This window comes from Hoeflea marina (assembly GCF_003182275.1).
GTDB classification, from domain to species: domain Bacteria; phylum Pseudomonadota; class Alphaproteobacteria; order Rhizobiales; family Rhizobiaceae; genus Hoeflea; species Hoeflea marina.
The window spans coordinates 230687-285386 of record NZ_QGTR01000002.1; the positions used below are offsets into that span (position 1 = coordinate 230687).

Below are 54700 nucleotides of genomic sequence, written 5' to 3' on the forward strand. Positions count from 1 at the left end.
ATCGGGGCGGGGCTGTTCGTCCCCTTCATGACCGGCGGCGCCGGCTTCATCGGCATCGTGCTCGCCATGCTGGCGCGCGGCCGACCGCTCTGGGTGCTGATCGGCTCGCTGATCTTCGGCGCAGCGCTGTCGATGACCACGGCCCTGCAGGTCGCGGGCTCGAACATTCCAACCGATGTGATCCAGATGCTGCCGTTTGCGGCCGTGATGCTGGTTCTCGTGCTTTTCGGTCGCCGGGCAAAACTGCCCTCGGCCCTGGGCGCAGCCTATGAACGTGGTGCCCGCTAGGGCGCACCCACAATGACCGCGCCAGGGAGTAAGGGCGCGGCGCAACAAAGGAGAAGTGACATGGCCGATACCAAAGTGTTCCTGCTCGACGGCGGCTCGCTGGTTCTGGATGGTTTTCATATCTGGTGGAACAAGGGGCCCGGCGGCGAGGTCCGCTTTCCGGTCTATTCGGTGCTGGTCGATCACCCGAAGGGCAAGTTCCTGATCGACACCGGCTACGATTTCGATCACGTGCAGAAGGTGTTGCCCTTCGAAAAGCCGCAGCAGACCGGCCAGCAGACCATTCCCGGCGCGCTCAAGCTCCTGGGCCTCGAGCCCAGGGACATCGATGTGGTGTTCAATTCCCACTTCCACTTCGACCATGTGGGCGGCAACAAGTTCTTCCCTGACGCCAAGAAGATCTGCCACAAGGATGAACTGCCCCAGGCAGCCAGGTGCCAGCCATTCGAGGTCCTCGGCTATTCGGATCTCGCCTTCTCGACCGAGGTGGCCGAGGCGCGCGGAATGTCCGACCAGCTCACCATGGGTCAGACGGGTGCCAACACAAAGTATGAGCTGATCGAGGGCGACGTCGAACTCGCTCCGGGTGTGACACTTGTCTACACGCCCGGTCACACGGTCGGCCACTACTCGCTGCTCGTCGAGTTCGACAACCGGCGCCCGCTGCTCCTGACGCTCGATGCCGCCTACACCCGCAAGAACTACGACAACGACATCAATGCCGGCTTCCACATCGATCCCGTCGCGGGCGTGAACTCCATGCGCCGGCTCAAGCAGATCGAGAAGGAGAAGAACGCAGAAGTGCTCTTCAGCCACGATCCGGAGAGCTTCAAGGACTACAAGACCGGCGTGAACTTCTACGGATGATGGGGAGGAACCGATGAGATATCCTGAAACCAAGCCCCCGGTCTTTACCTTGACCGCCGGTCCCGTGGACGCCTATCCGGAAGTGCTCCGCGCGCTCGGGACGACGGTGCTCTACGACTACGATCCCGCCTTCCAGGCCTTCTTCGAGGATCTTACCCTCAAGGCCCAGGAAGCGATGGGCTGCGATCTGCCGCCGCTCATTCTCCAGGGGGAGCCGGTTCTTGCGCTCGAGGGGGCGGCGGCCTCGCTGATCGCCAGGGACGATGTGGTGCTCAACCTCGCCTCCGGCGTTTACGGCAAGGGCTTCGGCTATTGGGCCGCGCGCTATGCCAGGAAGGTCGAGGAGATCGAGGTGGCATACGACACCGCGATCGATCCCGACCGAGTGCGCGACTTTCTCAAGGCCCACCCGGAAGTGAAGATCGTCTGCGTGTGCCACCACGATACCCCGTCGGGGACGCTCAACGATATCGACGCGATCGGCGCCGTTGTGGCGGAAGCCGGTGCGATTCTCATCGTCGATGCGGTCTCCTCCTGGGGCGGCATGGAGACAAGCCCCGGTTCGAGCCAGGCGGGGATCTACGTCACCGGCCCGAACAAGTGTCTGGGCTGCCCGCCGGCGCTTTCGCTGGTCGCGGTTTCGGAAGCCGCCTGGGCGAAGATCGAGGCCAATCCCGACGCTCCCTTCGCTTCCATGCTGAGCTTCACCGACTGGAAGAATGCCTGGAAGAAGACGGAGCCGTTCCCTTTCACCCCTTCGGTGGCCGAACTCAACGGCTTGAGCGTCGCCCTGGATCGCTACCTCGATGAAGGGCCGGAACAGGTCTGGGCACGTCACGCGCTGACGGCCCGGATCTGCCGTGAAGGGATCAAGGGCATGGGTGTGGAGCTGTGGCCGGCCAGCGAGGACATTGCCTCGCCGACCGCCACGGCGGTCAAGATGCCTGCGGGCATCGACGCCGGGCTCGTTCTCAAGGAAGCACGGGCCCGCTACGGCGTCTCCATGTCCTCCGGCCGTGCTGAAACCCTCGGCAAGCTGATCCGCATCGGCCACATGGGCCCGACCGCGCAGCCGGGTTACGCCCTGCTCGCCGTCGCCGCCATGGGCGGGGCTCTGAAGGCACTCGGCGCCAAGGTGGATGTGGTTGCGGGACTCGCTGCCGCGCAAGCCAGCTGGGACAGAGATATCGACGCATAACCGGCAACGGTCAACACAAAGGAAACAGCAATGAGTACAAGTCTTGAAGGCCGCAAGGCGGTCGTTACGGGTGCGGCACAGGGCATCGGCAAGGCGATCGCCAAGGCGCTTGCCGAAGCAGGCGCAAAGGTCGTGATCTCCGACATCAACGGCGAGGGGGCCAAGGCCGCCGCCGCCGACATCGGCCATGGTGCCGTGGGCGTGACCTGCGATTCCACCAGGGTCGACCAGGTTGACAAAATGCTGGAAGATGCCGCCGAGAACGGCGCCATCGACATCCTCGTCAACAACGCCTCGATCGTTCCCTATATCGCCTGGGACGATGTGGATCTGGCGCATTGGCAGAAGATCATCGACACCAACCTGACCAGCGTCTTCATCGCCAGCCGCAAGGCGACCGACATGATGCGCGCCGCCGGTCGCAAGGGCACGGTGCTGAACATTGCCTCCAACGCCTTTTATGCCGGCACGCCCAACATGTCCGCTTACGTGGCGGCCAAGGGCGGCGTTGTCGGCTTCACCCGCTCGCTGGCCACCGAAGTGGGCAAATACGGGATCCGCGTCAATGCGGTCACTCCCGGCCTCATCGAGTCCGACGGCGTGAAGGGCACACCCCATGCCGAGAGCTTCGGCTTCGTCGAGATGCTTCAGGCGATGCCCGGAAAGGGCCAGCCCGAGGACATCGCCAAGGTCGTGACCTTCCTCGTCTCCGACGGCGCCGGCTGGATGACCGGTCAGTGCGTCAACGTGGACGCGGGCATGATCCGACTCTGACGCTTGCTCTCGCTTGCGGCGGTGGACCAGGATCGACATCTGTCCTGCTGCGCCGCCACACGCTGAGAACTGCTGACCTGCCCCCGAATCTCAATGCACTCGAAACCGGCAATGTCCGCTTATGGTCATTCCATCGGGCTTAGGGGGCAGGTCACCTTTCTTCGGAGGTCTGGAGCGTTTTCGGTTCCGTGGCGCCCCATATGTCGCAAGGATCCGGCCGGCCGGAAGCGGCAGCAGCATTGGAGGAGACGCCGGGTCTGCTGTTTCCCGTTGATGCCGCCGGGGACCCAGGACAGGGAGACCCTCATGCATGTCGCCCGACAGTGTGCGTCGGTTTCGGGATCACGACATGCACAATTGCAGGAGCTAAAGCACGCCGCGTGAACCTGGATTCACGCGGCGTGCAATAGGTCACGCGTAGCGCCGCCCCTGTCCGGATGCGGCCCCGGGGCATGCCCGCGTGCCGCGTACCGCGGGCTTCAGCGTTCCGGGAGGCGCTTGACCCGGATCTCCGCGCCATCCATGGGCGCCAGCCTGGCCGGCAGGATGTGGCGGTCCCAGAACCGGGCAAGTCCGTCCCGAGCGGCGACCTCGACGAGAAACCTGTTCTGCCATCCCCACGTCCTCGGCAGATCGGGGGACTCGTCGAACAGCCGCCGGTATTTGTCCGCTCGCCTCTTGAGGCCATCGATGCCGCGCATTGGATAGTGCCTGATGTGCATGGCGTCATCCGAGACCTGCCGCTGAGCCGCATCATCGGAATAGTCCGTGACATGGTGCGCGCCGGCCGACAGCTTCCTGACGCGGCCGAGCGGGAAGAACAGCTTCGGGTTGGCGGAGATGTCGCAGAAGAACAGCGGGTGTTCGAGCCCGTCGACAACGTCGCCCCAGGGGGCGCCGGACTCGATCTTCTGCCGGATGGATCGGGTGTCGAAGCCCTTTTCGATGCTGTTGCGAAATCGCGCTACCACATCGCTGCCCGGCCAGAGATTGCTGTCCGTGTCCGGAAAGCAGTTGGTGCGACCGAGACGGTGGATGGTGGCGCCATCCATCAACGACGCCAGACTGCGGTGCGGAAAGACGAACTCGTCGGCGTCGCACAGGCAGAAATAGGCGCTGGCGTTCCTGGCCCGGGCCGCGTCGAGCAGGATGTCGATCCAGGCGTCGCTGGCAGGCTCGGTGCGCTGCTTGCGGATCAAAGAGACCACCCCCTGACGCGCATAATCGGCGAGAATGTCGAGGCTGCCGTCGAGCGAGCCATGATCGATGATGTGAAAATGCGTGAACCCGCACGCAAGGTGATGCCGCAGTTTCTGGTCGAGAATGTCTTCCTCGTCCTGCACCGCGAAGGCCATGACCGCTTCAAACCGCGACATGGACATCCCAGAAGGTCTTGAGCTCCGAAAGGTCGGTGGATGCCTCGATCCGGTCAAGAGCTCCCCGGGCGATGCCGCGGCGGTCGTCCGGGCGGGCGAGCCAGCCGGTGACGCAGTCCGAGAGGGCCATGGCGTCGCTGTTCCACCATCCGGACAGCGGCCGCAGTTCCGGCTCGATCTCGGTCCGGTCCTCGGAAAGCGAAAACACACCGATATGGGCCATCGACATCAGCCGCATCAGGCCGATATGCGCAAAGGGCGGGCGGTGGCCGAGATGCAGCACGATCTTCGCTCGCGCGGCCAGCTCGTTTCGCATGTGGAAGGTGGTGAGGTCGCCGACGTCGAGGCAGCGCAAACGGCAGGTTCCCGCCAGTGCGTCGAGCAGCCCGGCGCGGCTGTCATAGATCCTGCCGAAGAACAGCACATCGATGTCGCAGTCCTTCTCGCCCATCGGCCGGTGTGTCGCCAGCACCGGGCAGTGCGACGGCGCCAGCTTGAACACCGGCAGGCCGAACGTCCGCTGCAGGAACCGTGCCGACTGCTCGAAATAGGTCAGGAAGGCTGCCGCATGCCGAAACAGCCGGTTCCTCGGCTCGCTGAACCAGAACGCCGTCTCCGGCTTGAAATTGATCATCCCCGCATCGATGAGTTCCGCATCGAAGATGACATATCCCGGACCGGCGCCGATCAGGCGGTCGATGACGGCGTCATCGACATAGGGAAAGCCGATCAACACGTTCAGGCAGGACGGATCCAGCCTGCCCCGGTCCATGCTGACATCGTGGCCGATGCGCCGCAGCCAGTAGGCCAGGCTGATATAGATCTCCTCCTTGAGGACGCTCATCCCCGGATTCGGGTCGAAGATCGCCAGGTGAACGCGGATCGGACCTACTCCACGACAAAATAGCTGGGATGCGTCAGGTACGGCACCCGCCGCAGGGCGATGTTGCCGAGACCGAGAGTGTCGCGCACGGCGAGCGTCTCGCCCGGAAAGGCTTCGTCGTTGAGCTCGTCGAGCACCACGATGCTTCCCCTGGTCAGAAACGGCGCGATCTCCTCGAGCACCACCCTGGTCGGGCTGTAGAGATCCATGTCGAGATAGGCGAGCGAGATGATCGTCTGCGGTCTCTGCTTGAGGAAGGCCGGGACGGTCTGGCGGGCATCGCCCTTGATGATGTCGAACTTCACCTTGTGACTGAGCGGCTTGGTCAGCTCATTGGCGCGCATCACCTCTGCCAGATGGCTCTCGTAGCCCGGCGTCGTCGCCACCGCGCCCGGCAGGTCATAGCCGGTGTTCAGGTCCTCCGGCGCCGAGTCGACGAAGCCCGAGAAGGTGTCGAAGCCGTAGATCTTGCGCAGTCCGTTGGTCGGCTCGTAGAGCGCGCGAAGGTTGGCGAATGTCGCCAGATTCTGTCCCCAGCGGCATCCGAATTCCATGATCACGCCGGGGACCGTGACGATCTGCCGGTAGAGGAGATCGAGAAACAGGATCTTGCCGATCTGCATGTGGTCCGTGTACAGCGCCGCGTTCTCCGGCCTCTCGTCGGCCGGAATCGGCGACGACGCCATCAGCTCGATCATCTTCTCGCGGCCGATCCGCTCGTCGGGATTGAAGTCGCGTTTGAAAAGCAGTCCGTCTCTTTCGGGCATCTGTCAGGCCTCTCCGATCATTCCGATGTGCAAGCTTCCGCTCATTGTCGTCCAGTCATAGGCGATCGCCTGTTCCAGCGCATCGCGGTTTTCCGGCGTCGTGTCGTGGCAGCAAAGCAGCGTGCCCGGCGTGAGCACCGGCCGCAGCCCGGCGACCATCCTCTCGATTTCATAGGGTGTGTGGCAGACGTCCGAAAAGATCAGGCCGTAGCGGGCGACGGGCAGCACATCCTTGAAGTCGCCGACGATGATCTCGACCAGGTGCTGCAGGTGGTGTCGCGCCAGCGTCTCCTTCAACCGGGCGACGATGCCGCCGGGGGACGAGATGACGGGAGCCGCGTGGGTGTCGAACAGGTCCGCTTTGGCGATGCCGCGCATCTCGGTGTCCCCGGGACACCAGAATTCGACATCGCCGTCTGCGTTGCGCCGGAAATAGCTGTCGTCGGGGTTGAGTTCGATCGACACGACCCTGTCGCCCGGCATCCGCTCGGACCGCAGCAGCAGGCCGCGCGCCAGGCAGCAGGTGGAGCGGCCGATCCAGGGGCCTATTTCCAGAACAGGACCCCGGGTCAGGGCCGCCAGGGCGTGCAGGGCCTGCTGCTGCACCGGCGTGAGCCAGCCCTGCACGTCCACCAGGTGCAGATGCGGTGAGAATGTCGCCAGAACCTGTTCGATACCCGCCTGGGAAATCATCGCAGGCACTTCAGATAGCCGAGCGGAGCTTCCGATATCAGCAGCCGCTCGTCCACCGAAAGGTCGCTGCCGAAGTCGGGGTTGCCGGCCAGAAACTCCTCGACCGCCAGCAGCGGCGAGTTGCCGGGGCCGAATTCACGGTCCTCGATCGGGCCGTCCAGGTTCTCGATGAAGGTGTCGAAGACGATGATGAAGGATCCCGGGCTCACCAGGGGAGCATAGCTCTCCAGCTCGTCGAGCACGTGGGCTTTCGAGTGGTCGGAATCAAGCACGACCATGACCGTGTCATCCTGCCGGATCTGCGACCTGATCGTCGCGATCGTGTCGGGCGAGACGGAATCGCCCTCCAGAAGCGAAATCATGTGGCTCAGCGGTCCGGTCTCGACCGCCTCCCGGGTGGAATCGAGCAGCCCCTTCTCCACGCCGATCACCCGACCCTCGGGGGAGACGAAATTCAGCACCGATGCGAGGAACAGCAGGCTGCCGCCGAAGGCCACCCCGGTTTCGACGATGATGGTCGGGCGGACGCTGTGGATGATCATCTGCATCATCACCAGGTCCTGCGGATACTTCAGCACCGGCCGGCCGAGCCAGTGGAAATTGTAGCCGTATCGGTGCTTGAAGGAGGTGTTCAGCCACGCCCTCGAGGTGCCTTCCAGCTCCGCATCAAGCGCCATCAGCCGGCGTCGTTCGAGGGCGACGGTTTCAAAATCTTCGAAGGTCATCGAGTGGATTGTTCTCACCTGAATATGGCCTGCCAAAGGCAGATTGGCGCTGTCCCGGGCCGGGCGGGCAGGTCGCGCAGGCGCGATCCCCGAAACTGTCCGGTGGTCCCTCCACCCGGTACCTGATAGCGCTCCGGAGCGCAAACGATTGTCGGGGGATTCGGTGTTTGGGGTGAGGACAGGTTGGCTTGCATGAAGGACATGATCGCGCCCCAGCTCGTGGTTCTGCTGCCAGGTGGCCATCGGCGCAAGGTTCGTCGCAACGGGACTGTGGAACTCTGGGAGCCTGCGCAGAACGATGCGCAACGGGCTGCAAGCGTCAGCCCGGTGCAACTTCTCGCCGGTTGAAGCTTGGCAAGGGATTGCTTGAGATCAACAGGGATACATTTTTCTTGCCGATCGGGAAGAAATCTCCAATTTTTGTGTGGGCTTCCTGATCGGTAAGTTTTTATGGACTGTTGTTCAGTCTTCCTGTACGGTAAGTTTAATGATGGAGACAGCCACATGATCCGTTCAGCCGCAGAATTCGGCGCACTTGTCCGTGAGCACAGGAAAAAGCTGGGATGGACACAGACCCAGCTCGCCGAACGCTGCGGGACCGGTGAACGCTTCATCGTCGATCTGGAGAACGGCAAGCCCGGCTGTCATCTCGAAAAATCGCTCATCGCGGCGCGCACCGTCGGCATTGATCTCGGCGACCTGAAATCCGCCAGCCCACCCGTTGCCCCTGAAGCCGATGACGATCTCGGCTTCCTGCCCCGTTTCTCCTGATCAGGTGCCCGTGTGACCACGATCTACTACGAGACCTGGCCCGTCGCCCGCCTCATCGACCGCGACGGGATTTCTCTCACGTACGATCCGAGCTGGGAAAGCCGCGCCTCGGCCTTCCCTATCTCCCTGGCCATGCCTCTGAGGGCAGGCCCCTACGGGGCTGAGCAGATCATGCCCTGGCTTGCCAATCTTCTGCCGGAAACGCATCTCTCCGAGATCGGCCAGCAGCTGAAGATTTCGCCTCAGGATATCGTCGGCCTTCTCATGAAGCTCGGCCGCGATACAGCGGGAGCCTTCTCGATCGGCGAGCCGCGGAGAGACGGAAACAATTTCCGCGTCGTCCCCGATGAGGCAGCGCTTGAGCGCATCCTGAAAGAACTGCCCGAGCGACCCTTCCTTATAGGAGAGCAGGGCGTGTCGATGTCGCTGGCGGGCGTTCAGGACAAGCTGCCCGTCTACATCGGCGAAGACGGCAGGATCGCCATTCCCGTCGATGGCACGCCTTCCACGCATATTCTGAAACCCGACATCAGACGCCTGGCCGGCAGCGTTCAGAATGAATTCTTCTGCATGACACTCGCCAAGCTCTGCGGCCTGGAGACGGCCGAGGTGACGACCGGCAGGGCAGGCAAGCGGGACTATCTGCTGGTCACGCGGTATGACCGCATCGCCGACAGCCAAGGCACGATCCGTCGCATCCACCAGGAGGATTTCTGCCAGCTGCTTGGCCTGTTCCCGTCCGAAAAATACGAGCGCGCAGGACTTGACCAGCGCGGTGGCGCGTCACTCGTACAGATGTTTGAGGCGTTGGCTCGCTATGCTTCGCCCGCCGAACGGCTGAGGCTGCTCGACGCGGTCATCTTCAACATCCTGATCTGCAACTCCGACTCCCATGCCAAGAACTACTCCGTCCTGATTGGGGCGGCCGGCACGGCCAGACTTGCACCGCTTTATGACTTGATGTGCGCTGCGGCTTACAAACAGGTGGATCAATCGCTTCCCCAGAAAATCGGGACAAAGCGAAATGCCGATGAGCTTCAAGGCGATGATTGGCGGCGATTTGCCGAAGCCGTGGCCTTGAGCCCAGTCTCGGTGATCAGGCGTGTGCGTGAAATGGCGGACCAGGTCGTGAGCCAGCTGGATGACAGACCTGACATGCTTTTTGGCGGGCAGGGCGCAAGCGTGGAGATGGCCGACAAACTCCGACCCCTGATAAGTAAGAGGTGCAAGCGGATAGACCGACAGCTTGGATAGCCGGCGCAACTGCATCATGCTTCACGGGGGGACGCATGCCCCGCTGCCGCGCAGGGCTCATGGCATCACACGCTCATCTTTGTCGCGGGATGCCACATATGGAAGCCAGGGAACGAGGGTGCGGGGACACTCCGCCTGCCTCGCGTCCTCGCTATCGGTCGCATCTGCGGTCGGAGAGGCAGGCGCAATCCGAATCCAGGCCTGCGAGCCGCACTCCCGGGAGGAACCGAACGTTCTCGGTCGGGCGCCCGCGGCCCGTTCCTGCAACAGTCCTTGGTTCACCGCGCAGCCGACGATTGAGTGCCAGTTAACCTGTTGATTTTTAAGGCTTGAAAAGGTTTGGCTGGGGAACCTGGATTCGAACCAGGACTAACGGAGTCAGAGTCCGTGGGTCTACCGTTAACCTATTCCCCAATATGCGCCCCGGCAAATGCGGTGCGCGGGCGGCTTATAGCCAATTCCCCGCGCCGATGCAAATGCCTGGCGGCACTTTTTTTCAGCGCCCGGGATGGGCGGCCAGCCGCCGGCCGCGCGGGCCCCGCGGCGCGGCCGCGGAGGGCGCACCGCTGGCCGACCACATCCGGCGTGCGTCCCCCTTCTGGCCAGGTTTCCGCCGCTCGCATCACGCCCGCCGTCCGCTTAGGTCTTGAGGATTCCCATCCCGAGCCTGATGCGTACGCCACCGCGTCCGCGAACATTGCCCGCGTGTCGCCGCATCCCCGATGCGGCCCGTGCGCCAGGCGCGCGCCGGCCGTCATGCCGGCTTCACAAAAAGGATTTTGCGAACCCGTCGCCATTTGCTAGTGTCGGCCCAACAGAAATCGAGAGGCGCGGCGGGTTCGGTCCTGCGAGCGTGCCACAGGACAGACCGTGACCAACTCCCCGGACGGCGAAAGGCCGGACAAGGGGGAGACACTGGCAGGTGAAAGGCCGTCGGCAGGCGCCCGAGAGGCAGCTTCAGGCGGCACGGAGACAGGACGCGGCCATGCTGCGTCCTCCGGTTCAACGACAGGCGGGACTCCGTCTGATGGAACCGCCGCCAGTGCATCCCCGGACGTCAAGACCCAGGCGGAGCCGCGCGGGCGCCGCAGGCGTCGGCGCCGCAAGTCGCCCCAGGCATCTGCAAGACCACCGGCGCCCGACGGCGCGTCCGGCCAGACGGCCGACGCGCGGTCGCAGTCCGCGCGGCCCGACCGCGGGTCGGCGGACGCCGTGCCGTCTGGCGAGACCGGCCGCGCCGCGGACTCCCAAGCCAAGGGCAAGAAGGGCCGCAAGCGCCGCCGCAAGCCGGCCCGCGCGCTGCAGGGCCGCCCGCTCGTGGCGCCCTCCGGCAGGCCGCCGCAGGGCCATCCCGCCGCCAGCGCCGCCGGCCCTTCGTCGGGCCCGCAATCCCCGTCGCCGCGTCTCGAGCAACCGGCGACCGGTCCCCGGCCGCAACCGCGCCCGCCGCTCGATGACCTCTATGCCGCCCTCGATCTCGGCACCAACAACTGCCGGCTGCTGATCGCCCAGCCAACGCGGCCGGGCCAGTTCCGCGTCGTCGACGCCTTCTCCCGCATCGTCCGCCTTGGCGAGGGCCTGGCCGCCACCGGGCGCCTGTCCGAGGAGGCGATGGACCGCGCGGTGGAGGCGCTGCGCGTCTGCGCCGCCAAGCTCGGCAACCGCACCCTGCGGCTGGAGCGGCTGATCGCCACCGAGGCCTGCCGCTCGGCGGCCAACGGCGCCGAGTTCCTGGCCCGCGTGCTCAGCGAGACCGGCCTCGACCTCGAGATCGTCGACCGCCAGACCGAGGCGCGGCTGGCGGTCGCCGGCTGCTCCTCGCTGGTCGGCCGCGAGACCGACGGCCTGGTGCTCTTCGACATCGGCGGAGGCTCCTCGGAGATCGCCATGATCGACCTGACCCATGACCGCTCCAACCGGCTCGCCAACCACATCAAGGCCTGGACCTCGCTGCCGGTCGGCGTGGTCACCCTGTCCGAACGCCACGGCGGCAGCCTGGTGACGCCCGAGGTTTTCGCCGCCATGGTGGCCGAAGTCGACGGCATGCTCGACGCCTTCCTGCCGCCGCCGCTGCCGGCCTTCGAGAATCCCGAGGGCCGCCATCGCGTGCATCTGCTCGGAACCTCCGGAACGGTCACCACGCTGGCCGGCCTGCATCTCGAGCTGCCGCGCTACGACCGCCGCAAGGTCGACGGGCTGTGGCTGGAAAACGCCGAGGTCGACCGCATGCTCGATCTGCTCCTGTCGTGGGACTTCGAGGCGCGCGCGGCCAATCCCTGCATCGGCGCCGACCGCGCAGACCTGGTTCTGGCCGGATGCGCCATCCTGCAGTCGATCCGCAAGCGCTGGCCGTCGGAGCGCATGCGCGTCGCAGACCGCGGCCTGCGCGAGGGGCTGCTCAATGAAATGATGGCCGCGGACGGTGCCTGGCGCCGCAGCGGCCGCAGGCACCGCGCGCGGCTCCAGGGGAGCGGCCCTGCCGCCCCCCTGTCCGGCGGCGGCAACGCCGGAGAGGGTCGATCATGACCAAGCCACCCGTCAGACCGTCATCCGCGCCCACCGGTCGCAAGCTCGGCCAGAAGGTCAAGAAGGGCAAGCTCAAGGCGTCCTCGCGCCGCTGGATCGAGCGCCATCTCAACGATCCCTACGTGCAGAAGGCGCGCCAGGAGGGCTATCGCTCGCGCGCCGTCTACAAGCTGCTCGAGATCGACGACAAGCATGCCATCCTCAAGAACGCCCGCCGCATCATCGACCTGGGCGCGGCGCCGGGCGGCTGGTCGCAGATCGCCGCCATCGTCACCGGTTCGACCGAGGATTATCCCAAGGTCTCGGCCATCGATTTCCTCGAAATGGATGCCATTCCCGGCGTGACCTTCCTGCAGATGGATTTTCTCGATGACGCCGCTCCCCGCAAGCTGATGGACGCGCTTGGCGGCGCGCCCGACGTGGTGCTCTCCGACATGGCCGCGCCCACCACCGGGCACGCCCGCACCGACCACCTGCGCACCATGTATCTGTGCGAGGTGGCGGCCCACTTCGCCATCGACGTGCTGGCGCCCGGCGGCCATTTCCTGGCCAAGACCTTCCAGGGCGGCACCGAGTCCGACCTGCTCAACCTGCTCAAGCGCAATTTCCGCTCCGTCGTCCACGTCAAGCCGCCGTCATCCCGGATGGAATCGGTGGAGATGTTCGTGCTCGCCAAGGGCTTCAAGGGTCGCCGCATCGCCGCCCCGGGTGAGGGCGGCGAGCCGGTGGAAGAGGACCATGGCGACGACGAATGATGCAGGCCGTCGGCGCGGCGGCTTGGCCATGACGACGGCGTGCATCGCGGGCCACCCAGTGCAGGCGCCGGACTGAAAGTTTGCCGAACCCGGCTTGGGCACACCGCCGCGGGCCAATAACGCATTTGTGTCTTGCCGTGGCGGCAGAGCGCCCCACATTCTTCCACAGTCACCGAGGGAGAAACCACATGACGATCAGCCGACGCCATCTCATCCGGACAACCGCGGCCGCCGCGGGAGCCATCCTGATCATGCCCTATGCCGCGCGAGCCGCCGCCAAGGCCAGCGATGTCTTCCAGTCCGCCGCCGGCGACATCACCATCCATCCGGTCGACCATGCCTCCTTTGTCATGGAGACCCCGCAGGGCGTGATCTATTGCGATCCGGTCGGCGACGCGGCGCAGTATTCCGACCTGCCCAAGCCGAACCTCATCCTCGTCACCCACGAGCACGGCGATCACTACAATGCGGAGACGCTGACGGCGCTGATGGGCGAGGGGGTCGAACTGATCACCAATCCGGCGGTCAATGCCATGCTGCCCGAGGCGCTCAAGTCCGGGGCCCGCCAGCTCTCCAACGGCGAATCGACCGAGTGGAAGGGCGTGTCGATCGATGCGATCGCAGCCTACAACACCACCGAGGAGCGCAAGAACTTCCATCCAGAGGGCCGCGACAACGGCTATGTGCTCGGTTTCGAGGGCTTCCGCGTCTACATTTCCGGCGACACCGAGAACACGCCGGAGATGAAGGCGCTCGAGGCCATCGATGTGGCCTTCCTGTGCATGAACCTGCCCTTCACCATGGACGTCGCCCAGGCGGCGGACGCCGTCAGCGCCTTCAAGCCGAAGGTCGTCTATCCCTATCATTACCGCGGCAAGGACGGCGGCACCCAGGATCCGGCCGAGTTCGCCAAGCTGGTCGGGGAATCCACCGAGGTGAAGATCGTCGACTGGTACGCCTGATCGCATGCACCCACCGGCGGACGGGGCGATGCTTCCGTCCGCCGGTGCCGTTGTCCGCGACCGCCATCCACAGCAATGGTCCTGCGGCGGTGATGCCGCCAGCCGACCTGGGCGCCGCGCTCCGCCGCGCCGGTTGAATTATGCCGCAATGCGGAATTTTTCGGTTGGCGGTTTCGAATTCGCCTTTCCCATGACACGCTTGCATGGTACCAGCCCTTGCCAACGCGAAGACCTCCCGGGACGGTCGCCGGCACCGGCGCTGTCCCCGACCAGATGGAACATACGGGCGATGGCAAAAATCATTCAGACGATCACCGGCGCCGAGGCGCTCACCTTCGACGACGTGCTGCTGCAGCCCGCCCATTCGGAGGTCATGCCGGGACAGACCAACATCGCCACGCGCATCGCGCGCGATTTCGACCTCAACCTTCCCATCATCTCGTCCGCCATGGACACGGTTACCGAAGCCCGGCTCGCCATCGCCATGGCCCAGGCCGGCGGCCTTGGCGTCATCCACCGCAACCTGACGCCGGTCGAGCAGGCCGAGCAGGTCCGCCAGGTCAAGAAGTTCGAAAGCGGCATGGTGGTCAATCCGGTCACCATCGGCCCGGACGCGCCGCTGTCGGAGGCGCTCGGACTGATGCGCACCCACAGCATTTCCGGCATCCCCGTGGTCGAGAGTTCGAGCAGGGGCGCGCCCGGACGTCTCGTCGGCATTCTGACCAACCGCGACGTCCGCTTCGCCTCCGATCCGGGCCAGAAGGTGCATGAACTGATGACCAAGGAAAACCTGGTCACGGTCAAGGAGAGCGTCGAGCAGGACGAGGCCAAGCGCCTGCTGCACAGCCACCGCATCGAGAAATTGCTGGTGGTCGACGGTGAAGGCCGCTGCGTCGGGCTGATCACGGTCAAGGACATCGAGAAGTCGCAGCTCAACCCGCACGCCTCCAAGGATGCCCAGGGCAGGCTGCGCGCCGCCGCCGCCATCAGCGTCGGCGACGACGCCTTCGAGCGCGCCGAGCGGCTGCTGGATGTCGGCATCGACCTGCTGGTCATCGACACCGCCCACGGCCATTCGCAGCGCGTGCTCGATTCGGTGGCGCGGGTGAAGAAGCTGTCCAATTCCGTCCGCATCATGGCCGGCAATGTCGCCACCGCCGAGGCCACCCGCGCCCTCATCGACGCGGGCGCCGACGCGGTCAAGGTCGGCATCGGCCCCGGCTCGATCTGCACCACCCGCATCGTCGCCGGCGTCGGCGTGCCACAGCTTTCGGCGATCATGAGCGCCGTTGAGGAAGCCCACAGGCACGGCATTCCGGTGATCGCCGATGGCGGGATCAAGTATTCCGGCGACCTGGCCAAGGCGATTGCGGCGGGCGCCTCCGCGGTGATGATCGGCTCGCTGCTCGCCGGCACCGACGAAAGCCCGGGCGAGGTCTATCTGCACCAGGGCCGCTCCTTCAAGGCCTATCGCGGCATGGGCTCGGTCGGCGCCATGGCGCGCGGCTCGGCGGATCGCTATTTCCAGGCCGAGGTGCAGGACACGCTCAAGCTGGTCCCGGAAGGCATCGAGGGCCAGGTACCGTTCAAGGGTCCGGTCTCGGCCGTGCTGCACCAGCTCGCCGGCGGCCTCCGCGCCGCCATGGGCTATGTCGGGGCTCCCGATCTGGCGAGCTTTCACGAGCGCGCCACCTTCGTGCGCATCTCCGGCGCGGGACTGCGCGAAAGCCACACCCACGATGTGACCATCACGCGCGAGAGCCCGAACTATCCGGGCTCGATGTAGTGCTTCGGCTCTGGCCCGGCTGGCTGCTGTGTGCCGCCACCGCCGGGCTGCTCGGCTACATGCTGGGCTTTGAGGGCCAGGCGATCAGCGCGATGATCGGCCTGCCGTTGCCGGATGCTGCCTTCTGGCCGCAGCAGCCGGGCAGCGTGTCGGCCTGGCGCGAGGCTTTTCTGGCCGCGCCGCAGGCTCCGCCGCGCTATCTGGCCCTGCATGCCGGCCCGGACCGGCTGCTGCCGCCGCTGCTGACGCTCAGCCTCGGATTTCTCGGCTTCGCCGCCCTTGCGGGCCGGGCCCGCCCGCTCATGGCCGTCATCGCCGGCGCCCTCTCGACCGCCGCCGCCTTTCCCTACATGCTGTTTGACCTTCGCGAAAATGCCGCCGCCGATGCGCTGTTCTCGCCCCGGGCGCTGGCCGGGCCGCTCGATCCGATGCTGGCCGCGGCGCTGCCGGGACTGACGCTGGCCAAATTCCTCACGCTCTACGCGGCGCTCCTCGTCGTCACGGCGCTGTGGATCTGGCGCCTGCGTCAGTGGCGCCGCGCGCGCAGCTGATCGGCTGCCCGGCCGACGGTGTCAGCGGACCCGCTTCAGAGATAGATGGATGTCGGTCCGGCGCCCGGCGCGACGGCGGCCGACAACGCCCATTGCTCGGCATAGCCGTCGGGCAATTCGGACTGGTCGTCCTCGCCCCCGGTCGGCGGGGTGCCCGTCTCGGCTTCATCGGCCTCCGCCGGCCCGGCTTCTCCGCCGGCTTCGACCGGGGTGCTGCCTGTGTCGGGGGCGGTCGGGGCGGTCTCTTCCTCCGCCGCCATGCCGCGGTCAACCACTTCGCCCAGCGTCTCGAACACCTTGGCCATGGCTATGTCGGCCTGATCCTCGGCCTTGGTCTCGTTGTCGACCTCGTCATAGACCTCTTTGGATTGGGCGTCCTGCTCGACTTCGTCGACCGATCTCGGACCTTTGGTCACGTCATCGAGGCGCTGCATCACCTTGCTGCCGGCCTGTCCGGCCAGCGCCTCGGAGACGACGCCCCGGACCTTCTCGGCCGCCTTGCCCTCCGGATCGGCGAAGGCATTGACCAGATCGACGGCTGTCATGCCGGTGAGCTTGACGCCGAGAATGGTCTCGAGCTTCTTCATCAGCGTCTTGTCGGCCGCAAGATCGTCCATGTTGACGGTCCGCTGAATGCGCGCGGCGATCTGCTGGTAGGATTTTTCGCTGCCGTCGGCCCGGCCGAGATCGATCGGCTCGCCGCGCTTGGCGGCCTTGTCGGTCAGATCCTGGACGACGCCGTCCATCAGCTTGGCCATGGCCGCATTCACGGTCATGTGGTCGCCGAAATAGTAGTTCTCCAGCACCTGGCTCTGAAGCTTCGACGGCTTCGCGTTCACCTCGACGGTCGGCTGCTGCCTGTCCTCGTCCTTCGCATTGGCTTCGGCCGCCGCCTCGTCCTGCTCCTCGATGATCGAGCGCATGATCGACAGCGTCGGGCTGACCGAAGTGCTGACTGACGAAATCGAACCCAACATGGCGTGACATCCGGAGTGACCTGCGCGGCAGGCTAGTGGAATCTGGTTAATTGGGCGTTAACGGTTGTCCAGCGCAGGGCCTGCACTTGTGGCCGGAGCGGGCTCGGCCTAAAGCTCATCGCGGGAATTCAGATTCACGCGATGTGCTTTAGCTCTTTTTAATTATCCATGTCGTGATCCCGAAACCGCTGCACACTTTCGGGCAACATGCATTAGGACAGGCGGCGGCCGCGGAGCCGCTTACAGGCCCGATCGCGAGGCCCGACCACACGGGGATATCCGACATGACCAACACAGCAATCTTCTGGCCGATGATCGCCCAGGCGCTGCTCACTTTCCTGATCTACTGTCTCGTCTCCTGGCGCCGCATCGGATCGATCAAGGCCGGCACCTCGAAGGCCGCCGACTACCGCATTCCGACGGTCGAGCCCGAACCGAGCGCCACCGTGGTCCGCAACCTGTCCAACCAGTTCGAACTGCCGGTGCTGTTCTATGTCGTGTGCCTGAGCCTCTACATCACCGCCGCGGCGGCGACGCTCGCAGTGCTGCTGGCCTGGGGCTTCGTCGTCGCCCGCTATGCCCATGCCTTCGTGCATGTCACCTCCAACCTGCTGCGGCTGCGCCGCCCGCTGTTCATTCTCGGCCTGGTCTTCGTGCTCCTGCTGTGGGTGGTGCTGGCCGTCCACCTGGCCACCGCGGGCGCTCTCTGAGAGCGGGAGGCTTCGCCTGCCGGCCGGAATGATCAGCGGGTGGGCGACCCGACCGCTTCACGGGTCGCCGGCTCAGCCTTGCCTGCGGCGTGAGGGCCGCCGCCGTCGCCGGCAAGGCTGAGCCGGCCGGCCTCGAGAATGCCGTCGGCGACTTCGGCCAGGGTCTCGGCCAGCGCCTCGAAATCGCGGCTGCGCTCGCTCGCCCTGCGCCAGAACAGCGCGATGTCGCGCGCCGGCTCGGGACTGGCGAAGGGCAGGATGCGGATGTTGCCGCGGCGGGGGCTTTCCGCCGACAGCGCGATCTCCGGCAGCAGCGTCCGGCCCATGCCGTGCGCCACCATCTGCAGCAGCGTCGTCAGCGAGGTGGCGCCGAAATTGACCAGCGTCGCATCGCTGCGGCCTTCGCAGATCGCCAGTGCCTGGTCGCGCAGGCAATGGCCCTCCTCGAGCAGCAGCATGCGGTCGAGCGCCACGCGGTGCTGGTTGAGCGGCGAATCGAGGATGTCGCCCTCGTTGTTCGACACGGCCATGAAGAACCGGTCCTCGAACAGCAGCCGGTGGCTGAGTGCCGGATCCTTGATCGGCATGGCCGCGACAATGGCGTCGAGCGCGCCGGCGCGCAGCTGCGCCACCAGCGTCTCGGTGATCGCTTCCTTAACGCCGAGTTCCAGCGAGGGGAAGCGCTGCGCCAGCTCCGGCGCCATCACCGGCAGCAGATAGGGTGCCACCGTGGGAATCATGCCGATGCGCAGGCTGCCGGTCAGCACGCCGCTCTCCTGCTGCACCTGCTCCTTGATCGAGCGCACCTCGTCGAGAATGCGCCGGAAGCCGGGCAGCAGCCGCTGGCCGGTTTCGGTGAGGACGATGGCGCCCCGGGTCCGCTCGACCAGCTTGCAGCCGAGCCGGTTTTCCATCTCGGCGATCTGGGTGGAGAGTGCCGGCTGCGAGACATGCGCAAGATCCGCCGCCCGGCCGAAATGCAGCGTGCGCGCCAGCGCATCGAAATAGGCCATCTGTCGCAAAGTTATCATAATTAGAACCTATGGAAGAAACTCAAAAATACAATTGGAAATTATCGCGGATATGCGGCAATTTGGGCCGCAGGCAAACAGATCGACAAGGGGAGAGGTCGACAGCAGCCGCCGGACGCCGCCCGTCACCCGAGGTGATCGCGCATCCGGACCATCAGGAGATCACCCTCTTTCTGTCGGAAAGCTGCTCGACACCGACGCCCTTGCGCGGCCCCGGCGGGAACGCTGACGGGCCTGGCCATTTCAAGTGAGACCATTTTAACGAGACGACTGGAGAACGACATGGACGCGAAACTCAAGGAAATCAACGACAGCTCTGCCGGCGGCAAATGCCCGGTGATCCATGGCGCGACGAATGTCGGCCTGCGGTCCAACCGCGACTGGTGGCCCAACCAGCTCAATCTCCGCATTCTGCACCAGAATTCGGCGCTGTCCGACCCGATGGCAGGTTCGTTCGATTATATCGAGGAGTTCAAGAAGCTCGACCTCGCGGCCCTCAAGCAGGACCTGTACGCGCTGATGACCGACAGCCAGGAATGGTGGCCCGCCGATTTCGGCCACTATGGACCCTTCTTCATCCGCATGGCCTGGCACAGCGCCGGCACCTATCGCACGGCCGACGGCCGCGGCGGCGCCACGTCCGGCACTCAGCGCTTTGCACCTCTCAACAGCTGGCCCGACAATGTCAATCTCGACAAGGCGCGTCGCCTGCTCTGGCCGATCAAGCAGAAGTACGGCAACAGGATCTCCTGGGCCGACCTGATGATCCTCACCGGCAACTGCGCGCTCGAATCCATGGGTTTCAAGACCTTCGGATTTGCCGGTGGGCGTGCCGACGTCTGGGAGCCGGAAGAGGACATCTACTGGGGCGCCGAAACCGAATGGCTGGGCGACAAGCGCTACACGGGTGACCGGGAGCTTGAAAATCCGCTCGCCGCCGTGCAGATGGGCCTCATCTACGTCAACCCCGAAGGCCCGCACGGCGACCCGGACCCGCTGGCGTCCGCCCGCGACATTCGCGACACGTTCGGCCGCATGGCCATGAACGACGAGGAAACCGTGGCCCTCATCGCGGGCGGCCACACCTTCGGCAAGACCCACGGCGCCGGCGACGCGCAGCTGGTCGGCCCAGAGCCGGAAGGCGCCGGCATGGCCGAGCAGGGCCTCGGCTGGACGTCGAGCTTCGGCAGCGGCAAGGGTGTCGATACCATCAGCTCCGGCCTGGAAGTCACCTGGACGACGACGCCGACCAAGTGGAGCAACAACTTCTTCGACAATCTCTTCGGCTTCGAATGGGAACTGACCCGCAGCCCGGCGGGCGCCAAGCAGTGGACGCCGAAGGCCGGCGCAGGCGCGGGCACCGTGCCGGATGCGCATGATCCCTCGCGTCGTCACGCGCCCTCCATGCTGACCTCGGACCTGGCCCTGAAGATGGACCCGATCTACGCGCCGATCGCCAAGCGTTTCCACGAGAATCCGGACCAGTTTGCCGACGCCTTCGCCCGCGCCTGGTTCAAGTTGACCCACCGCGACATGGGTCCGCGTTCGTGCTATTTCGGCCCGGAAGTGCCCTCCGAGGATCTGCTCTGGCAGGATCCGGTTCCGCCGGTCACGCATCAGCTCATCGATGCCGCGGATATTGCCGATCTCAAGGCGAAGATCCTTGCCTCGGGCCTGTCGGTTGCCGAGCTGGTATCCACTGCCTGGGCGTCCGCGTCCACCTTCCGTGGCTCCGATCGCCGGGGCGGCGCAAACGGCGCGCGCATCCGTCTGGCCCCGCAGAAGGACTGGGACGTCAACCAGCCGGCGCAGCTCGCCAGGGTTCTCGAAACCCTCGGCGGCATCCAGCAGGCCTTCAACGCGGTCCAGACCGGGCCGAAGAAGGTGTCGCTGGCCGATCTGATCGTGCTTGCCGGTGTCGCCGGCGTCGAACAGGCGGCCCGCAACGCCGGACAGTCGATCGAGGTTCCGTTCGCCCCCGGTCGCACCGATGCCACCCAGGAGCAGACCGATGCCGAGTCGTTTGCGCCGCTCGAGCCGATGGCCGATGGTTTCCGCAACTATCTGCGCACCCAGTACTCCGTGTCCTCCGAGGAACTGCTCATCGACCGCGCCCAGCTCTTGACGCTGACCGCGCCGGAAATGACGGTGCTGGTCGCCGGACTGCGGGTGCTTGGCGCCAACCACGGTGGCTCCAGGCACGGTGTGTTCACCGAACGCACGGGCGCGCTGACGAACGACTTCTTCGTCAATCTGCTCGACATGGCGACGGTCTGGAAGCCGACCTCCGAAACCGAGGCCGAATTCGAAGGCCGTGATCGCAAGACCGGCGAGCTCAAGTGGACAGGGACCCGGGCCGACCTGGTGTTCGGTTCCAACTCCCAGCTGCGCGCGCTGGCCGAGGTCTATGCCCAGGAAGATTCCAAGGCGAAATTCGTGGCCGACTTCGTCAAGGCCTGGACCAAGGTGATGAACGCCGACCGGTTCGACCTGCGCGCCACGCACTGAACCCGCGACACCAAAGACTGCAAGCCGGGGCCGAAAGGCCCCGGTTTCATGTCAGGACCGGCCTCGGCCATTGAGTCTCAATCGGACGGCCCGTCATCGGAGGCGAGCGCGTTGACCTCCCATTCGCTTTCGGGGATTTCCTCGCCCATGGCGAACTCGAAGGCCTTTACCTTCTCGAGGTCCGCGCTGACATCGCAGGTGAAGCTGATGCCGTACCAGCGCTTCCGGCTTCTCACCGCGCCCCCATCGGCCCGCAGCGTCCGGTCCTTGAGCGTCGGGTCCGAGGTGGCATAGGCCACCACCAGATCCGGTTCGAACTCCGCCTTCCAGGCATGCACCTGCTCCATGGCCTCAAGATCGCAGAGCTGGATGATGCGCTCGTCGGTGCCGAGCCGGCGCAGCGCCGCCAGGGCCTTGCGGCTGCGCGGATCGGCGAGCACCCGGGCGGACAGCATCCGGGTCGGCCGGACCGTTCTGTCGGTGCTTTCGGATGGTTGGACCGGAACAGCCGGGACAGTGTCGGGCCGCTCCGGCATGTCCGCGGTTTCAGGCGTCGTCAGCGCGGGAGGCGACTGCCGTGCGGCAACGGGCGGGGGGATCGCCGCCGGGAGCGGGGCGCTCACCATCTCGACGGAGATGGCACGCTGCAGCGGCAAGGCCGGGTCATCGCGGGCCGGCATCCATGCGGCGGCCAGGATGGCGAGAAGGTGGAGCGCCGCCGAAGCGCCGGTGCAGAGCCGGAGGAGCGGATCTCGGTGCCGGCGATCGTCCGCCTCGGCTGCTCTGCTCGTATCCTGCATCATGTCGGCGGCTTGAAACCATCTGACGAAATTCGGGTTGCGCCGGACCCTGGGTCGCGATCAGGCGAGGAGGCCGATCCCGGGCACGCTCGCCATCTTGCCGCCAAATGCGGCAAGACGAGCGGCGACACGAAACAAAACGCCAAGGCGCGGAGCCCATCGCCATGGCGCCTTGGGTGCGACGGCTTCGCGGCGGATCGGCTGGCCGGGACCGCCCCGCCGCTACCAGGCCGGCACGGCGGCGAAATCGTTACGGGCACGGTTGTCGCGGCGCGCCACGGGTGTCTGGCTGCTGTTGGCGGCAGCCTCGTCATGGCCGACCGGCGTGATGTTGTCGAGGCTGGCGGCGATGTGGCCGCAGATCGCGTTGACCAGCGCCGCCGGCGCCCCGGGGCGCTTGATCAGACCGATCTGCGCCGGTTCCAGTGCCGGAAATCCTTCCGCCGGCGACAGGATCCGCATGCCGGGCCTGACGGCGCATTCGGGCAGCAGCGACACCGCCAACCCGCTCAGCACCGCCGAGGCCACGACGGTCGCCGACCAGCTGGTGAACAGGATCTGGTAGTCGCGCCCGGCCGAATCGAGCGCGGTGCAGGCGAGGTTGCGCCAGTTGCACGACCGCCGCCCCACCGCCAGCGGCACCGGCGTGTCCTCGTGCACGGTGTGGTTCATCGAGGTCACCCAGTAGAGCGGCTCGGTGCGCACCACTTCCGACATCCGTTCGCGCGGATTGTGGGTGACGAGCGCCACGTCCAGTTCGCCGCGCGCCATCTTGATCGTCAGTTCGCGCGAGGGCTCGCACTCGATGTAGAGCTCGACATTGGGATTGGTCTTGGCGAATCGCGCGATGATGCCGGGCATGTAGCGATCCGCATAGTCGTCCGGCGTGCCGATGCGGATCGAGCCTTCCAGCTGCTGGTCGTCGAAGGCGGCGATGGTCTCGTTGTTGAGCCGGATCATCCGCCGCGCGAAGCCGAGCAGCCGCTCGCCATCCTCGGACAGCCGGTTCATCCGCCCGTCCTTGACGAACAGCGACTTGCCGACCCGCTCCTCCAGCCGGCGCATCTGCATCGACACCGCCGACTGGGTCTTGAACACCTTGTCGGCGGCGCGGGTGAAGCTGCCGGTATCGACAATGGCGATGAAGGTTTGCAACTGGTCGATGTCGAGTGCTGCGGGCATGACGGGCTCCTATCAGGAAAACTGATGCTACAGATTAGAAACATTCGTTAGACTGATCAATCGAAATCTGGGAAATTGCATGGGTAGACAACGGTGCCGCAAAGTCCTCCCAAGCACTGCGCGCGCGCACCGGCCAGCCACGAAACGGAAACGATCATGAGCCAGAACACTTGCACAGCCACGCCGCTGCATGCGGCCAACTCCGTCCGCACCGCCGCGACCGGTTCGGTGCGCTTCAACGCGATGCGTCAGCTCCGCAAACTGGCGCAGGCGTTCCGCAACCGCATCAACGCGCGGGCGCTCGACAAGCTTTCGGACCGCGAGCTGGCCGACATCGGCCTGACCCGCATTGACGTGCGGATGGCGTTCCGCTCCGGCCCGTCCGTCGATCCGACCACGGAGATGGCCAGGCGTGCCCGCGCCAACACCCGCACCATGTCGATCTGACACACCGCAGTCCCCTGCGGGATGCGCCCTGCGTCCCGCTTTTGCCCGGTCGTTCACTCGGCCGGGCTTTTTCACGCCCGGCGCGGCCCGCTGCTCAGGAGGTGGTGCGGTTCATGCCCTTGAGATACTGGTCAAAGATCGAATCGACGTTCTTCTGGTAGCCTTTCTGCACCTCGCGGCCGCTATCGAACATCTTGCCGAAGATCTCGCCATAGGGATTGCCGGACTCGGGCGAAGCCTCTTCCGGCGGCGGTGCCGCGGAGGGCGCCGTGGCCATGCCCGCCATATTGCCCATCATGTCGGTGAAGATCTTGCCCAGCGGATTGTCGAACGGAGTGGCGCCGTCGCCGGGCGCCTTCCCGGCCTGGGCGCCGCCGAACATGCCTTCGAGAATCTGTCCCAGCGGATTGTCCATCGGCGAGGCCTTCTGCGTCGGTCTGGCCTGCCCGCCGCCCATGCCCTGCCGCATCATCTCGGCCATCAGGTCGCCGATCACGTTGCCGGTCGACCCGCCGCCGGAATTGGCCGCGCCGAACTGGCCCATCGACTGCTTGTAGAGCCCGCCCATGATGGCCGAAGCCATCACCGGCAGCATCTGCTTGAGGATCTCCTGGCCGATTCCGGTGACGGCGGCCGCCTGCGCGGCAATGGCGCGGCTGACCTCCTTGGAGCCGAACAGGTGACCGAGAATGCCGTTGCCCTCCTCCATGCCACTGGGGGTGAAGGCCTTGCCTATGTCCTCGAAATAGCGCGCATGATCGCCGCCGGCCAACGCCTGAAGGAAACCCGACAGGTCGGCCGGATTGGCCGCATTGCGCTTGAGACCGGTCGAGAATGCCGGCATCAGCGCCGCCATCGCCTTTTCAACCTGTTCCCTGTTGAGATTGAACTGACGCGCCATCATCTGAATGGCCTCGCCATTCTGGGCGTTCATCATCATGTCAAACAACGGCATCATGGTCTCTCTCCTCCGGGCGCGAAACGACGCGTTGGAGAGAGCCTATACCCACTGTCTGATGGCTGCAAAGGCCAATCCGATGCGCCCGGCCCCGGGCCCGGCGCCCCGTTCGCGGCGGGCAGGGAGCGCACGGCCCGCGCGCGCATATCCGTCCGATCCGTAGGGCCGGCTGGCCCGCGTCTCAGAAGGCGTAGTCGGTGAAGGCCGGCTCGACCGACTGGTTCCAGCGGCCGTTGTAGAGGGCGAGCATTTCCTCGGCCATCGTCGTGCCGCGCGCCACCGATTCCTCCAGCGGCGCCAGGAAATGGCTTTCGTCATTGCCCTCGGAGTTGAGCCGTGCCCGGCTGACCAGCCCGCGGCGGGAAATGCCCAGCGCTTCGCGCGCCATGTCGCGCATGGGCTGGCCGCGGAACAGGGTCTTGAGCCCGTCACGCGGCACCTCGTTGCGCATGGCGTTGACCTCTTCGAGCGTCCAGTCGCGGGTCAGCGCCTCCGCCTCGGCGAGCGCCGATTCGTCATAGAGCATCCCGACCCAGAAGGCAGGCAGCGCACAGATGCGGCGCCACGGCCCGCCGTCGGCACCGCGCATTTCGAGGAAGCGCTTGAGCCGCACGTCCGGGAACAGCGTCGAGAGATGGTTGGTCCAGTCGCCCATGGTCGGCAGCGGCTGCTTGAGCTCATTCTTCAGCGCGCCGTTCATGAACTGGCGGAAGGTGACATGGGTCGCGTCGACATAATGGCCGTCGCGAATGACGAAATACATCGGGATGTCCATCGCCCATTCGGCATAGTCGGCAAAGCCGAACTGGTCGGAATAGACGAACGGCAGCTGGCCGGACCGGTTGTTGTCGGTGTCGCGCCAGATATCGCCGCGCCAGGACTGCAGGCCGTTGGGCTTGCCCTCGGTGAACGGCGAGGAGGCAAACAGCGCGGTGGACAGCGGCTGCAGCTTCATCGACACCTGCATCTTGCGGCGCATGTCGGCTTCCGACGAGAAATCGAGATTCACCTGGATCGTGCAGGTGCGGTACATCATGTCGAGGCCCTGGCTGCCGACCTTCGGCATGTAGTTGGTCATGATGTCGTAGCGCGACTTCGGCATCCGCGGGGTTTCGGCGCGGGTCCATTTCGGACTGCCGCCGAGGCCGAGAAAGCCGATGCCGAGCGGCTCGGCGATCTCGCGCACCTGCGCCAGATGGGCGTTGGATTCGCTGCAGGTCTGATGGATTGTTTCGAGCGGCGCGCCGGAAAGTTCGAACTGGCCGCCGGGCTCGAGGCTGATGGCGCCCTGGCCGGTGGGTTCGACCAGGCCGATGATGTGACCCGCATCGATGATCGGCTCCCAGCCCAGCATCGTCGTCATGCCGTCGAGCAGCGCCTTGATCGAGCGCTCGCCCTCGTAGGGAACCGGGGAGTTGTCCTTCTTGAAGAACACGAACTTCTCGTGCTCGGTGCCGATGCGCCACTTGTCGCGCGGCTTGTTGCCTTCCGCCATATGGGCGACGAGCTCGTCGAACGAGCTGATCAGCGTGTCGTCGGTGGTGTCGCGAGCCATGGCGGATCCGTTGGGTCTGGTTCACCGCCCGGGCAGGCGGACGTGGTCTTGTTGAGGCTGATTGGACCGGATTTCGCGCTTGCGCAAGTGAAAAGGGTTGAACCTCGGGTCAATCATCATTGATGCGCGGCGGCCCTTGAACCGGTGCCGCGGGCACCCCATTTCCTCGCTCACCAATCTCCGGCCAGCATCTGCACCGCCGCCATCGCCGCCACCGCGGCGGTGTCGGCGCGCAGGATTCGCGGTCCCAGCGGAATGGCCGTCACATAGGGCAGGGCATGCAGCATGGCCCGCTCGCGCTCCGAAAACCCGCCCTCGGGACCGATCAGCAGCGCCAGGTCGCGCTCCTCGATCGCCGAGAGGATTTTCGCCGGGTTGTTGCCGGCAGCGCTCTCGTCGCAGAAGATCAGCCGCCGCGCCGGATCCCAGCCGTCCAGAAGCTGATCGAGCCGCGCCGGCTCGACAAGTTCGGGAATGGCGAGATTGCCGCATTGCTCGGCCGCCTCGATGATGTTGGCTGCCAGCCGCTCGTCCTTGAGCCTGCTCATCTGGGTGTGGTCGGTCATCACCGGGCGAATGGTTCGGGCGCCCATCTCGGTCGCCTTCTGGACAAGATATTCGAGCCGTCCCGTCTTCAGCGGCGCGAACAGGAAGTCGAGCCGCGAGGGCGGATCCTGCGGTCGTGTCTGCTCGTTGATCTCGAGGCTCGCCGCCTTGCGGCCCTCCGGGCGCAGTGTGGCGGAGAATTCGCCGTCCTTGCCATTGAAGACGAGCACCCTGGCGCCATCAGGCTGGCGCAGCACGGTCAACAGGTAATGTGCCTGCTCGCGCGACAGCGTCACCCGTCCGCCAGTGGCGAGGGGCTGATCGAGAAACAGGCGTTGCAGTTTGTAATTGGCGCGCATGGCAGAGTTCTTGCCGAAGCGGAGGCGAAGATCAAGCCGTGGGCTGTTTGACGCTGGGGTGAAACAGCGGCGCATATCCGGCCTTCAGAACAGCCACGCTTGAGGGCGGCGTCACCAGCCACAGCGGCGCGGCATCCATTGCATCGAGCGGGCGCCCCGCTCCATAGCCGCCGAATGACCAGGGCAGCAGCGCCCCGCCAAGCTTGAGCAGGTATTGACCGTCCTGCCGCAGCATGGCGCCGTCGGGCAGGGCGCCGATATCCAAGAGCGAAATCCGCCGCCGGGGATCGTCCGCCGGCAAGGCTCGCTCCGGCTTGAGGATCCGGTCGATCTCGTCGGCCGACAGATGCGCCACGCCGCGCACGGAGGCCATGGCCACCCGGAACTGGTTGGCGTCCTCGCGCCGACACAGGAAGCAGGGCCGGTGGCCGGCGGCCAGCGCTGTGAGCTCGTCGAGAAAGAACAGTTCGGTGTATTGCCCCGGCTGCAGCAGCCTGCGCCGCCACCCTTTGAACTCAGTGAGGCAGATGATCCAGCGGTCGACCGGAGGCTTGCGGGTGATCTCGCCCCTGGCATTGTGGATGCAGCCGCGATTGCCGAACAACATGCCACGATCGCTGACCGCATGCAGGTCTCCGCCGGGATCGACCCGGTTGCGATAGGGCATTTTCAGGCCGTGCGCCGGGTCAGCGCCGCCGCCAGCCCCGCCATCATCAGCAGCGAGCCGCCCGCCCGTGTGGCGGTCCTCAGCACACCCGGACGTCGCACCGCCCGCCGGGCCCGGTCGGCGGCCAGCGCGAAGGCGATGGCGTTGGCGATGCCGAGCACCGTGAATGTTCCGACGAAAATGGCCGCCTGCGGCAGATAGGGCCGGGCGGGATCGATGAATTGCGGCACGAAGGCCACGAAGAACAGGATTCCCTTGGGGTTCAGCGCCGTGACCAGAAACGAATCGCGAAAGATCGTCATCGGCCGCACCGCCGGGGCGTTTGCCTCCACCGCGACATCGGGAATCATCACCGGCGCCCGCCACATCTTGAAGCCGATCCAGATCAGATAGGCAGCGCCGATGAGCTTCAGCACAGAGAAAAGCGTCCCCGAAGTGGCGAGAAGTGCGCCGGCGCCGGCCAGCGACAGCGAGGTAGCGATGAGATCGCCAAGTCCGACACCGGCCACGCTTGCCAGCGCCACCCGCCGCCCATGCGCCAACGCCTGGCTGATCACCATGATGATGGTCGGTCCGGGAATGACCAGCAGGATCAGGCTGGCGGCAACGAACGCAAGATAATGCTCAAGGCTGACGGGCATGGCGGGACTCCGGAATGGCTTATTATCGCCCGAGCAAGCCCCAGAATCCGGCAGTGGTCAAGCCGCGTCTGGGTCGCGCTCAGGGATAGTTCTCGGTTGCCTCGTCCAGCAGATCTTCCGCCCACTGGTTCAGGCTTTTCCCGGCCATTTCGGCGGCGATTGCCGCCCGGCGATGCGTCTCGGGCTTCACCCTGAACATGACCTTGCCCGAGTACGGCTTTTGCGGCTCCTTGCCGACCTTGCCGCATGCCTCGACATAATCGTCGACTGCTTCATAAAAGGCCGACTTCAGCTCAGCCACGTTTTCGGCATGGAAGCCGACCACGTCACTGATGCCGGCAATGCGTCCGACAAAGATCTCGTCTTCCGCATCGAAATCGACACGCGCAAAATATCCCTTGTAGCTCATTGCGTTCATGGCGTTACTCCAATCTGGATCAGGAACTCGCGGGCGTCCCGGACCTGGTAGCGCTTGGCTTCCTTTGCCGGGTGCGGCCGATGGAAGGTGGCAATCACACCGTCCTTCTCGAACCGGACGCGCGAACCGCTGCCCTCGATCACCCTCGCTCCAGCCGCAATCAGCAAGCTTTCGACAGATGCCCATTCGATCGTGCCCGAAGCCGGGGTCTTGAAAACGAGGTCCAGGGTCTTCCTGTGCTTGCTGTTCATGCAAGCAATATAGGCAACCGAAGCACCAAAATGCAAGCGAAATGTGCTAGCAATGTCTGGCGCGGCGCCTCTGACTTGTGCTGGTGGGCCGCCTCACTCCACGATGATGATGTGCAGCGCCCGCGGCCCGTGCGCGCCAAGCAGGATGGTCTGCTCGATGTCGCCCGACCGTGATGGGCCGGTGATCAGGTTGAAGGCGCGCGGCATCTGCCCCTTGCCGTGCTTGCCGCGCAGCATCTCCCACACCGCCTCCATGTCGCCGCGGATGTCTCCCGCCCTGACCACCACGATGTGGTGCTCGGGCAGGAAGTTGATCGTCGTCGGATTGTCCGGTCCCGATTCGAGCGCCAGGGTGCCGGTCTCGGCAATGCCGGAGAGCGCATGGCTGACGCCGGCAAGATCATTGCCGTCGGAGAATCCGTGCAGCACTTCCAGCGTCCTCTCGCGCTCCCAGCCCGCCTGGCCGAGCCGCGCGTCAGCGCCGACCCGGATCGCTGCCGGCAGGTTGTGGCCGCGCAGATAGGCGAGCACCTCGGCCGGCACCTGCCCGTAGCCGGCGACCCGGCTGACCGTGGCGTTGAACCGGGTCGCCATTTCCTCGAACAGGTCGACCTGCCCGGGCTGCGGCAATTGCCCGCGCATCGGCACAATGCCCTTCGGCGCCTGCGACAGCCGCGCGTCGACCGTGGCGTTGCGCTCGGCGTCTCCGGCGGACACCCGCATGGCGGTGCGGATCTTCTGCATGATCGTCGACCTGGCGTCATCCATCACGCGGCCTCCGGCTTGCGCGACTGCCGCTCGGCCCATTGCTGCTGGAAGGTCTTGCCTTCCGGCGCCGGCAGGTCGCGGTATTTCGTCCATCCGCCGGCCAGCGGCAGCGAGCGGAAGCGGTGGCTGGCGCCGCCCATCATCGACAGAACCGGCATGCCCATGCCGGCAAACAGCCGGTAGAGCTTCGGCCGCTTGGCGAAGAACGCCCAGGCCTTGAGCCCGTAGCGGGCGACGGCCGGCTGCAGGTTGCGCTCGAACTCGCGTTCGCGCCAGTGACGCATCATCTTCGGCAGCGGGATCCGCATCGGACACACCGCCTCGCAGCGACCGCAGAAGGTGGAGGCATTGGGCAACTGCCCGGTCTCGTCGATGCCGTTCAATGACGGCGTCAGCACCGCACCCATGGGGCCCGGATAGACCGAGCCGTAGGCGTGTCCGCCCACCGCATGGTAGACCGGGCAATGGTTCATGCAGGCGCCGCAGCGGATGCAGCGCAGCATGTCCTGGTATTCCGTGCCGAGCATCGCCGAACGGCCGTTGTCCAGGAGCACCACATGGTATTCGTCCGGGCCGTCGGGATCTTCCGGCCGCTTCGGCCCGGTGGAAAACGTCGTGTAGACGCTCATGTCCTGGCCGGTGGCCGAGCGCGCCAGCACGCGGAGGATCTGGCTGGTGTCCTCAAGTGTCGGCACGATCTTCTCGATCGAGGCCACCACCACATGCACCTTGCCCAGCGTCTGGGTGAGATCGCCGTTGCCCTCGTTGGTGACGATGACCGAGGTGCCGGTCTCGGCGATGAGGAAGTTGGCTCCGGTGATGCCGACATCGGCCGCGAAATAGCGCTGCCGCAGCACTTCGCGCGCTTCGCTGAGCAGCGACACCGGCTCGGAAAGATCGCGGCCGGCGTCGAGATGGGTGTGCACGCGGCGGAAATCGCTCTCCACCTGATCCTTGTTGAGATGCACCGCCGGGGCGATGATGTGGCTCGGATGCTCGCCGCGCAGCTGGATGATGTATTCGCCCAAATCGGTCTCGACCGGCTCGATGCCGTTGGCCGTGAGGTGATCGTTGAGCGCGATCTCCTCGGTGATCATCGACTTGCCCTTGGTCACCGTGCGGGCGCCCACCCGCTTGCAGATGTCGAGCACGATGCGGCGCGCGTCCTCGGCCGTCTCGGCCCAGTGCACATGCCCGCCCGCCGCCGTCACCTTCGTCTCGTAGGCTTCGAGATAGAGGTCGAGATGGGCGAGGACATGGTTCTTGATGTCGCGGGCATTGTCCCTGAGCGCATCGAACTCCGGCAGCGCGTCGGCCGATTTCTGCCGCTTGGCGATAAAACCCTTCTCGACATTGCCGAGCGCCTTCTGCAACTGCGCATCGACAAGCGCCTTCGACGCGTTCTGCTTGAACCTGTTGGATGTCAGTTCCATCTGCGCTCTCCCGGTCCCGTCATTTGCCGCCGCCGGCGATCGGCGCCTTGTCCGTCATGCCGGCCAGCACCTCGGCCACATGCCGCACCTCGACCTTCGAGCCGATGCGCTTGAGCTTGCCGGCCATGTTCATCAGGCAGCCGAGATCGCCCGCCAGCAGCATGTCGGCGCCGGAGGCGTCGATGTTGGTCACCTTCTTGGTGACGATGGCATTGGAGATGTCGGAATACTTGACGCAGAACGTGCCGCCGAAGCCGCAGCAGACGTCGGAGTCGGTCATTTCCTTGAGGTCCGCGCCCCTGACCTGGGCCAGCAGCTTGCGCGGCTGCTCGCGGACGCCGAGCTCGCGCAGGCCGGAGCAGGAATCGTGATAGGTGACGCTGCCTTCGAGCGACGCGCCGGTGTTGCGCACCATCATCACGTCGGCGAGGAAGGACACCAGCTCATGGCACTTCTCCGAGAATTTCCTTGCGCGGTCTTCCCAGGCGGCATCGCCGGCGAACAGACCCGGATAATGCTTCTTCAGCATCGATGCGCAGGACCCGGAGGGGGCTACGACGAAGTCGAAACCCTCGAACGCCTCGATCACCTGCTCGGCGATCTCGCGCGTGTCGGCCCGGTCGCCGGAGTTGTAGGCGGGCTGCCCGCAACAGGTCTGCGCCACCGGCACATGCACGTCGCAGCCGGCATCCTCGATCAGCTTGACCGAGGCGAAGCCCACCGAGGGGCGGAACAGGTCAACGAGACAGGTGGCGAACAGTCCCACCTGGGGCCGTTTCGCCGCGTTCATTGCATTCGATGTCACTCAGCTGCCTCCGTCGGTTTGCTCTTTCGCGTGCCGAGCATGGCAAGATCGGGCAGCCGCTGGCGCAGCCGCAGTTTCGATACGCGTTCCCAATCGCCGGATCGTTCGGCGTCGGTCATGGCCTTCGTCACGAAGTCGATGTGCGCCTGGGCGGCACGGCGCCCGGCGTCCGGATTGCCCGCCACCACCGCCTCATAGATGGCGACATGCTGCGCCAGCAGTTGCTCGCGCGCGCCTGGCAGGTTGTAGACCATGGCGCGGTTGAAGAACACGCCCTCCGACAAGAGCCGGTAGCAGGAGCGCAGCGTGTGCAGCAGGATGAGATTGTGGGCGCATTCGCCGATGGCGTTGTGGAATTCGACGTCGAGTGCGGCCTCTTCCTCGAAATCGTCCTTGAGATGGGCGTTCTTCATCGCCGTGATGATGCGGTTGAGCAGCGCCCTGTCTGCCTCCGTGGCGCGGCGGGCGGCGAATTCCGCCGTGATTCCCTCCATCTCGCGCCGGTACTCCAGATAGTCGTGGGTCGCCTTCTGGTGCCGGGCGATCAGTTCCATCACCGGCCGGGTGAACACCTGGCCGATGACGTCGGCGACGAAGGTGCCGCCCCCATGCTGGGTGGTGAGCAGCCCGCGGCCTTCCAGAACCTTGAGCGCCTCGCGCAGGATCGGCCGCGAGACGTCGAACTGCTTGGCGAGTTCCCGCTCGCCGGGCAGCCGGTCGGCGACCCGCAGGATTCCCTCGAGCACCAGCATCTCGATCTGCAGCACCACCTCGTCGGCCGTCCGGCTGTGTTCGATCCGCGCGAAAATGTCTGTCGGCATGGGGATTCCTGCTTTCTGTCAGGCGACGGTATCAAGAGGCGGGAAAGGTGGTCAATATTTTTATCCATTGATCGGCCGAATTGCCGGCTTTGCGCCCGCGACTGGTCCGAAAAATGCGCCAGTTCCTCCGGCATCCGCGATGGAGACGATGCCGAGGCCCTTTCGGAAAGTGGGGGCATGGGCCGCACCCCTGCCATCGCTGCGGATTGTCCGGAACCTTCACCGGGCCGCGGCGGCACCGCTCTCCGGCCCCGACGCGGGCGCCGCAGCGGGCCTCTCCCAGTACGGCGAGGGGCCGTAGAGGCCAGCCAGATAGTCGATGAACACCCGCACCTTGGCCGGCAGGAACTGCCGGCTCGCATAGAGCGCGTGGATGGCCACGTTGCGCGAGCTCTCGAACTCCGGCAGTACCTGCACCAGCCGGCCGCCGACCAGTTCAGGACCGATGTCCCAGGTCGATCTGAGCGCAATGCCGGCGCCCGAAATCACCGCCTCGCGGATCACCTCGCTGGAATTCGTCTGCAGCGGCCCCAAAGGCCGCACCAGCACCGGGCCCTCCGGGCCTTCCAGCTTCCAGACATCATTGTTGTGTGGCGGCAGGCAGATATGGTCGGCGAGGTCGGCAAGCGATTGCGGACATCCGTGCCGGGCCACATAGGCGGGTGAGGCGCACAAAATGCGGCGGACCGGCGCCAGCTTGCGCGCCACAAGGCTCGATTCGCTCAGTTCGCCGATTCGGATCGCCAGATCGTGGCCCTGGCCGACAATGTCGACGAAATCGTCGCTGAGCATCAACTGCACGCCGAGACCGGGATTGGCCTGCATGAAGGCGTTCATGTGCGGCGCGATATGCATCCGCCCGAAGGACGTCGGGGCCGAGATCTTCAGCATGCCGCGCGCCTGGCCGGAGCGGCGGGACACGAAATCCCGCGCCTCCTCGATGCTGGCGAGAATCGACAGCACCCGCTCGTGAAAACCCTGGCCGGCCTCGGTCAGCGAGATCTGCCGCGTCGTCCGCTGCATCAGCCGCGTGCCGAGCTGATCCTCGAGCCGTTTCAGTCTTTTGGAGACCATAGCCGGCGAAAATCCGAGCTCGCGCCCTGCCGCCGAAAGTGATCCCGTCTCGACCACGCGGGCGAATATCTCCAGATCTTCGATATGGTCCATCTCAGGCTCTTTGCTTGCCGCGCCGTGCTCAACGCAACTCTGGACAGCCCTCGCGTAAAAGTCACGCGATTTGCATTCCGGTCCGCGCTTTGTCAGATTGGCGCGACCGGTCCGAAAATCGACCGGGTGATTGCGATGCCGCTTTTTCAGTGGTAAACAATTAGGACCACTTCAACATGCGTGCGGTACCGGGTGTGAGCCCGGCACGGCGCCAGGAGGACGCCATGGCGGAGCTGATCGAGTTTCAGGTGCCCAATCCGGCCATCATCGGCCGGCGCGCGGCGATCATTGCCGATCTCGCCGATCTGTTGCCGGCCGAATGCCTGGTCACCGAGCCGCGCGAGCTGGCGCCCTTCGAGACCGACGCCTTCGTCTCCTATCGCCGGCTGCCGCTCGCCGTCGCGCTGCCGGAAACCACGGCGCAGGTCTCGGCGCTGCTCAGATACTGCAGCCGCGAGGGCATTCCGGTGGTGCCGCGCGGCGCCGGCACGTCGCTGTCGGGCGGCGCCATTCCGCAGGAGGATGCCGTCGTCATCGGCGTCTCCAAGTTGAGCCGCATTCTCGAGGTCGATTATCCCAACCGCGCGGCCGTGGTGCAGGCTGGCGTGACCAACATCAACATCAGCCAGGCTGTCGATGCCGACGGCTTCTTCTACGCCCCCGATCCGAGTTCCCAGCTCGCCTGCACCATCGGCGGCAACATCGGCATGAACTCAGGCGGGGCGCATTGCCTCAAATACGGCGTGACCACCAACAATCTGCTCGGCGTGCGCATGGTGATGTTCGACGGCTCGATTGTCGACATCGGCGGCAAGGCGCTCGATGCCGAGGGCTACGACCTGCTCGGCCTGATCTGCGGTTCGGAAGGCCAGCTCGGCATCGTCACCGAGGCGACCGTGCGCCTTCTGGCAAAACCCGAGGGCGCCCGTCCGGTGCTCTTCGGCTTCGACAGCTCCGAGGCCGCCGGCGCCTGCGTCACCGATGTCATCGGCGCGGGCATCATTCCGGTCGCCATCGAATTCATGGACAAGCCGGCCATCGACATCTGCGAGGCCTTCGCCAAGGCCGGCTACCCGATGGATGTGGAGGCGCTGCTGATCGTCGAGGTCGAAGGCTCCGAGGCGGAAATGGACGCCATGCTCGCCCGCATCATCGAGATCGCGCGCCGCCACGGCGTCAAGACCGTCAAGGAGAGCCAGTCGGCGCTGGAGGCGGCCGCCATCTGGAAGGGCCGCAAGTCCGCCTTCGGCGCCACCGGCCGCATCTCCGACTATATCTGCATGGACGGCACGGTTCCGCTCGGCCAGCTCTCCTATGTGCTCAGGAAGACCGGCGAGATCATCGCCCGTTACGGCCTGCGCGTCGCCAATGTCTTCCATGCCGGCGACGGCAACATGCATCCGCTGATCCTGTTCGACGCCAACAACGAGGACGAGCGGATGAAGGCGGAAATGGCCGGCAACGACATCCTCAGGCTCTGCGTCGACGCCGGCGGCTGCCTCACCGGCGAGCACGGCGTCGGCATCGAGAAGCGCGACCTGATGCGGCATCAATATGCCGAGGCAGACCTGAACCAGCAGATGCGCGCCCGCTCCGCCTTCGATCCGAACTGGATCCTCAACCCGTCCAAGGTGTTCCCGCTCGACGGCAGGCCGGACAGCCTCGAAACCAGGCCCGCCGCATGAGCGGGTTGTCCATGCTCCACCCCGAGACCGAGGCCGATGTCGCCCGCATGGTCGGTGAGGCCGCTGCCGCAAACACCACGCTCGAGATTGTCGGCGGCGGCACCCGCGCCGGCCTCGGCCGCCCGGTGCGGGCCGCCTCCGCGCTGTCGGTCGCCCGCCTTTCGGGCATCACCCATTACGACGCCGCCGAACTGGTGATGACGGCTCGCGCCGGCACGCCGTTGAGCGAGATCGAGGCGGCGCTCGCCGCCAACAACCAGATGCTCACCTTCGAGCCGATGGACCACCGCGGCCTGCTCGGCTCGACAGGAGAACCGACCATCGGCGGCGTCTTTGCCGCCAATGTCTCCGGCCCCAGGCGGCTCAGCGCCGGCGCGGCGCGCGACAGCCTGCTCGGCGTCCGCTTCGTCAATGGCTCGGGCGATATCGTCAAGAGCGGCGGCCGGGTGATGAAGAACGTCACCGGCCTCGATCTGGTCAAGCTGATGGCCGGCTCCTGGGGCACTCTGGGGGTCATCTGCGAGGTCACGTTCAAGGTGCTGCCGCGGCCCGAGGCAGCCGTCACCATCGTCGTCGGCGGCCTCAACGACGCGGAGGCCGCCCATGCGATGGCCGCCGCGATGGCGCTGCCGGTGGAATGCTCCGGCGCCGCTCATCTGCCCGAGAGCCTGGTCCGCGCCTTCCTGGACGGCCGGCTCACGGGCGGGCCTGCCACGGTGCTCCGGCTCGAGGGCCTGACGCCGTCGGTCGCGGTCCGATCCGAGGCGCTGCAGGCGGTGATGGCCGGCCATGGCACGGTCGCCGTGCTCGACGCCGACGAGACCAGCCAGCTCTGGCGCGAGATCCGCGACGTCAAGCCGTTCGCCGACCGGCCAGGGAAGCCGGTGTGGCGGGTCTCGCTGGCGCCGATGGCGGGCGAGCAACTGGTCGCGGCCTTGCGGCTGCACACCGGCGTCGACGCTTTTTACGACTGGCAGGGCGGCCTGGTCTGGCTGGCGATGGAGCAGGACCCGGAGCCGGAGCTGATCCGTGGCTTCGTCAAGGCGCTCGGCGGCGGCCACGCCCAACTGGTTCGCGCCAACGCCGCCACCCGCTCTTCCGTGGCCGTCTTCGAGCCGCTGTCGCCGCCGCTCGAGGCGCTCACCCGCCGCCTCAAGATCCAGTTCGACCCGCAAGCCATTCTCAACCCCGGTCGCATGCTGGCCGGTGTGTGATACGCTCTTGGCCGCATTGTCCCTCTGATCACAGGAGCCTGCCATGTCCAATCCGGAAGACGACCCGATCATCCGCCCGACCGACCGCTGGCTCGAGCCGGGCAAGACGAATATGCAGGTCATCTACATCCTGTATCTCGCATCCTTTGTCATCGGACTCACCGGACTGGTCGGCATCGTCATGGCCTACATCAACCGCGGCAAGTCGGCGCCCTGGATCGAGACCCACTACACCTGGGCCATCCGCACCTTCTGGATCGGGCTGCTCTACTCGCTGGTGGCCTCGTTTCTGATGATCATCGGCGTCGGCTTCCTGCTGATAATCGCGGTGGTCATCTGGGTCATTGTCCGCTGCATCATCGGGTTGCAGAAGATCGGCCGCAACGAGCCGGTCGCCAATCCGGAAAGCTGGTGGATCTGAGCGGCCGCACGACCGCCGAAAGGTCGTGAGTGACCTTGCCGGGAGAACCGGCCGGGATGAAATGCGCATGCGGGAGCGAGAGTGACATGCAGACCAATTTCACAGCCGAGCAGCTGGCCGACTCAGGCGTGGCGGAATCCGAGAAGATCCTCAGGAAATGCGTCCATTGCGGCTTCTGCACCGCGACCTGTCCCACTTATGTGACGCTCGGCAACGAGCTCGACAGCCCGCGCGGCCGCATCTACCTGATCAAGGACATGCTGGAGAACGACCGTCCCGCCGACAGGCAGGTGGTCACCCATATCGACCGCTGCCTGTCGTGCCTTGCCTGCATGACCACATGCCCATCCGGCGTCAACTACATGCACCTGGTCGACCACGCCCGCGCCCATATCGAAAAGACCTACAGGCGGCCGCTCGCCGACCGGATGATCCGCGGTCTGCTGGCGCTGGTGCTGCCCCATCCCGGCCGCTTCCGCGCCTCGCTCCATGCCGCACGCCTCGGCCGCCCCTTCGCGCCGCTGTTCGCCGCCATCAAGCCGCTGCGTCCGCTCGCCGCCATGCTGCAACTGGCGCCCGCCTCGGTTCCCGAACCTTCGGAATTCGCCAGACCCGCCACCCATGCCGCAGCCGGCACAAGAAGCGGCCGCGTTGCCATCCTCACCGGCTGCGCCCAGCCTGTGCTCAAGCCCGGCATCAACGAGGCGACGATTTCGCTGCTCAACCGCATCGGCGTCGAGGTGGTGGTGCCGGAAGGCGAGGGCTGCTGCGGCGCGCTCGTCCACCACATGGGCCGCGAGGGTGACGCGCTGGAGGCGGCGCGAAAGAACATCGACGCCTGGACCAGGCTCATCGACAATGGCGGCCTCGACGCCATCATCATCACCGCATCGGGTTGCGGCACCACGATCAAGGACTACGGCTTCATGCTGCGCGGGGATGCCGCCTATGCCGAGAAGGCGGCGCGGGTCTCGGCACTCGCCAAGGACATCACCGAATACCTCGCCACAATCGACATGCCGGCCCCGGTCAACGGCGCGGGCCTCGTCGTCGCCTACCATTCCGCCTGCTCGATGCAGCACGGGCAGGGCATCACGCTGCAGCCCAAGGCGCTCTTGCGCGCGGCCGGCTTCACCGTCAAGGATCCGCCCGAAGGCCATCTCTGCTGCGGCTCGGCCGGCACCTACAACATCATGCAGCCCGAGATCGCCCGCACGCTGCGCGACCGCAAGGTCAAGAACATCGAGCGCACCAGACCCGATCTCATCGCCACCGGCAATATCGGCTGCATGACCCAGATCGCCGGCGGCACCGCCATTCCCATCATCCACACTGTGGAACTGCTCGACTGGGTCTATGGCGGCAAGCGCCCGGCGGGATTGCCGGAGGCCGGCCACAGGGCAGCGGTTGCGGCAGAGTAGCTGCAACATCCCGGGGGCATTCCGGAAACGTCCGGTCAGGCGGCGCGGCTCGGTTCCTTGTACGGCTCAACCGCCGTCATCTCCCCCCTCACCGACAAAATCTACAGCTTGGACCTCACGGCCCAAGGCTGTGATTTTGTATCCTCTCCCACCGGGGGAGAGGAAGCAATTTCAGCGTCTTAACGAAGTTAAGCGCTAGAAATTGCAGGTAAGGGGATCGTTGCGCTGCGCAGATGTGTGAATCCCGGGGTGAGTGGGGGCGCATGAAACCCTCGGGCTATGGCGACAGCGACATCTTCCGGCGAAGCGGAAATCGACGCAATCGGGATCGAGGGGACGGAACACCGTTGTCCGAGCGGGGGCGGCCCGCAGGCCACGAAAAAAGCCCGGATCGCTCCGGGCTTTTGACTGCGCGATTGGATCGGGCGTGCAGGCCTCAGCCGCCGAACAGCGTGCTGATGATGTCGACGCCGCGGTCGTTGTAGAAATTGTCGCCGAGCTTGCTGCCCGGACCGATGACAATCACCTTTGAGCCGATGGACGCCTGTTGATAGAGGTGTTCGACATCCTTGTTCATCATCCGGATGCAGCCCGATGACATGTTCTGGCCGATGGTCCAGGGCTGGTTGGTGCCGTGGATGCGGAAGATGGTGTCGCGGCCGCCCTTGTAGAGATACATGGCGCGGGCGCCGAGCGGATTGTTGGGGCCGCCCTTGACGAAGGCCGGGATCTTGTTTCCCTTGGCACGTTCCCTGGCGATCATCGTCGCTGGCGGGCGCCAGTCCGGCCACTCGGCCTTGCGTCCGACCTTGACCACGCCGGACCAGCCGAAACCTTCGCGGCCGACGCCGACGCCGTAGCGGATGGCGCGGTTCTGGCCCTGGACATAGTAGAGATACTTGGTGTTGGTATCGATGATGATGGTGCCCGGCTGTTCGTCGGTGACCAGCCTCACCTTGCGGCGCATGAATTCCGGCTTGGGCTGCTTGGACTGCGAGACCTGGATCACCGGCAGGGCGTCTGCCGCAAGCCCCGGCGCCGGAGCGGGCGCGATCGGCAGGGCCGATGCAGGCGCCAGCGGAGTGGCAAGCATCACGGCAGCTGCCAGTGCGCCGGTCAGGATGGAACGGAATTGGCTCATGAAAGTCCCTCTGCGATAAGTGTATGGTGTCCCCGAGTCACAAAACTACCATCTCGCGCCAGTTGATCAACCTTGAATGCGGAGAATAATCGGCCTGCGCTTCAACAGATCGTGAATTTCCCGTTGGCGCCTGCTGAAAAACCCGGCGTTTCTTCGGAAATGCCGGGTTCGATTTCGAAGCCGCAAGTAGCAGCAAGCCTCAGATCACGATGACCTTGGCGCCGACGGAGGCGCGCTCGTAGAGATCGACCACGTCCTCGTTGCGCATGCGGATGCAGCCGGATGACACTGCCTGGCCGATGGTCCAGGGCGCGTTGGTGCCGTGGATGCGGTAGAGCGTCGAGCCCAGATACATCGCGCGGGCGCCGAGCGGATTGTCCGGTCCGCCTTCCATGTGCGTGGGCAGGATGCGGCCTTCATTGAGCCGGACCCGGGTGATCATTTCGGCCGGCGGATTCCATTGCGGCCACTCTGCCTTGCGGGTGATGCGGTGGGTTCCCGCCCATTCGAACCCGGGCTTGCCGACACCGACGCCGTAGCGCCGCGCCTGGCCGTTGCCCGTCACGTAGTAGAGATATTTGTTGTTGGTATCGATGACGATGGTGCCCGGCTTTTCGGCGCTGTCGTAGCGGACCATCTGCGGCAGGAAGCGCTGGTCGATCTGCGGCTGTGCGGCAGGCTTGCTGCGCGCCGTGCCCGCGGCGGCCACCCGCTGCGGCGCGACGCCGCGCGGCCGCTGGTACATCACCTGCCGGGCGGCCGGCTGCCGCGTCGAGCGGTAGACCACGGTGCCGCCGCGCGGCGCGGCCGGGCTGCGAAGCTGCAGCACCCAGGGAGCGGACAGGTCGGGGCTGAGCACCACGGGCGGGCGCTGGCCGTAGCGCTCGCCGGCGGCGGCCGGGGTGAGGGAATGGGCCAGAAGCCCGGCGGCAAGGCCGGTGGCCATCATCAGGGCAAGGTGTTTCATCGGACGCACTCTCCACTTTTCGTCGGACGGATGGGCTGGCTGTCGGGCCGGCCCGGATTGCAGCCATGCTGGGCCTGGCGCACCACCAAATCGTGAATCGGGTTTCATAAAATGCGGCTTTGCGGCTAAACTTGCCGGTAGGGTTATCGGCCGGTTGAGGAACGCGGTTATCATCCTGTTAAATGTGGAAATTCAGCGGTTAACGAGAGGATTGGCAGGCACATGGCGCATGAGAACGGCTTGGTCACCGGCGACGACGGCAAGGTCCGCTGCTTCTGGCACGGCAATCTTCCGGACTATCTGGCCTATCACGACAATGAGTGGGGCCGCCCGGTCGCCGACGATGTCCGTCTGTTCGAAAAGATCTGCCTCGAGGGGTTCCAGTCCGGACTCTCCTGGCTCACCATTCTGCGCAAGCGCGAGAATTTCCGCTTGGCCTTTGCCGGCTTCGACTTCCACCAGGTGGCGAAATTCGACGACGGCGACATCGCGCGCCTGCTCGAGGACAAGGGCATCGTCCGCCATCGCGGCAAGATCGTCTCCACCATCAACAATGCCCGGCGCGCCATCGAGATGGAGGCCGAGCACGGCTCGCTCGGCGCCTGGTTCTGGCGCCACGAGCCAGGGCCGGAGGACCGCCCGGAGGTCTTTGATTACCAGACCCTGCGTGCCAACCCGACGACCGCGGTCTCGGTGCGCATCTCCAAGGAGCTCAAGAAGCTCGGCTGGAGCTTTGTCGGCCCCACCACCATCTACGCCTTCATGCAGGCCATGGGCATGGTCAACGACCACATCGAGGGCTGCTGCTGCCGTCCCAGCATCGAACAGCTCAGGCGGGATTTTGTCCGTCCCGCCTGATCCGGCCTCGCGCGCCGTCGCGTCGCCGCCGCCGGCCGAGGTCGCGGCCGGTTTCGATCGCCATGCCGCTCCGCTTCGCGATCGGCTGCTGGCGCTGCGCGCTCTGGTCTTCGACACTGCCGCATCCCGGCCGGAGATCGGACCCCTCTTGGAATCGCTCAAATGGGGCGAACCCAGCTACACGCCGGAAAGACGGCGCGTCGGCTCGTCCGTGCGGCTGGGCGCCCGGACCGACGGAAGCGTTGCGCTCTGCTTCATATGTCACACCAATCTGGTCGAGACGTTCCGCGGGCTCTATTCGGACGATCTCTGCTTCGAGGGCAATCGCGCCATCATCTGCGCGCCGGACGCGCCGCTGGCCGCCGAACCGCTCGGCCACTGTATCGCCCTGGCGCTCACCTGGCATCTGCGCTCGCGTTGAGCGGCCGACCGTCGCTTCCACCGCATCAGCCCGACGTCCGGAGCATCGCGGTGTGCAAAGACGCACAGCATCGGTGCCGGGTCGGACGTATCGATGCGTGGCGGAGAGATGCACAAGGACGCCCCGATGCCGATCAGCCCAGCCTTCACCCTGTTCGCCGGCGCGGTTGCCGGCTGCAGCGTCACGCCGCTCCTGCGGACCGCAATCCGCGGCTGGAAGGCGGGACGCTGCCAGCAGAATGGTGCGCGGCACAAGGGCAGCGCGGGGCCAGCCGCTCAGGTCTCACCCCCCGCGAGCGCGCGCGATGCAACTCCGTTGACCGATTCCAGGCGGTATTTCGTCCGTGCCCCCTCAGGGTGCGTGACCGAGCGGTGGTGACTGGCCGGCGACCGTGACACCGCCGCCGGACGTTCGTGCAGACGCCGGAACTGCGACGGCTTCGGGCCGCCACGCCCGGCGCTCAACCCACGGGCAAGCCCGATGCGGTATGAGCGCGAATGCCTTCGGCATCGGGGCCGGAGCGACAGCGAGCAGGAGCGCGCCATGACAAGCATCCTCACCGGCAATGCCTACCCCTCCACCTCGCCGGCCAGGATCGGCGCCGACCGCAGTGACTTGGGCGGCAGGGATGTCATCGAGGAGTTCAGCAAGTGGGCCCACATGAGCAAAGCCGAGCAGATCCGCGCGAGATATCTTGAGCAGCACGACATGTCCGAGGCGGACCTCAAGGAGATGAGCGAAAGCGAGCGCGAATCGGTCGAGGACGAGATCGCGCAACTGGTCCTGCGGGCCTACAAGATGCCGAGCCAGGATGCCGCTCCATCCGGTCAGTCGGGCATGCTGCTCAACCTGCGTCTTTCCTCGATGGCGCTGGAGTCGGACTAGCCGCATTCGCAGACACACTTGCTGCAGGGCGGGCTCGGCCGTCGCCAGCGAGGCGGCCGTTTCAGGGTTGCGCGGCACAGGCGGATACGGGGCCGCCCGCGCCGGATTGGCATCGCAATTTCCCCCATGATCAAGGGAACCGAAGCCTGATCAGGACGTTATCAGTCCATAGGGACGACAAACGTTAATCCATGGAGTGTCCAATGCTCAAGTTCGCAATCAAATCGCTGCTGGCGGCGTCCATCTGCCTGTCTGCGATCATTCCGGTGTCGGCCGCGCAGGTCATGCCGCAGAAGCCGCTTCAGCTGACAGAGAACGCCCAGGTGATCCAGGTGCGCGATGGTCGGCGGGGCTTCTACCGCCATCGCAACCATGGCTACTACAACGGCCACCGCGGCTACCGTGACCGTCGGGCCGGCTACCGCCGCTACAATGGTTACTGGTTCCCGCCCGCAGCCTTTGCGCTGGGCGCGATCATCGGCGGCACGATCAACAACAACTCCAATGTCCGGCCGGGTTATCTGAGCCCGCAGCACATTCGCTACTGCGAAAACCGCTACCGGTCTTACCGTCAGTACGACAACACCTTCCAGCCGTACAACGGACCGCGGCAGGCATGCCGTTCACCGTACTACTGAGCCATCCTGAAGGCCGGGTCGAGGTGAGCCTTGAGCTTCGCCCGCCCGGCCACAGGGTCGTCGCATGCCGCGCAGAGATGCGCGGCACAGCCGCGTGATAGTCATGCCGTCCGGCGTTGGCGGCGATTGAGATCAAATTTCATTGCGTGCAAATGGATACGGGCGGTGGGGCGGAAATCCTGTGCAGCCGGCGTCCGGCGGGGGATTGTCGAGGCTAGTTCCTCTGACCTCTTGGCGGGCGTTGCTTCGGCTTCGGTGCGTGACTAGTTTCCATTCGCCAGGCCTATTGGTTTTCCGATCTTGATCTATTGACGGACTGCCGCCACAATGACGGGGCGTTTGGAGAATTCGGGGTCATCACGAGACTTGATCGTGACCGCCGGGACGGGGCAGGCCGGTTCGACGCGCTTCGTGAGACATCACGAAAACCTTGAACTTGAGGAGTCCACCATCATGTCCAGTCTCATCATCAAGTCTCTGGTGTCGGCAGCCTTCGTGCTGTCGTCGCTGATGCCGGCCGCTGCCCTGCCGGTGATGCCTCACGCCCCCGCGATTCAGCAGGGCCAGTCCCCCGAGGTCATCCAGGTCCGTGACCACCGGCGCGGCTTTTACCGCCACCGCCATCACGGCTATTACAATGGCCACCGCGGCTATCGCCACCACCGTCACGGCTATCGTCGGCACAATGGCTACTGGTTCCCGCCCGCAGCCTTCGCGCTCGGCGCCATTATCGGCGGCGCCATTGCCAGCCAGCCCCATGTCGTGGTCCGGCCCGGCTATCTCAGCGCCAGTCATGTCCGATACTGCTACAACCGCTACCGCTCCTACCGGCAGTATGACAACAGTTTCCAGCCCTATCACGGCCCGCGGCGTATCTGCCGGTCGCCGTATTATTGAGCCGGACCGGCCCCTTCCGGGAGCGGACGGGGCACGGGGCGGAGCGCGGGCTTCGCCCAAGCCTTGCAGCTTGGGGGCCCGTCGGTTAGGAGAAGCGCACACCATCGCGTCCCCATCCGGCAGGCCCTTTCATGTCCGACAAGAAACAGAAGAAGCAGTCGAAGCTCAAGGCCCGCCTGGCGCGAGGCTTTCCCGATCGCTCGCCCGCCGACATCCGCGCCACCGACCTGATGATGGGCAAGATCCGCCAGGTCTACGAGCGCTTCGGCTTCGAGCCGGTCGAGACCCCGATGGTCGAGTACACCGATGCGCTCGGAAAATTCCTCCCCGATCAGGACCGGCCCAACGAGGGCGTCTTCTCCTTCCAGGACGATGACGAGCAGTGGCTGTCGCTGCGCTATGACCTGACCGCGCCGCTCGCCCGCCATGTCGCCGAGAATTTCAACGACATCCAGCTGCCCTACCGCACCTATCGCGCCGGCTGGGTGTTCCGCAACGAGAAGCCCGGTCCCGGTCGCTTCCGCCAGTTCATGCAGTTCGATGCCGATATCGTCGGCGCGCCCGGCGTCCAGGCCGACGCGGAAATGTGCATGATGATGGCCGACACCATGGAAGCGCTCGGCATTCCGCGCGGCCAGTACGTGATCCGCGTCAACAACCGCAAGGTGCTTGATGGAGTGATGGAGGCCATCGGCATCACGGAATCAGCACAGAAGCTCACGGTGCTTCGTTCGCTCGATAAACTCGACAAGTTCGCTTGGGAAGAGGTTGCAAGACTATTGGGCGAGGGGCGTTGGGACGGCGGTAAAGAAGGCGAAGGTGACTATACGCCCGGCGCTAACCTAACATCATCTCAGATTGACAACTTAAGGCGGTTCCGTGATTTCGCGGCCCGCGTCGCAGAGACTTATTTCCCGGATGCTGCGCGATTCCTCGGCAAAGAAGCGGAAGTCGCCGACAGGCAATACGATGAGGTTCGGAAAGGCTTCTCCTTCTTAGGTGAGAGTGCCTCTCTCCAAGATGGCATTGAGGAACTTATAGCAATTCACCGAATGGCCGCCGCGGCGGGTTACGTGAAGATCGGAACGGAAGTCGAAGAGCGCGTCAAACTCGATCCATCGGTTATTCGCGGTCTCGAATACTACACCGGCCCGGTATTCGAGGCCGAGCTGCTGTTCGATGTCACCAACGAGAAGGGCCAGAAGGTGCAGTTCGGCTCCGTCGGCGGCGGCGGCCGCTACGATGGGCTGGTCTCGCGCTTCATGGGGCAGCCGGTGCCGGCCACGGGTTTTTCCATCGGCGTCTCGCGGCTGATGACGGCGCTGAAGAACCTCGGCAAACTGGGCGCTTCCGAGATCTCCGGCCCGATCCTGATCACCATCATGGATCGCGACCGCATCGGTGATTATGCGAAAATGGCGCAGGAGCTGCGCACAGCCCTCAATCCGCTCGATGAAAACGGCCAGCCGCTCGGCCCGACGATCCCGGTGGAGCTGTTCCAGGGCAATCCCAAGGATTTCCCCAAGCAGCTGCGCTACGCCGACCGCCGCGGCTCGCCGATTGCCATCATCCAGGGCGGCAACGAGAAAGAAGCAGGGCAGATCATCGTCAAGGACCTGATCGAGGGCAAGCGCATCGCCCAGACCATCACCGACAACTCCGAATGGCGCGAAGCCAAGGCCGGCGAGCATCTGGTCGCCGAGGCGGAGCTGGTCGTGACCGTGCAACGCATCCTGCTGGAACAGGCCTCCGATGCCGCCATTGGCGGGGATGCCTGACGTGGAAACATCGCGCCTTGTGCAGGGATAGCTGTTATGACCCACGCCAATCTCCCCGATTTCGCCTCCGATCTCGGCCGCGCGCTTGAGTCGCTCGGCGCCGGGCGGGTCGACACGCCGGTGATCCAGCCGGCCGAGCCGTTTCTCGACATGGCCGGCGAGGATCTGCGCCGCCGCATCTTTCTCACTGAAAGCGAGACCGGCGAGAGCCTCTGCCTCAGGCCCGAATTCACCATTCCCGTCTGCCGCGCCCACATCGCCGAGGGCGTGGCCACGCCGCGCCGCTACTGCTACCTCGGCCAGGTCTTCCGCCAGCGCCGCGACGGCTCCAATGAGTTCTACCAGGCCGGCATCGAGGATCTCGGCGAAACCGATCTCGCCCGCGCCGATGCCCGTGCCATCGCCGAGGCGCACACGCTGCTTTCAGCTCTCGTGAATGCGTCGCTCAGCACGATTGTGGGCGACCAGGCGGTGTTCGAGGCGGTCGTCGCCGGTCTTGGCCTGCCGGTCGGCTGGCAAAAGCGGCTGATCCACGCCTTCGGCAACCAGCAGGCGCTCGACGCCATGATCGCCCGGCTCGCCGCGCCGCAGAGCGCCACCGCCACCGATCCGGACATCGCCGCCCTGCTGCAGGCGGGCGACGCCGACCGCCTGGCAAGCCACATCACCGAGGTGATGGAAGCCACCGGCTACTCGACGCACGCCAGCCGCACGCCCGCCGAGATCGCCCGCCGGCTGGTCGAGAAACGTCAGCTCGAGGAAATCCGCCTCTCCGATGCGGCGCTTTCCGCCTTGCGCAGCTTCCTGGCGCTGGAGGCGCCGCTGGCGGACGCCGAGGCGGCGCTTTCGGATTTCGCTGAAAGCGCGGGTCTCGACATCGCGCAGGCCTGCTGGGCCTTCGGCGCCCGGGTGGAGGCGCTCAAGGCCGTCGGCGCCGATCTCGGCTCGATGACCTGGCGCGCCGCCTTCGGCCGGCCGCTCGATTATTACACCGGCCTGGTCTTCGAGATCGCCGCGGGCGAGGGTGGCCCGGTCCTTGCCGGCGGCGGCCGCTTCGACAGGATGATGGAACTGCTCGGCGCCCGCGATCCGATCCCCGCGGTGGGATTTTCGCTCTGGCTCGATCGCATCCAGGCGGCGAGGAGCCGGCCATGACGCTCACCATCGCTCTGCCCTCCAAGGGCCGCATGAAGGACGACGCCCTCGCCATCTTCGCCCGCGCCGGCCTCGACGTGACCTCGGTCGGCAACGACCGCTCCTATCGCGGGCGCATCGAGGGGCTCGACGACACCGAGGTGGCGTTCCTCTCTGCCTCCGAGATCGCCCGCGAACTCGGCGCCGGCTCCGTCGATTTCGGCGTCACCGGCGAGGACCTGGTGCGCGAGGGCCTGTCCCAGGCGGACAGCCGCGTCGAGATCTGCGCCCGGCTCGGCTTCGGCCACGCCGATGTCGTTGTCGCCGTGCCCGAAATCTGGCATGACGTCACCACCATGGCCGATCTCGGCGATGTCGCGGCCGACTTCCGCGCCCGCCACGGCCGACGGCTGGCAATCGCGACCAAATACTGGCGGCTGACGCAGAACTTCTTTTCCACCCGCCACGGCATCCAGCTCTACCGCATCGTCGAAAGCCTCGGCGCCACCGAGGGCGCGCCGGCATCGGGGGCCGCCGACATCATCGTCGACATCACCTCCACCGGCTCGACGCTCGTCGCCAATCATCTGCGCGTGCTCGATGACGGCATCATCCTTAGATCCGAGGCTTGTCTCGTCCGCGCCCGCAGGCCCGAGCACGCCAGCGATCCGCGCATTGCCGAGGCCATAGCCCGCATCAGCGCCTCCCTCGGTTGATTATCGGCTACGCCAAGATTGGACTTGATTTTTTCTGCAGCTGACGCATGAATCCGGCACCGGTGTCCTCGGGCTTTCAGGTGCCCGAGGCGGTCCCGGCGGGTGGATGCTTGCAGTCGTAAGGGCCCCTGACTGGTTCCGGGCCCGGGAACATGTGTGCAGTGGGAGAATCGTGATGGAAATCGTCCTTGGCGCAGTGCTGCTGTTTGCCTCGCTCCTGCTGCTGGCGCTGGTGGGTCGCTATTCCACCCGGCTTCCGAACTTCGTGCTCTTTCGCGGCATCGTCATGCCGTCGATCGTGGCGGTGTTCTTCACGGCCCTGATGACCATCGGCCTGACCATGATGATCGTCGGCGGCGAGGATGTCGCGCCCTCGATCGGGATCGAGATGGCCTTCATCATGCCGCTGTTGATTCTAGGCGGCTGGCTCGCCACCAGGCTCACCGGCACGTCGGAAAATCCTGATCCGGACGCCTGAGCGGCGGCTCAAATGAAAAAGCCCGGCGATCTTGCGATCGCCGGGCCTTGATGTTCCGGATGTGACGGTGTCAGGCGCGACGGGCGTCGACGGACAGCGAGCCGGCGCCGGCGACGGCGAGCGCCAGGAAACCGCCAGCCATGGCGAGGTTCTTCATGAAGCTGGTCATCTGCATCTGGTCGCCGGGCACATAATGCGCCAGCACGCCGGAGGCGACGCAGAAGGCAGCCAGGGCCCAGGCGGCATAGCGTGTCATGAAGCCGACCAGGATGGCCAGACCCCCCAGCAGTTCGACGGCGATCACCAGCCAGACGCTGATCGAGGGAAGCGGCACGCCCATGCTGGCCATATAGCCGGTTGTGCCCGCCACGGATGTGAGTTTGCCGTAGCCGGCGGGAATGAAGATCAGGCTCATCAGGATGCGGGCGACGAGAAGCTGGATGCTGTTGGACATGCGGAGAATTCCTTTCGAGGACGAGATGGCGCTGGTGTAACCGGTTGCTGTCTTGCCGGAAAGGTAAACAACAAACAACTCATTGTTCACAAAACGAAGCCGGAGTTTGACTGCATTGTCTTTTCTCGGGCGCCAATGCGGCCGGATGGCCGGTTTCGCCGCGATGCCTCACCCGCAAAAGCGGCACTGCGCGAACCATCAAGCCGCCGGAGCAAGGTCCGCAACGGTCATCGGGCGTCAGTCGAACTGCCTGGCAAGTTCCTTGCGGCGACGCGAAGCCTCCGCGATCCGGGGATGCTAAGGCCCATCGCGTGAATTCAGATTCGCGCGATGCGCCTTAGCTCTTTGATTCTGCATGGCGTGGTCCCGAAACCGCCGCACACTTTCGGGCGACATGCACTATTGTTTCCGCGCCTGCTCCGCAAAGGGGATCCTGAAACGCGGGAACACGAACACGCCGGCCATGGAGCCGCCGCCGTCGTCGGCAAAGTTCGAGGACTCGCCCACGCACATCATCGGCTGCTGGCTTCCATCGGCCCGGGTGACGGTTGTCGAGAAGCAGAACGCGGATCCCGATGTCGAGGCGGTTTCGAACAGTTCGAGAATGTGATGGCGGTCGTTGGGATTGTAGCAGCGAATGAGATTGAGCAGGCCGCAATTGTCATCGCTCGAAAGCCCGTGATGGCTTCGGGCCTCGTCGCTGATGTTGAAGATGCCCGTGCGCAGGTCAGCCGTCCAGCTGTTGAACTCGCAATAATGGGCAAGCATTTCCTGGTCCATCAGCGCCTTTTCCATGCCGACCGCGCCAAAATCTCCCGTATTCGCGGTTTTCGTGATCTTGAACAAGACTTACCCCGGTCATGACCGGCAAGTGCCCGGCCCATTGTGTCTGTCGGCGTCAGCGGTACACGTAAGGTGTGCAACTTCGCCGGGTATTCAATTGACGGCTAACAGAGAGACACATGGCTTTGTCCGAACGGCTGTTCAACGCCCCCATGATCTTACCGGCCATCCAGACTAGGATTGCTTCCGTTAACAGGTCGTCAAGGCCGTCAGCTGCGAAATTGCCGGCTACTTTCGTGTCATGACGTAATGCTTGTTCAAAAACAAGTCACTTGCAAGCACTCATTTCGTCTGCGAATTGGATTCCGCCATGTTGATCCGTCGTTACGGGGGGAAAACGAAAAAAGGGCGGCCCGAAGACCGCCCTTTCCTATGGTTGCATTCGCCTGGCGATGGATGGCGGGCCGATCCGCAGGCGAATCAGCCGCCATCCCGCCGGGCGGAGATCACATCATGCCGCCCATGCCGCCCATGCCGCCCATGTCGGGCATGCCGCCGCCGCCGTTATCCTTCTTCGGGATTTCGGCAATCATGGCTTCGGTGGTGATCAGCAGCGAGGCAACCGAAGCTGCGTTCTGCAGAGCCGTGCGAACGACCTTGACCGGGTCGACGATGCCCATGGCGATCATGTCGCCATATTCGGAAGTCTGGGCATTGTAGCCCCAGTTTTCCTGGTTCTTGTCGAGGATCTTGCCAACAACGATCGAAGCTTCGTCGCCCGCATTGGTCGCGATCTGGCGAACCAGCGACTGCAGGGCACGACGAATGATGTTGATGCCGGCTTCCTGATCCTGATTTGCACCCTTGACGGTGATCTTCACCGACGAGCGCAGCAGTGCGGTGCCGCCGCCGGCAACGATGCCTTCCTGAACGGCAGCGCGGGTCGCGTTGAGCGCGTCGTCGACGCGGTCCTTGCGTTCCTTGACTTCCGTTTCAGTTGCACCGCCGACGCGGATGATGGCAACGCCACCGGCGAGCTTGGCCAGGCGTTCCTGCAGCTTTTCCTTGTCGTAGTCGGAAGAAGTTTCTTCGATCTGAGCCTTGATCTGTGTGATCCGGCCTTCGATTTCCTTCTTCTTGCCAGCGCCGTCGACGATGGTGGTGGTTTCCTTGGTGATCGACACCTTCTTGGCGCGGCCCAGCATTTCGAGGGTCACGTTTTCGAGCTTGATGCCGATGTCTTCGGAAATCACCTGGCCGCCGGTCAGGATGGCGATGTCTTCGAGCATTGCCTTGCGGCGATCGCCGAAGCCGGGAGCCTTGACGGCAGCAATCTTCAGGCCGCCACGCAGCTTGTTGACCACGAGAGTGGCAAGGGCTTCGCCTTCAACGTCTTCCGAGATGATGAGCAGCGGCTTGGAGGTCTGCACCACGGCTTCGAGCACAGGCAGCATGGCCTGGAGGTTCGAGAGCTTCTTCTCATGGAGAAGGATGTAGACGTCGTCCAGCTCGGCCAGCATCTTGTCGGGGTTGGTGACGAAGTAAGGCGACAGGTAGCCGCGGTCGAACTGCATGCCTTCGACGACTTCAAGTTCGCTTTCAGCGGTCTTGGCTTCTTCGACGGTGATGACACCTTCGTTTCCGACCTTCTGCATGGCTTCGGCAATGTCCTTGCCGATCTGTGCTTCGCCGTTGGCAGAGATCGTACCGACCTGCTCGACTTCAGCCGAGGTCTTGATCTTCTTGGCCTTGCGCTGAAGATCGGCGATGACTTCGGTCACGGCCAGATCGATGCCGCGCTTGAGGTCCATCGGGTTCATGCCGGCAGCGACAGCCTTGCCGCCTTCGCGGACGATGGCCTGGGCCAGCACGGTTGCAGTCGTGGTGCCGTCGCCGGCAACATCATTGGTCTTGGATGCGACTTCGCGCACCATCTGCGCGCCCATGTTCTCGAACTTGTCTTCCAGTTCGATTTCCTTGGCGACGGTGACGCCGTCCTTGGTGATGCGCGGAGCGCCGAAGGACTTGTCGATGATGACGTTACGACCCTTCGGGCCCAGTGTCACCTTGACGGCATCGGCGAGAATGTCGACGCCGCGCAGCATCTTCTCGCGCGCGGTACGACCGAATTTAACTTCTTTAGCAGCCATGTCTCTTAACTCCCGGGCCTTGGCCCATGTGTGTCAGAAATTGCGAATTGGATCAGACAATCAGGCAATGATGCCCATGATGTCGGATTCCTTCATGATCAGCAGGTCTTCGCCGTCGACCTTGACTTCGGTGCCCGACCACTTGCCGAACAACACGCGATCGCCGGCCTTGACGTCGAGCGGGATGACCTTGCCGGAATCGTCACGGATACCGGTGCCGACAGCGACGACTTCGCCTTCCTGCGGCTTTTCCTTGGCGGTATCGGGAATAATGATGCCACCCTTTGTCTTTTCTTCGGACTCGACACGACGAACGACGACGCGGTCGTGGAGCGGACGGAACTTGGTTTTGGCCATTGTCTGTATCCTTGATTGACACGAGGGGCGAGCGCCCCGAATGGGTCTGAATAGCAAGTTGTTGGCACTCACCATGGGGGAGTGCTAACAGCGCCGAGATAAGACCGAGCCGTCCAAGTGTCAAGGAGGAGGGGGCTGGAAAACATGTCCTGCCCCACGTTGCAAGCCAATTTTGGCCGGGGACTTGTTTTCAGCTGCCGTCTGGGCGACATCCAGAAGCGATCAAAGGGACCCGTTATGCCAATCCGCATCAAAAGCCTCGATGAAACCGCTGTACTTCACGATGTCATTCTCTGCGACGTCTGGGGTGTCCTGCACAATGGCGTCAGCCCGTTCCCCTTCGCCGTCGAAGCGTTGAAGTCGGCCCGCAAGCGCGGCCAGACCGTTGTTCTGATCACCAATTCACCCCGCCCCGCCGGCGCCGTCATCAGCCAGTTCGAGACCATCGGGGTGGATCAGGACTGCTTTGACGACATCGTCACCTCCGGCGACGTTACCCGCCGTCTGGTGAGCGACGGGCCCCGGAAGATCTTCTTTCTCGGTCCGGATCGCGACAGGCTGCTGGTCGACGGCCTCGACGTCGATCTGGTCCCGGCCGATGAGGCCGAGGCAGTGCTCTGCACCGGCCTGTTCGATGACGAGACGGAGACGCCCGATGCCTATGCCGACATGCTGGTCGGCTTTCATGACCGCGGCCTGCCGTTGATCTGCGCCAATCCGGACGTGGTGGTCGAGCGCGGCGACAGGCTGGTCTATTGCGCCGGCGCACTTGCCAATGCCTATCAGGCCATGGGCGGCGAGACCCGCATTGCCGGAAAGCCGCACTCGCCCATTTACAACGAGGCGCTCAGCCGCGCGGCCACCCTGCGCGGCCGGCTCGATCAGCGTCGCATCGTCGCCATCGGCGACGGCGTGCCCACCGACATTCGCGGCGCCCTTGCCAACCATATACCGGTTATATTCGTCACCCGCGGCGTGCATGCGCGCGACTATTACGACGATCGCCGGATCGACGAGGCGCGGCTCGTCTCCTTCCTTGCCGCCGAGGACGTCCGGCCGGACTGGTGGATGGAATGGCTCGCCTGATGCCGGCGGGCCTGGCCCATGCGGCCATTGAAGCCGGAAACAGATTGAACCGCGACCTGCGGTGCGGCTAAGAGTGAACCCGCTTCGGGCACGGCAGCCAGATGATGAGGGCAATGTGGCACAACGATTTACGGCACTGGCCGATATTCCCGGCGCATTGCGCGGCGGGGTGGTCGCCATCGGCAATTTCGATGGCGTCCATCGCGGGCACCGCGAGGTCCTGGCGCGGGCAATCGACAAGGCGGCGCGGCTCTCGGTGCCGGCCACCGTGCTCACCTTCGAGCCGCATCCGCGCAGCGTCTTTCGCCCCGACCAGCCCGTTCCGCGGCTGACGCCTGCTCCGATCAAGGCCAGGCTTTTCGGCCTGATGGGGTTTGACGCGGTCTTCGAGCAGCATTTCGACCGGAGCTTCGCCGCCCGCTCGGCCGAGGATTTCGTTGCCGACATTCTCGTTGGCAGGCTCGGCGTCAACCACGTGGTGACCGGCTACGACTTCCATTTCGGCAGGGACCGCAACGGCGATCCGGATTTTCTCATCGACACAGCAAGACGCCTGGGCTTCGGCGTCAGCCTCGTCGAGGCCTTTGTGGATGAGGGCGACACTGTCATCTCCTCGACGCGCATCCGCGAACTGCTCGGCCAAGGCGACGTTGTCGGGGCCAATGCCCTGCTGGGCTACCGCCACTCCGTCGAGGCGGAGATCATCCACGGAAAGAAGCTTGGCCGCACGCTCGGCTTTCCCACTGCCAACATGGCGCTGGCGCCCGAAAACGCGCTCAGGCCCGGAATCTATGCGGTGCGCCTGCGCCGCGCCGACGGCTCACTGCACGACGGCGTCGCCAGCTTCGGCCGCCGCCCCACCGTCGATGCCGAGGGCGCGCCGCTGTTGCTCGAAACCTATGCCTTCGGCCTGGAGGCGGATCTCTACGGAGAGACCTGCACGGTATCGTTGTTCGGCTTTCTCCGGCCCGAGCTGAAATTCGACGGTCTCGACCC

Annotated in this window: 57 protein-coding genes and 1 tRNA gene (2 of these 58 cut by a window edge); 30 read left to right on the forward strand and 28 right to left on the reverse strand. The window is 65.1% G+C overall.

The features are described from left to right. The 4 genes in view from DFR52_RS07510 to pldH are tightly spaced (at most 60 nt apart) and all read left to right on the forward strand, a layout consistent with a single transcriptional unit that may run on beyond the window. Positions 1 to 288, forward strand: the 3' end of a protein-coding gene (locus DFR52_RS07510) for a putative B6 ABC transporter permease subunit 1 (protein WP_110031342.1). Its footprint begins 648 nt before the window's first position; the window shows 288 of its 936 coding nt (coding positions 649-936); the start codon falls outside the window, past its left edge; the stop codon is at positions 286 to 288. A 60-nt stretch (positions 289 to 348) separates the two neighbouring features. After that, positions 349 to 1155 (forward strand): 4-pyridoxolactonase, encoded by an 807-nt coding sequence (gene pldA / locus DFR52_RS07515; RefSeq protein WP_110031343.1) that lies wholly within the window; start codon positions 349 to 351, stop codon positions 1153 to 1155. A 13-nt stretch (positions 1156 to 1168) separates the two neighbouring features. After that, complete coding sequence (ppaT, locus tag DFR52_RS07520; protein ID WP_110031344.1) at positions 1169 to 2353, forward strand: pyridoxamine--pyruvate transaminase; 1185 nt, start codon at positions 1169 to 1171, stop codon at positions 2351 to 2353. 30 nt (positions 2354 to 2383) lie between these two features. After that, on the forward strand, positions 2384 to 3127 hold the full coding sequence (gene pldH / locus DFR52_RS07525) for a pyridoxal 4-dehydrogenase, SDR-type (protein WP_110031345.1): 744 nt from the start codon (positions 2384 to 2386) through the stop codon (positions 3125 to 3127). Between the two features lie 479 nt (positions 3128 to 3606). Here the strand turns inward: pldH and DFR52_RS07530 are convergent, their stop codons facing one another. Genes DFR52_RS07530 through DFR52_RS07550 form a run of 5 tightly spaced genes read right to left on the reverse strand, consistent with a single transcriptional unit; the run spans position 3607 to position 7571 of the window. Then, a complete protein-coding gene (locus DFR52_RS07530) occupies positions 3607 to 4503 on the reverse strand; it encodes a glycosyltransferase family 2 protein (RefSeq protein ID WP_158284892.1) in 897 nt (298 codons plus the stop codon). After that, positions 4490 to 5347, reverse strand: a complete 858-nt coding sequence (locus tag DFR52_RS07535) for a CgeB family protein (protein ID WP_110031347.1) — start codon at positions 5345 to 5347, stop codon at positions 4490 to 4492. The genes DFR52_RS07530 and DFR52_RS07535 overlap by 14 nt, the downstream gene beginning before the upstream one ends. Positions 5348 to 5391: 44 nt before the next feature. Continuing rightward, a complete protein-coding gene (locus tag DFR52_RS07540; protein ID WP_210205798.1) occupies positions 5392 to 6153 on the reverse strand; it encodes a class I SAM-dependent methyltransferase in 762 nt (253 codons plus the stop codon). A gap of 3 nt (positions 6154 to 6156) precedes the next feature. Then, complete coding sequence (locus DFR52_RS07545; RefSeq protein ID WP_110031348.1) at positions 6157 to 6846, reverse strand: class I SAM-dependent methyltransferase; 690 nt, start codon at positions 6844 to 6846, stop codon at positions 6157 to 6159. Further along, positions 6843 to 7571 (reverse strand): cephalosporin hydroxylase family protein, encoded by a 729-nt coding sequence (locus tag DFR52_RS07550; RefSeq protein WP_158284893.1) that lies wholly within the window; start codon positions 7569 to 7571, stop codon positions 6843 to 6845. The genes DFR52_RS07545 and DFR52_RS07550 overlap by 4 nt, the downstream gene beginning before the upstream one ends. A 192-nt stretch (positions 7572 to 7763) precedes the next feature. Here DFR52_RS07550 and DFR52_RS24450 point away from each other — a divergent pair, with 192 nt between their 5' ends. The 3 genes from DFR52_RS24450 (at position 7764) to DFR52_RS07560 (ending at position 9596) form a co-directional block, all read left to right on the forward strand. Beyond that, positions 7764 to 7919, forward strand: a complete 156-nt coding sequence (locus tag DFR52_RS24450) for a hypothetical protein (protein ID WP_158284894.1) — start codon at positions 7764 to 7766, stop codon at positions 7917 to 7919. Positions 7920 to 8075: 156 nt separating this feature from the next. Then, positions 8076 to 8342 carry a helix-turn-helix domain-containing protein gene (locus DFR52_RS07555; RefSeq protein ID WP_110031350.1) on the forward strand — a complete coding sequence of 89 codons (267 nt, stop codon included), beginning with the start codon at positions 8076 to 8078 and terminating at the stop codon, positions 8340 to 8342. A 12-nt stretch (positions 8343 to 8354) separates the two neighbouring features. Then, positions 8355 to 9596 carry a type II toxin-antitoxin system HipA family toxin gene (locus tag DFR52_RS07560; protein ID WP_110031351.1) on the forward strand — a complete coding sequence of 414 codons (1242 nt, stop codon included), beginning with the start codon at positions 8355 to 8357 and terminating at the stop codon, positions 9594 to 9596. A 340-nt stretch (positions 9597 to 9936) separates the two neighbouring features. On the opposite strand, the gene DFR52_RS07565 is transcribed toward DFR52_RS07560, so the two are convergent. Further along, positions 9937 to 10010, reverse strand: a tRNA-Gln gene (locus tag DFR52_RS07565). 456 nt (positions 10011 to 10466) lie between these two features. Between DFR52_RS07565 and DFR52_RS07570 the strand changes: the two genes are divergently transcribed. From DFR52_RS07570 to DFR52_RS07590, 5 genes are all read left to right on the forward strand, one after another. Then, positions 10467 to 12122: a Ppx/GppA phosphatase family protein gene (locus DFR52_RS07570; protein ID WP_110031352.1), complete on the forward strand. Its 1656-nt coding sequence runs from the start codon at positions 10467 to 10469 to the stop codon at positions 12120 to 12122. Beyond that, positions 12119 to 12877, forward strand: coding sequence for an RlmE family RNA methyltransferase (locus tag DFR52_RS07575; RefSeq protein WP_110031353.1), 759 nt, complete (start codon positions 12119 to 12121; stop codon positions 12875 to 12877). The genes DFR52_RS07570 and DFR52_RS07575 overlap by 4 nt, the downstream gene beginning before the upstream one ends. Positions 12878 to 13065: 188 nt before the next feature. After that, positions 13066 to 13839, forward strand: coding sequence for an MBL fold metallo-hydrolase (locus DFR52_RS07580; RefSeq protein ID WP_110031354.1), 774 nt, complete (start codon positions 13066 to 13068; stop codon positions 13837 to 13839). 289 nt (positions 13840 to 14128) lie between these two features. Next, positions 14129 to 15625, forward strand: coding sequence for an IMP dehydrogenase (gene guaB / locus DFR52_RS07585; RefSeq protein ID WP_110031355.1), 1497 nt, complete (start codon positions 14129 to 14131; stop codon positions 15623 to 15625). Further along, positions 15625 to 16176: a hypothetical protein gene (locus tag DFR52_RS07590; protein ID WP_110031356.1), complete on the forward strand. Its 552-nt coding sequence runs from the start codon at positions 15625 to 15627 to the stop codon at positions 16174 to 16176. The genes guaB and DFR52_RS07590 overlap by 1 nt, the downstream gene beginning before the upstream one ends. A gap of 35 nt (positions 16177 to 16211) precedes the next feature. Here DFR52_RS07590 and DFR52_RS07595 read toward each other — a convergent pair whose 3' ends face one another. Next, on the reverse strand, positions 16212 to 17153 hold the full coding sequence (locus DFR52_RS07595; protein ID WP_110031357.1) for a prolipoprotein diacylglyceryl transferase: 942 nt from the start codon (positions 17151 to 17153) through the stop codon (positions 16212 to 16214). Positions 17154 to 17437: 284 nt separating this feature from the next. On the opposite strand from DFR52_RS07595, the gene DFR52_RS07600 reads away from it, so the two are divergent. Next, positions 17438 to 17863 carry an MAPEG family protein gene (locus DFR52_RS07600; protein ID WP_110031358.1) on the forward strand — a complete coding sequence of 142 codons (426 nt, stop codon included), beginning with the start codon at positions 17438 to 17440 and terminating at the stop codon, positions 17861 to 17863. Between the two features lie 32 nt (positions 17864 to 17895). Here the strand turns inward: DFR52_RS07600 and DFR52_RS07605 are convergent, their stop codons facing one another. Beyond that, positions 17896 to 18894, reverse strand: a complete 999-nt coding sequence (locus DFR52_RS07605; RefSeq protein WP_110031359.1) for a LysR substrate-binding domain-containing protein — start codon at positions 18892 to 18894, stop codon at positions 17896 to 17898. Positions 18895 to 19176: 282 nt separating this feature from the next. Between DFR52_RS07605 and katG the strand changes: the two genes are divergently transcribed. Next, positions 19177 to 21402, forward strand: coding sequence for a catalase/peroxidase HPI (gene katG, locus DFR52_RS07610; protein WP_110031360.1), 2226 nt, complete (start codon positions 19177 to 19179; stop codon positions 21400 to 21402). Positions 21403 to 21479: 77 nt separating this feature from the next. Here katG and DFR52_RS07615 read toward each other — a convergent pair whose 3' ends face one another. Next, positions 21480 to 21857 (reverse strand): DUF930 domain-containing protein, encoded by a 378-nt coding sequence (locus DFR52_RS07615; protein ID WP_245415246.1) that lies wholly within the window; start codon positions 21855 to 21857, stop codon positions 21480 to 21482. Between the two features lie 567 nt (positions 21858 to 22424). Next, on the reverse strand, positions 22425 to 23384 hold the full coding sequence (locus DFR52_RS07620) for a LysR substrate-binding domain-containing protein (RefSeq protein WP_110031361.1): 960 nt from the start codon (positions 23382 to 23384) through the stop codon (positions 22425 to 22427). 156 nt (positions 23385 to 23540) lie between these two features. Between DFR52_RS07620 and DFR52_RS07625 the strand changes: the two genes are divergently transcribed. Beyond that, on the forward strand, positions 23541 to 23831 hold the full coding sequence (locus tag DFR52_RS07625; RefSeq protein ID WP_110031362.1) for a DUF1127 domain-containing protein: 291 nt from the start codon (positions 23541 to 23543) through the stop codon (positions 23829 to 23831). Between the two features lie 94 nt (positions 23832 to 23925). On the opposite strand, the gene DFR52_RS07630 is transcribed toward DFR52_RS07625, so the two are convergent. From DFR52_RS07630 to DFR52_RS07685, 12 genes are all read right to left on the reverse strand, one after another. Then, entirely contained in the window at positions 23926 to 24789 is an 864-nt protein-coding gene (locus DFR52_RS07630; protein WP_110031363.1) for a DUF937 domain-containing protein, read from the reverse strand. A gap of 181 nt (positions 24790 to 24970) precedes the next feature. Beyond that, a complete protein-coding gene (locus DFR52_RS07635) occupies positions 24971 to 26344 on the reverse strand; it encodes a glutamate--cysteine ligase (RefSeq protein ID WP_110031364.1) in 1374 nt (457 codons plus the stop codon). A 170-nt stretch (positions 26345 to 26514) separates the two neighbouring features. Then, on the reverse strand, positions 26515 to 27249 hold the full coding sequence (locus DFR52_RS07640; RefSeq protein ID WP_110031365.1) for a 16S rRNA (uracil(1498)-N(3))-methyltransferase: 735 nt from the start codon (positions 27247 to 27249) through the stop codon (positions 26515 to 26517). A gap of 31 nt (positions 27250 to 27280) precedes the next feature. Beyond that, positions 27281 to 27916, reverse strand: a complete 636-nt coding sequence (locus tag DFR52_RS07645; protein ID WP_110031366.1) for a hypothetical protein — start codon at positions 27914 to 27916, stop codon at positions 27281 to 27283. 2 nt (positions 27917 to 27918) lie between these two features. Further along, positions 27919 to 28557: a LysE family translocator gene (locus tag DFR52_RS07650; protein WP_110031367.1), complete on the reverse strand. Its 639-nt coding sequence runs from the start codon at positions 28555 to 28557 to the stop codon at positions 27919 to 27921. A gap of 79 nt (positions 28558 to 28636) precedes the next feature. Beyond that, positions 28637 to 28975 carry a type II toxin-antitoxin system HicB family antitoxin gene (locus DFR52_RS07655; protein ID WP_110031368.1) on the reverse strand — a complete coding sequence of 113 codons (339 nt, stop codon included), beginning with the start codon at positions 28973 to 28975 and terminating at the stop codon, positions 28637 to 28639. After that, positions 28972 to 29226 (reverse strand): type II toxin-antitoxin system HicA family toxin, encoded by a 255-nt coding sequence (locus DFR52_RS07660; protein WP_110031369.1) that lies wholly within the window; start codon positions 29224 to 29226, stop codon positions 28972 to 28974. The genes DFR52_RS07655 and DFR52_RS07660 overlap by 4 nt, the downstream gene beginning before the upstream one ends. Positions 29227 to 29319: 93 nt before the next feature. Further along, positions 29320 to 29994 carry a LutC/YkgG family protein gene (locus DFR52_RS07665; RefSeq protein WP_110031370.1) on the reverse strand — a complete coding sequence of 225 codons (675 nt, stop codon included), beginning with the start codon at positions 29992 to 29994 and terminating at the stop codon, positions 29320 to 29322. Continuing rightward, entirely contained in the window at positions 29994 to 31427 is a 1434-nt protein-coding gene (locus DFR52_RS07670) for a LutB/LldF family L-lactate oxidation iron-sulfur protein (RefSeq protein ID WP_110031371.1), read from the reverse strand. Before DFR52_RS07670 ends, DFR52_RS07665 begins: the two co-directional genes overlap by 1 nt. Before the next feature lie 19 nt (positions 31428 to 31446). Beyond that, positions 31447 to 32217, reverse strand: coding sequence for a (Fe-S)-binding protein (locus DFR52_RS07675; RefSeq protein ID WP_110031372.1), 771 nt, complete (start codon positions 32215 to 32217; stop codon positions 31447 to 31449). Between the two features lie 11 nt (positions 32218 to 32228). After that, positions 32229 to 33053, reverse strand: a complete 825-nt coding sequence (locus DFR52_RS07680) for an FCD domain-containing protein (protein ID WP_110031373.1) — start codon at positions 33051 to 33053, stop codon at positions 32229 to 32231. A gap of 219 nt (positions 33054 to 33272) precedes the next feature. Continuing rightward, positions 33273 to 34220, reverse strand: a complete 948-nt coding sequence (locus DFR52_RS07685) for a LysR family transcriptional regulator (RefSeq protein WP_110031374.1) — start codon at positions 34218 to 34220, stop codon at positions 33273 to 33275. 224 nt (positions 34221 to 34444) lie between these two features. Here DFR52_RS07685 and DFR52_RS07690 point away from each other — a divergent pair, with 224 nt between their 5' ends. The 4 genes from DFR52_RS07690 to glcF all read left to right on the forward strand — a co-directional run bounded on the left by DFR52_RS07690 (position 34445) and on the right by glcF (position 38961). Further along, positions 34445 to 35905 (forward strand): FAD-binding oxidoreductase, encoded by a 1461-nt coding sequence (locus DFR52_RS07690; RefSeq protein ID WP_110031375.1) that lies wholly within the window; start codon positions 34445 to 34447, stop codon positions 35903 to 35905. Next, positions 35902 to 37119 (forward strand): glycolate oxidase subunit GlcE, encoded by a 1218-nt coding sequence (gene glcE / locus DFR52_RS07695; protein WP_110031376.1) that lies wholly within the window; start codon positions 35902 to 35904, stop codon positions 37117 to 37119. Before DFR52_RS07690 ends, glcE begins: the two co-directional genes overlap by 4 nt. A gap of 43 nt (positions 37120 to 37162) precedes the next feature. Further along, a complete protein-coding gene (locus DFR52_RS07700; protein ID WP_110031377.1) occupies positions 37163 to 37540 on the forward strand; it encodes a DUF4870 family protein in 378 nt (125 codons plus the stop codon). 86 nt (positions 37541 to 37626) lie between these two features. Next, the gene (glcF, locus tag DFR52_RS07705) at positions 37627 to 38961 is read left to right on the forward strand and encodes a glycolate oxidase subunit GlcF (protein ID WP_110031378.1); all 1335 of its coding nucleotides are present in this window, start codon (positions 37627 to 37629) and stop codon (positions 38959 to 38961) included. A gap of 436 nt (positions 38962 to 39397) precedes the next feature. Here glcF and DFR52_RS07710 read toward each other — a convergent pair whose 3' ends face one another. Then, positions 39398 to 40102 (reverse strand): L,D-transpeptidase, encoded by a 705-nt coding sequence (locus DFR52_RS07710; RefSeq protein ID WP_245415247.1) that lies wholly within the window; start codon positions 40100 to 40102, stop codon positions 39398 to 39400. Between the two features lie 199 nt (positions 40103 to 40301). Beyond that, the gene (locus DFR52_RS07715; protein ID WP_110031379.1) at positions 40302 to 41069 is read right to left on the reverse strand and encodes a L,D-transpeptidase; all 768 of its coding nucleotides are present in this window, start codon (positions 41067 to 41069) and stop codon (positions 40302 to 40304) included. A gap of 222 nt (positions 41070 to 41291) precedes the next feature. On the opposite strand from DFR52_RS07715, the gene DFR52_RS07720 reads away from it, so the two are divergent. The 9 genes from DFR52_RS07720 (at position 41292) to DFR52_RS07765 (ending at position 48874) form a co-directional block, all read left to right on the forward strand. Next, complete coding sequence (locus tag DFR52_RS07720; protein ID WP_110031380.1) at positions 41292 to 41927, forward strand: DNA-3-methyladenine glycosylase I; 636 nt, start codon at positions 41292 to 41294, stop codon at positions 41925 to 41927. Continuing rightward, on the forward strand, positions 41911 to 42348 hold the full coding sequence (locus tag DFR52_RS07725) for a DUF1801 domain-containing protein (protein ID WP_245415248.1): 438 nt from the start codon (positions 41911 to 41913) through the stop codon (positions 42346 to 42348). Before DFR52_RS07720 ends, DFR52_RS07725 begins: the two co-directional genes overlap by 17 nt. A gap of 543 nt (positions 42349 to 42891) precedes the next feature. Continuing rightward, positions 42892 to 43233, forward strand: a complete 342-nt coding sequence (locus DFR52_RS07735; RefSeq protein ID WP_110031382.1) for a hypothetical protein — start codon at positions 42892 to 42894, stop codon at positions 43231 to 43233. Positions 43234 to 43436: 203 nt separating this feature from the next. After that, on the forward strand, positions 43437 to 43871 hold the full coding sequence (locus DFR52_RS07740) for a BA14K family protein (RefSeq protein WP_110031383.1): 435 nt from the start codon (positions 43437 to 43439) through the stop codon (positions 43869 to 43871). A 453-nt stretch (positions 43872 to 44324) separates the two neighbouring features. Next, entirely contained in the window at positions 44325 to 44768 is a 444-nt protein-coding gene (locus DFR52_RS07745) for a BA14K family protein (RefSeq protein WP_110032010.1), read from the forward strand. Between the two features lie 131 nt (positions 44769 to 44899). Next, positions 44900 to 46546, forward strand: coding sequence for a histidine--tRNA ligase (hisS, locus tag DFR52_RS07750; RefSeq protein WP_110031384.1), 1647 nt, complete (start codon positions 44900 to 44902; stop codon positions 46544 to 46546). Positions 46547 to 46582: 36 nt separating this feature from the next. After that, the gene (locus DFR52_RS07755; protein WP_110031385.1) at positions 46583 to 47701 is read left to right on the forward strand and encodes an ATP phosphoribosyltransferase regulatory subunit; all 1119 of its coding nucleotides are present in this window, start codon (positions 46583 to 46585) and stop codon (positions 47699 to 47701) included. Next, on the forward strand, positions 47698 to 48396 hold the full coding sequence (gene hisG, locus DFR52_RS07760) for an ATP phosphoribosyltransferase (protein ID WP_110031386.1): 699 nt from the start codon (positions 47698 to 47700) through the stop codon (positions 48394 to 48396). The genes DFR52_RS07755 and hisG overlap by 4 nt, the downstream gene beginning before the upstream one ends. A 175-nt stretch (positions 48397 to 48571) precedes the next feature. After that, positions 48572 to 48874, forward strand: a complete 303-nt coding sequence (locus DFR52_RS07765) for a hypothetical protein (RefSeq protein ID WP_110031387.1) — start codon at positions 48572 to 48574, stop codon at positions 48872 to 48874. A 70-nt stretch (positions 48875 to 48944) separates the two neighbouring features. On the opposite strand, the gene DFR52_RS07770 is transcribed toward DFR52_RS07765, so the two are convergent. From DFR52_RS07770 to groES, 4 genes are all read right to left on the reverse strand, one after another. Beyond that, on the reverse strand, positions 48945 to 49328 hold the full coding sequence (locus DFR52_RS07770) for a DoxX family protein (protein ID WP_110031388.1): 384 nt from the start codon (positions 49326 to 49328) through the stop codon (positions 48945 to 48947). A gap of 399 nt (positions 49329 to 49727) precedes the next feature. Beyond that, entirely contained in the window at positions 49728 to 50174 is a 447-nt protein-coding gene (locus DFR52_RS07775; RefSeq protein ID WP_245415249.1) for a hypothetical protein, read from the reverse strand. A gap of 443 nt (positions 50175 to 50617) precedes the next feature. After that, entirely contained in the window at positions 50618 to 52261 is a 1644-nt protein-coding gene (gene groL, locus DFR52_RS07780) for a chaperonin GroEL (RefSeq protein ID WP_110031389.1), read from the reverse strand. A 60-nt stretch (positions 52262 to 52321) separates the two neighbouring features. Continuing rightward, positions 52322 to 52618: a co-chaperone GroES gene (groES, locus tag DFR52_RS07785; protein ID WP_110031390.1), complete on the reverse strand. Its 297-nt coding sequence runs from the start codon at positions 52616 to 52618 to the stop codon at positions 52322 to 52324. A 237-nt stretch (positions 52619 to 52855) separates the two neighbouring features. Between groES and DFR52_RS07790 the strand changes: the two genes are divergently transcribed. Continuing rightward, positions 52856 to 53704, forward strand: coding sequence for a TIGR01459 family HAD-type hydrolase (locus DFR52_RS07790; protein WP_110031391.1), 849 nt, complete (start codon positions 52856 to 52858; stop codon positions 53702 to 53704). Positions 53705 to 53819: 115 nt separating this feature from the next. Then, positions 53820 to 54700: the 5' portion of a bifunctional riboflavin kinase/FAD synthetase gene (locus tag DFR52_RS07795; RefSeq protein WP_110031392.1), read on the forward strand. It continues 97 nt past the right edge of the window; only the first 881 of its 978 coding nucleotides appear in the window; its start codon is at positions 53820 to 53822; its stop codon lies off the right edge, out of view.

What these genes read in the sequence shown, in the direction of transcription:
- pldA (WP_110031343.1), top strand. Translation starts at nt 349, where the DNA reads ATGGCCGATACCAAAGTGTTCCTGCTCGACGGCGGCTCGCTGGTTCTG.
- ppaT (WP_110031344.1), top strand. Translation starts at nt 1,169, where the DNA reads ATGAGATATCCTGAAACCAAGCCCCCGGTCTTTACCTTGACCGCCGGT.
- pldH (WP_110031345.1), top strand. Translation starts at nt 2,384, where the DNA reads ATGAGTACAAGTCTTGAAGGCCGCAAGGCGGTCGTTACGGGTGCGGCA.
- DFR52_RS07530 (WP_158284892.1), bottom strand. Translation starts at nt 4,503, where the DNA reads ATGTCGCGGTTTGAAGCGGTCATGGCCTTCGCGGTGCAGGACGAGGAA.
- DFR52_RS07535 (WP_110031347.1), bottom strand. Translation starts at nt 5,347, where the DNA reads ATGAGCGTCCTCAAGGAGGAGATCTATATCAGCCTGGCCTACTGGCTG.
- DFR52_RS07540 (WP_210205798.1), bottom strand. Translation starts at nt 6,153, where the DNA reads ATGCCCGAAAGAGACGGACTGCTTTTCAAACGCGACTTCAATCCCGAC.
- DFR52_RS07545 (WP_110031348.1), bottom strand. Translation starts at nt 6,846, where the DNA reads ATGATTTCCCAGGCGGGTATCGAACAGGTTCTGGCGACATTCTCACCG.
- DFR52_RS07550 (WP_158284893.1), bottom strand. Translation starts at nt 7,571, where the DNA reads ATGACCTTCGAAGATTTTGAAACCGTCGCCCTCGAACGACGCCGGCTG.
- DFR52_RS24450 (WP_158284894.1), top strand. Translation starts at nt 7,764, where the DNA reads ATGAAGGACATGATCGCGCCCCAGCTCGTGGTTCTGCTGCCAGGTGGC.
- DFR52_RS07555 (WP_110031350.1), top strand. Translation starts at nt 8,076, where the DNA reads ATGATCCGTTCAGCCGCAGAATTCGGCGCACTTGTCCGTGAGCACAGG.
- DFR52_RS07575 (WP_110031353.1), top strand. Translation starts at nt 12,119, where the DNA reads ATGACCAAGCCACCCGTCAGACCGTCATCCGCGCCCACCGGTCGCAAG.
- DFR52_RS07580 (WP_110031354.1), top strand. Translation starts at nt 13,066, where the DNA reads ATGACGATCAGCCGACGCCATCTCATCCGGACAACCGCGGCCGCCGCG.
- guaB (WP_110031355.1), top strand. Translation starts at nt 14,129, where the DNA reads ATGGCAAAAATCATTCAGACGATCACCGGCGCCGAGGCGCTCACCTTC.
- DFR52_RS07595 (WP_110031357.1), bottom strand. Translation starts at nt 17,153, where the DNA reads ATGTTGGGTTCGATTTCGTCAGTCAGCACTTCGGTCAGCCCGACGCTG.
- DFR52_RS07600 (WP_110031358.1), top strand. Translation starts at nt 17,438, where the DNA reads ATGACCAACACAGCAATCTTCTGGCCGATGATCGCCCAGGCGCTGCTC.
- DFR52_RS07605 (WP_110031359.1), bottom strand. Translation starts at nt 18,894, where the DNA reads ATGATAACTTTGCGACAGATGGCCTATTTCGATGCGCTGGCGCGCACG.
- katG (WP_110031360.1), top strand. Translation starts at nt 19,177, where the DNA reads ATGGACGCGAAACTCAAGGAAATCAACGACAGCTCTGCCGGCGGCAAA.
- DFR52_RS07615 (WP_245415246.1), bottom strand. Translation starts at nt 21,857, where the DNA reads ATGCTGTCCGCCCGGGTGCTCGCCGATCCGCGCAGCCGCAAGGCCCTG.
- DFR52_RS07620 (WP_110031361.1), bottom strand. Translation starts at nt 23,384, where the DNA reads ATGCCCGCAGCACTCGACATCGACCAGTTGCAAACCTTCATCGCCATT.
- DFR52_RS07625 (WP_110031362.1), top strand. Translation starts at nt 23,541, where the DNA reads ATGAGCCAGAACACTTGCACAGCCACGCCGCTGCATGCGGCCAACTCC.
- DFR52_RS07630 (WP_110031363.1), bottom strand. Translation starts at nt 24,789, where the DNA reads ATGATGCCGTTGTTTGACATGATGATGAACGCCCAGAATGGCGAGGCC.
- DFR52_RS07635 (WP_110031364.1), bottom strand. Translation starts at nt 26,344, where the DNA reads ATGGCTCGCGACACCACCGACGACACGCTGATCAGCTCGTTCGACGAG.
- DFR52_RS07640 (WP_110031365.1), bottom strand. Translation starts at nt 27,249, where the DNA reads ATGCGCGCCAATTACAAACTGCAACGCCTGTTTCTCGATCAGCCCCTC.
- DFR52_RS07645 (WP_110031366.1), bottom strand. Translation starts at nt 27,916, where the DNA reads ATGCCCTATCGCAACCGGGTCGATCCCGGCGGAGACCTGCATGCGGTC.
- DFR52_RS07650 (WP_110031367.1), bottom strand. Translation starts at nt 28,557, where the DNA reads ATGCCCGTCAGCCTTGAGCATTATCTTGCGTTCGTTGCCGCCAGCCTG.
- DFR52_RS07655 (WP_110031368.1), bottom strand. Translation starts at nt 28,975, where the DNA reads ATGAACGCAATGAGCTACAAGGGATATTTTGCGCGTGTCGATTTCGAT.
- DFR52_RS07660 (WP_110031369.1), bottom strand. Translation starts at nt 29,226, where the DNA reads ATGAACAGCAAGCACAGGAAGACCCTGGACCTCGTTTTCAAGACCCCG.
- DFR52_RS07665 (WP_110031370.1), bottom strand. Translation starts at nt 29,994, where the DNA reads ATGGATGACGCCAGGTCGACGATCATGCAGAAGATCCGCACCGCCATG.
- DFR52_RS07670 (WP_110031371.1), bottom strand. Translation starts at nt 31,427, where the DNA reads ATGGAACTGACATCCAACAGGTTCAAGCAGAACGCGTCGAAGGCGCTT.
- DFR52_RS07675 (WP_110031372.1), bottom strand. Translation starts at nt 32,217, where the DNA reads ATGAACGCGGCGAAACGGCCCCAGGTGGGACTGTTCGCCACCTGTCTC.
- DFR52_RS07680 (WP_110031373.1), bottom strand. Translation starts at nt 33,053, where the DNA reads ATGCCGACAGACATTTTCGCGCGGATCGAACACAGCCGGACGGCCGAC.
- DFR52_RS07685 (WP_110031374.1), bottom strand. Translation starts at nt 34,220, where the DNA reads ATGGACCATATCGAAGATCTGGAGATATTCGCCCGCGTGGTCGAGACG.
- DFR52_RS07690 (WP_110031375.1), top strand. Translation starts at nt 34,445, where the DNA reads ATGGCGGAGCTGATCGAGTTTCAGGTGCCCAATCCGGCCATCATCGGC.
- glcE (WP_110031376.1), top strand. Translation starts at nt 35,902, where the DNA reads ATGAGCGGGTTGTCCATGCTCCACCCCGAGACCGAGGCCGATGTCGCC.
- DFR52_RS07700 (WP_110031377.1), top strand. Translation starts at nt 37,163, where the DNA reads ATGTCCAATCCGGAAGACGACCCGATCATCCGCCCGACCGACCGCTGG.
- glcF (WP_110031378.1), top strand. Translation starts at nt 37,627, where the DNA reads ATGCAGACCAATTTCACAGCCGAGCAGCTGGCCGACTCAGGCGTGGCG.
- DFR52_RS07710 (WP_245415247.1), bottom strand. Translation starts at nt 40,102, where the DNA reads ATGAGCCAATTCCGTTCCATCCTGACCGGCGCACTGGCAGCTGCCGTG.
- DFR52_RS07715 (WP_110031379.1), bottom strand. Translation starts at nt 41,069, where the DNA reads ATGAAACACCTTGCCCTGATGATGGCCACCGGCCTTGCCGCCGGGCTT.
- DFR52_RS07720 (WP_110031380.1), top strand. Translation starts at nt 41,292, where the DNA reads ATGGCGCATGAGAACGGCTTGGTCACCGGCGACGACGGCAAGGTCCGC.
- DFR52_RS07735 (WP_110031382.1), top strand. Translation starts at nt 42,892, where the DNA reads ATGACAAGCATCCTCACCGGCAATGCCTACCCCTCCACCTCGCCGGCC.
- DFR52_RS07740 (WP_110031383.1), top strand. Translation starts at nt 43,437, where the DNA reads ATGCTCAAGTTCGCAATCAAATCGCTGCTGGCGGCGTCCATCTGCCTG.
- DFR52_RS07745 (WP_110032010.1), top strand. Translation starts at nt 44,325, where the DNA reads ATGTCCAGTCTCATCATCAAGTCTCTGGTGTCGGCAGCCTTCGTGCTG.
- hisS (WP_110031384.1), top strand. Translation starts at nt 44,900, where the DNA reads ATGTCCGACAAGAAACAGAAGAAGCAGTCGAAGCTCAAGGCCCGCCTG.
- DFR52_RS07755 (WP_110031385.1), top strand. Translation starts at nt 46,583, where the DNA reads ATGACCCACGCCAATCTCCCCGATTTCGCCTCCGATCTCGGCCGCGCG.
- hisG (WP_110031386.1), top strand. Translation starts at nt 47,698, where the DNA reads ATGACGCTCACCATCGCTCTGCCCTCCAAGGGCCGCATGAAGGACGAC.
- DFR52_RS07765 (WP_110031387.1), top strand. Translation starts at nt 48,572, where the DNA reads ATGGAAATCGTCCTTGGCGCAGTGCTGCTGTTTGCCTCGCTCCTGCTG.
- DFR52_RS07770 (WP_110031388.1), bottom strand. Translation starts at nt 49,328, where the DNA reads ATGTCCAACAGCATCCAGCTTCTCGTCGCCCGCATCCTGATGAGCCTG.
- groL (WP_110031389.1), bottom strand. Translation starts at nt 52,261, where the DNA reads ATGGCTGCTAAAGAAGTTAAATTCGGTCGTACCGCGCGCGAGAAGATG.
- groES (WP_110031390.1), bottom strand. Translation starts at nt 52,618, where the DNA reads ATGGCCAAAACCAAGTTCCGTCCGCTCCACGACCGCGTCGTCGTTCGT.
- DFR52_RS07790 (WP_110031391.1), top strand. Translation starts at nt 52,856, where the DNA reads ATGCCAATCCGCATCAAAAGCCTCGATGAAACCGCTGTACTTCACGAT.